Source organism: Streptomyces sp. N35 (genome assembly GCF_016464295.1).
Taxonomy (GTDB): domain Bacteria; phylum Actinomycetota; class Actinomycetes; order Streptomycetales; family Streptomycetaceae; genus Streptomyces.
Genome location: NZ_JAEIMH010000007.1, coordinates 104153 through 159809, shown reverse-complemented (window position 1 = coordinate 159809; position 55657 = coordinate 104153). Strand labels below are relative to the sequence as shown.

Below are 55657 nucleotides of genomic sequence, written 5' to 3'. Positions count from 1 at the left end.
CGTCATGGAGCTGCCCTCGCCGGTGCCGCCGAACAGGCGCCGGCCGCTGACGGCGGGCACGGAGGTCCGGCTCGCCTACGACCCCGCCGATCCGCGCGACACCGTGCTCATCGGCAGCGAACGGGTACGCCTGGACCAGGCGTTCATCGGGGCGGGCGCGGCCCTCGTGGTCCTCGGCGCGGTGCTCGCCCTCACACTGGGCTGAGCCGCATCGCGTATGGGGCGCCGGGCGCCGGGGCAGCCTTAGGACTCCGGCAGGCTGTGACGCAGCGGCGTGCGGATCCGCGTAGGGAATAGCGCTGGAGCGACGGGCGTTGAAGGTGATCGGCAAGCGGAAGGATGAGGGCGTGCCTCAGGACCATGGACGTGGGCGGACCCCGGAGACGGACGTCATCGACTTCCGTGCCGCCGAGCAGCTGCTCGACGCACGCGACCCGCGCGGTGCGATCAAGCTCCTCGACGCGGTGATCGAGGCGCACCCCGAACACACGGCGGCCCGGCTGCTGCGCGCCCGTGCCTTCTTCGCGGCGGCCCAACTGCGTGCCGCGGAGCTGGAGTTCTCCATCGTCCTCGAGCGCGAGCCGGACAATGCCTTCGCCCACTTCGCGCTGGCCCGCACCTACGAACGCATGAGCCGTCCCGGCCCCGCCAAACGGCACTTCCGCCTCGCCGCGGCGCTCGATCCGCAGCCCGACTACCTGGCTGCGGCACGCTTCGACGAGGCCGGATAGCGGCTCAGGGGGCGGTGCGCAGGACCCGGAAGCGGCCGGGCGCCGCCGGATCCCGGTCGACGACCTGGACGGGCGGCCAGGCCCACTGCCAGACGCTGATGTCCGCCGTACGGGAGAACCGGATGCGCCCACGGGTGCCTTCGACGTCGGCACCCGGCCAGGCATCGGCCGCGACGGTCCCGTCGCCCGAGCGGAGCAGTTCGGCGAGGACCGCGATCGTGTCGTGGCCTTCGAAGGCGACGAACGAGGGTGCTGCGCCCAGCTGTTCGCGCAGGGACAGCTCGACTCGGCTGCCCAGCGCGGTCATCCGCTCGGGCAGATAGCGCAGGAACGGGACCGCGGCGCCGTCCTCGCCGAGCAGCTCCGCCCACTCGGCGAACTCCGGCTGGCCTGCCGGAGCGCCGATCAGCACCTCGGCCAGGCGCTTGTCGCCGCGCACGGCGCGTACGAGCGGGACGGCCGGCTCCGGGTGGCCCGCCAGAAGCAGCAGCGCGGTCGCCTCGTGCTCGACGAGTGCGTCGCACACTGCCCCGGGCTCCTGCGCGTCCAGCTTGACGACGGTGCCCCCGTGCGGCGCGAGGCGGTCGCGCAGGATGCGCGTGCCCGTCTGCCAGTAGACGCTCGGCTGTGCTGCCACGGCGATACGGCGATGGCCCGCGTCGAGCAGATGGTCCGCGTACAGCCGCCAGCCCAGGGACTGCGCCGGAGCGATCCGGGCGACCCAGGGCGTCGGATGCTCGGTGAGGGCGTCCAGGACGGCCGATGAGCAGAGGAAGGGCACGCCGAGCGCATCGGCCCTGGTGGCGGCGGTACGGGCGACGACGCTGTGATCCTCCCCCGCCAACGCGGCCCCGCCCAGGCCGGCCAGCCCCTCGACGGCCGCCGCGGCGCGCCGCGGATCGGCGGCGGTGTCCCGTACGACCAGTTCGAGCGGTCGTCCGCCGATCCCGCCGTCCTCGTTGGCCGCGCGGACGGCCAACTCCATTCCGGCGAGCAGCTGGTGACCTGCCTCCGCCCAGCCTGGTTCGGTGAGCGGGGCGAGGACGCCGATCCGTACGGGGGACTCGTCTCGTCGCGCGGCGCGCACCTGGGTGACCATGCCGGACATTGCATCCACGATCACCGACGCCGGGCAAGCGATTAACGGCGGGCCCCGAAATTCCCTGCCCCCAGGGGGTGTTGTTCAGGCGCTGCGGGGCGGCAGCGGGAGGGGCAGCCCGGGCAGGCCGTCGATGCTGGTGGCGATGTCGTCCTTGCGGGCGAAGTACTCGCTGAGCGCCTCGTCGTCCTTGCGCGCGAAGAACTGTCCGTGCAGCTCCCGGTCCTCCTCGTACGCCATGAACGGCACCGCGTAGCCGCACGTGTCGCGGACGAGATCGGCGGTCACGACGATGATGGCGCGCAGTCCGTGCGGGGTGACGTCGATCCCGGGGAAGTGGGCCAGGAGTCCGTCGAAACGAGGGTCGTCGCGGAAGACGGGCTCGCCCCGGCCGTGCACCCGGACGATGCTCGGCGGTCCCTGGAAGGCACACCACATGAGGGTGATGCGGCCGTTCTCGCGCAGGTGCGCGACGGTCTCCGCGTTGCTGCCCGCGAAGTCCAGGTACGCCACGGTGACTTCGTCGAGTACCGCGAAGGAGCCCTTGAGGCCCTTGGGGGAGAGGTTGACCGTTCCGTCGCCGGACAGCGGTGCCGTGGCGGTGAAGAACATGGGCTGCTGCTCGATGAATCCGCGCAGGCGGCCGTCTATGCGTTCGTAAGTCTTTCCCATGACTAACGATTATGGTCCTGCATCTTTCGCATGTCTAACGGGCTTTGGCGGGTGCATCCTGGAAGGAGCGGGCCGCACTGGGAGGTGAGCCGCGATGCGTACAGGAAGTGAGCCGACGACCGCGCGCAGTCCGCTGCGGATGCGCTTCTGGCTGAGCCTGTGGGGCGTGGTGTGGGCGATCGCCGGCACGGTCGCGTTCGCTCTCGCGGGCCGTACGGGCTGGGCGGTGGCCTGTGGCGTGCTGTGGCTGGTCATCACGGTGGACCTGGCGCTGGTGCTCCGGCACATCCGGCAGGGGCCGCACTATCAGCCCGGTCCTGACGTCCCGCCGTACGAACCGGATCACGGGGACACCCGTTGAGCCGGTCGTCGTGTCAGCTCCGTACAAGACGCCGTACAGGGCGCGGCGCGAAGCTGGGCGCATGGAGAACCGACCGGCGAAGCCCGCCGCACCCGTGAATCTGACCGAAGCGCTCGCGTCGTTCCAGGACGTCTACAGTCCGCGGATCGTGGCGCGGATGAACGACTACGACGTCCGGATCGCCCACACCGAAGGCGAGCATGTCTGGCACGTCCACGAGCACACCGACGAGTTCTTCCTCGTCCTCGACGGCCGCTTCGACATCGCGCTGCGCGATCCGGACGGCGCGGAGTCAACGGTCGCTCTGCACAAGGGAGATGTGTTCGTGGTGCCGCGCGGCACCGAGCACAAGCCGTCCTCGTCCGGCGGATCGATCCTGATGTTCGAACCGTCGGGGACGGTGTCGACGGGGGACCGGTTCGAGGGAGAGCTGCCGGAGCACGTGGACAGCACGCAGGGGCGCGAACTGGTCTGACGGGGGCGGGCGCTGTGTTTCCCGTACGGGAGGGCTCCGCGCATCTCGTACGGGAAAAGTGGCGCGGAACCGATGAGTTGGGGCCGCACGCCCTGTCTATCCCTGTGACAGCGCAACCAAGCGCCCGCCCCCGCGTCACAAGGAGCAGCTCATGTCCGAGGCCACTCTCCCCGCGTCCGCCACCGTCGCCACCCCCGCCGCCGTCGCGGTGCGGCGCGGCCGGGGCGCCACCGTCGCGCTGCACACGCTGCGGATCGCGCTCGGGCTGTTCTTCGCCCTCGCCAGCGCGTTCCCGAAGCTGACCGCGCACACGTCGGCGACCGAGGTGTTCGACAAGATCGGATTCGGCGACGGGTTCATGTACGCCATCGGCGGACTCGAACTGCTCGGTGGAATCGCCCTGTTGATCCCCGTCCTGTCCGGTGTCGCCTCGATCGCCTTCGTCGGCCTGATGATCGGGGCGTGCGGCTTCTCGCTCGCCTTCATGGACGGGGAGTTCTGGTACACACCGGTGATCCTGATCGTGCCGCTGGTCCTCGTGGCGCGAGCGCAGCGGGATCAGACGGTGCGCCTCATCAAGGCGGTGCGGCGCCGGGTGTGATGCCCGGTGGCCCACGCGGGCCGGTCCGCCGGATACGTCCGGCGGGCCGGGCCCGCGGCATGCGTGGTGGTCACATACCGGAGCTGCGCAGGCGCTCCATTTCGCGGCGGTCGCGCTTGGTCGGGCGGCCCGCACCGCGGTCGCGGATGCCGGCCGGGGCGACGGCCTCGCGGGGCGGGGGCGGCGGGCTGTTGTCCTGGTAGCACTCGACGGCCACGGGGGCGCCCACGCGCTTGCGGATGATCTTCTTGACGATCAGGACGCGCTCGCGGTACTCGGCCCGCACCCGCACTTCGTCGCCCGCCTTCACGGGCTGCGCGGGCTTGGCGCGCTCACCGTTCACCCGGACATGGCCCGCGCGGCAGGCCGCGGCCGCGGCGGAGCGGGTCTTGAGCAGCCGTACGGACCAGATCCAGGCGTCGACCCGTACGCTGCCGCTCTCGGAGAGTCCGGAGGCATCGGAAGTCATGCCCCGACCTTAATGGGCGCCGCCGGGGGCTGTGGCCCGGTGGGGCGGAAGTTGTGCGGAGGCGGGCGGCACCGCGGCCGTGGCATTCCGTGCGGGCCCGCTTACCGACATTCCGTCAGCTGCCGCGTGCGGTCCGGCACGCGACGCCCCCCTGGAGCCTCGCCGTGACGGAGAACGCCGAGCACACCGGAGTCGACCGCCGTCGGCTCCTCGCCTTCCTGGTCGCCGCACCCACCCTCACGGTCGCCGTCCAGCTCGATACGCCGGACACCGCCGCCGCGCTCGCGCTGCCGGAGCCGCCGGCCCTCGGCGATGTGCTCCGTCTTGCCGCACTGCCCACCTCGCAACTGCTGACCCTGAAGGTCGCCGAGGACGGCACCGTCGACTTCTGGCTGCCGCGCGAAGAGGTCGGGCAGGGACTCACGACCGCGGTGGCGATGCTGTTCGCCGAGGAGCTGGACACGGCCCTCGCCACGGCCCTCGCCACGGTCCGCGTCCATCTCGACAAGGCCAGATCCGAGCTGCTGTTCACCCAGCTCACGGGCAGCTCCAACGCCATCCGCTCCCTCTGCCGCCCGGTCCGCACCGCCGCGGCGGTCGCCCGGCAGCGGCTGGCCTGGGCTGCGGCGCTGCGGTGGGGAGCCGAGCCGGCGCAGGTGACCACACGGGACGGCCGGGCGCTGCTGGCCGACGGACGGTCCTTCGCCTACGGAGAACTGGCGCGCGAGGCGAGCACCGACCGCATCGCCGAGCAGCCGCTCGCGCTCAAGCCACGCGCCGAGCACCGCCTCATCGGCAGCCCCACCTCCCGTATCGACGCGAGAGCCCTGGTCACCGGGCGGCAGCGGTACACGCTCGACCTGGACATCCCCGGCGCCAAGCCGGCGATGGTGCGCCGGCCGCCCACGATCCGCGGCAGCGTACGCCGGGTCCGCAACGCCGCCGCCGTCGAGGCCATGCCCGGGGTGCTCGCCGTCACCGCCATCGCGACCGGGGTCGCCGTGGTCGCCGAGACCTTCGGGCAGGCGCTCGCGGGCAAGGAGGCCCTCGACGTCGAGTGGGGGCCGGGGCCCGTCGACGAGCTCTCCGACGACTCGCTGCGCGCGAAGCTGCGGGGCGCCGTGGCGCAGGGGCCCCGCCGCTGCTCGGCCGGTACGTGGACGCGGAGTTCGACTTCGCGCCCGTCAGCCACGCGCCCCTGGAGACCAACTGCGCCGTCGCCGATGGGCGGCCCGCGCACGCGACCGTCTGGGCTCCCGCGCAGTCGCCCATCGCCGCCCGCAAGGCCGGCCGACGCGATCGGGCTGCCGGACGCCCTGGTCGACTTCCATGTGGTGCAGGCCGGCGGCTCCACCGGGTCGTGGCGCAGTGTGTTCTCGGGGACGGGGCGGGCGGCCGAGGAGATGTTCGTCGACGAGATCGCCGAGCGCCTCGGACAGGACCCCGTCGCCTTCCGGCGGGCCCGGCTCAGGACGGCCGCGCAGCGGGCGGTGCTCGACAAGGCGGCCGCCGGCTGGGGGCGTGAGCTGCCCGACGGCTGGGCACAGGGCGTCGGCTTCCACGAGGAGTACAGGTCACGGACCGCCTGCGTCGTCGACCTCGACGCCCCCGACGACCTGCCGCTGCTGTGGATGCTGCGCGATCTGCTCGGTATCCGCGGCCCCAAGTACGGCTGTGGGATCGACGTGTGCAGAGCCTGTACGAGCCATCTGGACGGTGAGGCCTTCAACCCCTGTGTCACACCGGTCGCTTCGGTGGCCGGCCGTTCCGTCACCACGATCGAGGGCCTCGCGGAAGGCGACCGGCTCCATCCCGTACAGGAGGCGTGGCTCGAACAGGACGTCGCGCAGTGCGGCTTCTGCCAGCCGGGCCAGATCATGGCGGCGGTCGCGCTGCTCAAGCGCACCTGGGGCCTGTCTTGTGGATCAGGCCCTCGACGCCCACGGACGCGGAGATCGACGAGATCGCCAACGTCTGCCGCTGCGGTACGTACGTCCGTATCCGCGAGGCCATCAAGGCGGCTGCGGCCAGAATGTGACAGTGCGCCACCTCGCCTGTGCCGCCACGTGCGCGGGACCATGGCGCAGGGGGGTGAAGCCCATGGGCTCACGCGGGGCCGGCGGGTGGACGGCGGCGGAGCGGGAGCGCGGCGGACGCGGCGCGTGCGTGCTGCGGCTGCCGGGGGTGTACGTGGTCGACACCGAATGCTGTACCGACCACAAAGGGTTCATCGGGCCCGGATACAAGACCGGGCACAGCGTCGTGCTCTCCAGGTCCGGGGCGTACCGGTGGCGGCAGCAGGGCGAGGAGTCGTGGATGGACGCGACCGCCGGCTATGTCACGCACATCGGCGACGAGGTGTTCAGCGCGCATCCGCTCGGCACCGGCGACAGGTCTACCGAGATCCATCTCGGCGCGGAGGCCTTCGCCGAGCGCTTCGACAGGGCGCCCGGCCGGCGCAGGCTCGTCATCACGGGCCGGACGGATCTGCGGCACCGGGCGCTGATGGCGGCGGTACGCCGGGGCACCGACGGGTTCGAACTCGCCGAGCGCCTGCACCAGTTGCTCGACGAGGTGGCCGCGAGCGCGGGGTGCGGCGGCTATGACGGCTCACCACCGCCGCCCGCGCGGCGGGTGCATCAGCGCCTGGTGGCCGATGTGTGCGCGGCGCTCGCCACCGGGTCCCTGACGGGATCGCTCGACGAGCTGGCCGCCGAGGTCGGTGCCTCGCCGCACCATCTGAGCCGGGTGTTCCGGCGTGTGACGGGGCGGACGCTGACCTGGTACCGCAACGAGCTGCGGATCCGGGCCGTCCTGCAGGACATCGAGGACGGCCGGGACGGGCTGCGGGCCCTTTCGGCCGCGTACGAGTTCGCCGACCAGGCGCATCTGACCCGGGTGATGCGCCGGCACACCGGAGAACCACCCAGTGCCGTACGGGAGTTGATCGGTGCGGGTGCGGGTGCGGGTGCGGGTGCGGGTGCGGGTGCGGGGCCGGACCCGGGGGCGGGGGTGAAGTGAGCATGAATGTCCAACGCCGCGGAGCCGGACGCCTTCCACAATGGCGGACCCTGACCACTTCGCCTTCCCGGGGGACGCTCATGGCACTCACCCGACGCGCCGGCCTGCTCACGGCCGCGCTGATCACCATCGCGGCCTGTACCGGTGCCGCGCCGTCCGCGGAGGGATCGGCGCGCGGCGGTCCGCGCCTTGCCGACCCGCGGCCCTGCCCCGGCCTCACCGATGTCACCTGCTCCGATCTCGTGGTGCCGCTCGACCGCGGCGGCAAGCGGCCCGGCACCCTGAAGCTGCAGGTCGCGGCCGCGGACAACACCGACGCGCCGCGCGGTGTACTGCTGCTGCTCACCGGCGGCCCCGGTCAGCCGGGCGTGACGTACTACAAGTCGCTCGCGGCCCGGCTGCCGAACGTCGTCAAGCAGTACCGGCTCGTGATGATCGACCAGCGCGGCACGGGCGGCACGGCGATCGACTGCCCGACGCTGCAGAAGGAGGTCGGCGGCAGCGACACCACGGCACCGAGCCGCACCGCGGTCGAGGAGTGCGCCCAACTCCTCGGCGGAACACGGAACTTCTACCGCACGGCCGACACCGTCGCCGACTTCGAGGATCTACGCCGGGCCCTGAAGGTGCCGGCGATGACCCTGGACGGCGTCTCGTACGGGACGTTCACCGCGGCGCAGTACGGCCTCACCCACCCGAAGCGCACCACACGGCTCGTCCTCGACTCGGTGGTGCCGAGTGACGGGGCCGGTGCGCTGTACGAGGACTCGCTGCACCACGCCCGCACCGTGCTGCGCACCGCGTGCAAGGAGCAGAGCTGCGGATTCGACCCGGCGAAGGACCTGGCACAGGTGGTGCGCCGGGACGACAACGGGGTGGAGGTGTTCGGCATGCTGGTTGTCGCGAGCATCATCGACCCGAAGCTGAACAACCCCGACTTCAAGATCCTGGACGCCATCCACCGCTCGGCGGGCGGCGACAGCGCTGCGCTGAACGGTCTGATCGACGGCTTCAACGACCCCAGCGGAACACCGCCGGCCCAGTTCAGCTCGGGTCTGCACGCGGCGACGCTGTGCGCCGACACCCGCTTCCCGTGGGGCGGGGCCTCGGCCCCCATGGCGGGCCGTGAGCAGGCGCTGCGCAAGGCCGTGCAGCGGATCAAGCCGGCGTACACCTGGCCGTTCGAGCGGTCGACGGCCGGTGAGCAGGGCATTCCGCAGACCTGTCTGGCCTGGCCCCCGTCCACGCCGAACCCGGTCACGCCGCACAACAAGCTGACGATGCCGGTGCTGCTGCTGCAGGGCGACCGTGATCTGTCCACGCCCCTGCGCTGGGCCGAGGAACTGGCCGCGAAGACCCCGGCGGGCGAACTGGCCGTGATCGAAGGCGCGGGCCACTCCGTGCAGCGGCGCAGTGACGCGGGGGCGCGGGCCGCGGAGGAATTCCTGCTGCGGTAGGCGGCCGGGCGTGCCTCGTGCGGGAGGCGGGGCAAGGGGCGGTGCGGGGGTGCGCGGAGCCTGCGCCTCGGGGGTGCAGCGGGCGGAGGCCGCAGGGGAGCGGGGCGTCAGCCTTGCGCCGGGCCGCCGCCTGCCCCGCTCCACCGCACCACGCGCGTCAGGGTGTCCACGTCATACGGATGTCCGGTTCCCTCTCCTCGTTGCGTGAGCCGTCCGTCCGCTCCGCCTCCACGAAGCCCTGCCGTGCGTAGAAACGGCAGGCGGGCGCGTTGACCTGGAAGGTCCACAGCGAAAGGCCGGTCGGGCGGCGGGACTTGGCGAGGGTGACGAGACGGTCGCCGAGCCCCTGGCCGCGCCACTCGGGAGCCAGGTACAGCTGGTCGAGCTCCGAGCCGTCGAGAACCAGGAGCCCCGCCACGGACCCGTCCTCCGCCGCGGCCAGCCAGGTCTCGTGCCGCTCCACGACGACATGGCGGAACCAGTCCCGTACCTCGGAGTCCGTATGCGCGCGGCGCACATCCGGCAGCGCCGCCGCGTACGACCGCAGCCAGACATCGGCCAGAGCCCCGGCATCCGCAGCCGAGGCCCGGCGCAGCACCGGGGTCACTCGGGCACCACGGCCGTCGCCGTGATCTCGACCAGCTGCCCCTGGTAGCCGAGGCTCGCCACCCCGAGCAGCGTCGACGAGTGGGGGCCGCCCTCCGCCGTGCTCAGGCCCGAGGCCTCGACCACCCGCCACACGTCCGCGAGCACGGACGGATCGCCGCTCACCACGTAGACATCCGTGTACAGGACCTGGGACAGATCGCTGCCGATATCCCGCAGTTGGGCCTCGAGATTGGCGAGCACCTGCTCGGTCTGGCGGACCGGATCGCCCGCGCCGACCAGCTTCCCGTCGGCGTCCAGCGGGACGGAGCCCGCCAGGAAGGCCAGCCGCGTACCTGCCTCGACGATCGACGCATGGGAATAGGTGGGCGGCTTCAGCAGACCGGCGGCGGCGATGCTGCGCTTGATGATGACGACCTCCAGGGGGAACACGTGCCGAGTGGCCGCGCGCCACGAGTGTGCGGATGCTGGACTCGGCGGCCGTGCTCATCCAAACCTGCGGCCGCGGCCTGTGCATCCGAATTTGGCGTCACCCCGGGCATGCACCTGGTGATCACCCGGTGCGCCGCCTGGTGAAGTGTCCAGGAATGATCCGCTCTCCCATGGAGTTGCCCACCATCATGAAGGCCATTGCACTCGAAAAGTACGGTTCCCCCGACGACCTGCGCCTGGTCGACCTCCCCGACCCCAAGGTCGCGCCCGGTGAGGTGCTGATCCGGGTGAAGGCGGCCGCGGTCAATCCCGTCGACTGGAAGCTCGCCGCCGGTTATCTCGACCCGATCATGGAGGTCCGCTTCCCGCTGATCTCCGGCTGGGACGTGGCCGGCGTCGTGGAGCAGGTGGGTCTCGACGCGACCGAGTTCGCCGTCGGCGACGAGGTCTTCGGATACGTACGCAAGGACTGGGCGCAGAACGGCACCTACGCGGAGCTGGTCTCCGCGCCCGTACGCACCCTCGCGAAGAAGCCCGCGGCGCTGAGCTGGGAGCAGGCGGCCGGGGCGCCGCTGGCCGGGCTCACCGCGTACCAGACGCTCAAGCGGCTCGGCGTGGACGCGGGCGAGACCGTCCTGATCCATGCCGCGGCGGGCGGCGTCGGCTCGATCGGTGTGCAGATCGCGGTCGCGCTGGGCGCCAAGGTCATCGGCACGGCGAGCGAGCGCAACCACGCCTATCTGCGGGACCTCGGCGCCGCGCCGGTCACGTACGGCGACGGACTCGCCGACCGCGTACGGGAGTTGGCGCCGCAGGGCGTCGACGCCGTGCTCGACTTCGTGGGCGAGGGCGCCGTCACGCAGTCGCTGCCGCTGCTCAAGCAGCCGGGCCGGGTCGCGTCGATCGCGGACGGCCAGAGCGCCCTCGAGGCCGGTGGGCACTACGTGTGGGTGCGTCCGTCGGCCGAGGACCTCACGGCGCTCGCGCAGCTCGCGGACGCCGGCAAGCTCACCGTCCATGTGGACAAGGCGCTGCCGCTGGCGGAGGCCGCGGAGGCCTGGCGGCTCAGCCAGGAGGGGCGGACCCGGGGGAAGATCGTTCTGACGGTCTGAGTGCTCCCGGCTCAGCTCTGAGGCGGGCTCAACACCTCGTCGCCGAGCCCCAGTTGCGTACGGAAGACGGCACGGCCCGCGTCGGTCAGCTCGACGACGCGGGTCGTGCCGCGGCGCGTCACCCACCCGGCGTCGAGCGCCCGCTGGAACAGCGCGGCGCCCACCGCGCCGGCCAGATGCGGGCGGCGTTCCGTCCAGTCGAGGCAGGTGCGGATATGGGCGCGGCAGGAGCCGAGCGGGCGGTGGTCGTCGATACCCATGTCCCGCAGCCAGGCCTTGCCGTCCTCGGAGAGGGACGGGCCGTAGTCCCAGGCGAGCAGCGACCGTTCCGTCATGGCGTCGGTGATCGCCACCGCGACCGCGCCGGCGAGGTGGTCGTAGCAGGAGCGGGCGTGGGCGAGGGCGCGGCGACGGTTGGCGTCGCGCAGGGAACGTACCGGAGTCGTGCGCAGCGGAGCGTGCGAGGCGAGCGACTCGATCATCTCCGCGGTGGCGGGCCCCGAAAGCCGTACATAGCGATGCCGTCCCTGGCGCGCTTCGTCCAGGAGCCCGCCCGCGACGAGCTGATGCAGATGCCCTGTGACCGTGGAACGGGCGACCCCGGCGTGCTGCGCCAGCTCCGTGGCGGTCCAGGCGCGCCCGTCGAGCAGGGCCAGGCAGATGGAGGCGCGGGTGCGGTCGGCGAGCAGGCCCGCGAGCGAGGCGAGGTCGGGGGCGGAGATGCTGTCGGGGGTGGGGGTGGTCTGTGCCGAGGCGGGGGCCGGGGTGACGGTCATGGGCCGATTCTGTCGGCCGGTCGGTTCGGCGGGTACCGAAATATCACCGCCCTAGCGTTCCCCGTATGGCCACCGCAGCGGAACGCACCGCCTCCCACCAGCCGATATCCCCCTCGTCCGGCTCCCATGTGCCGATGTCCCCCTCGTCCGGCTCCCATGTGCCGATCTCTCCGTCCATCCTGTACTTCGGCACGCCCGTCGCCCTCCTGACCACCGAGAACCCGGACGGCACCGACAACCTCGCCCCGATCTCGTCGGCCTGGGCGCTCGGCCACACCCTCGTCCTGGGCATCGGGGCCGAGAGCCGTACCGCGGCCAACCTCGCCGACCGCCCGGAACTCGCCGTCAGCCTCCCCTCCCCGCACCAGTGGGCCGCGGTGGAACGGCTCGCTCCGCTCACGGGCGCGCACCCGGTCCCCGCTGCCAAGCGCGCCGTCTACCGCCACGAGCCCGACAAGTTCGGTGCGGCGGGTCTGAGCCGGCTGCCGTCGCAGGCGGTGCGTCCCGCCCGGGTGGCCCAGTGCCCGTTGCATCTGGAGGCGAGGGTGCGCAGCCTGCGGCCCGGCGGACCTGACGACCACTTCCGGATCGTCGAGTGCGAGGTTGTACGTGTCCACGCCGCACCCTCGATCGTGGTGCCGGGCACGGAGCACATCGACCCCTCCCGCTGGAGCCCGCTGCTCTACAACTTCCGCCACTACTTCGGCCTCGGCCCCGAACTGGGCCACGGCTTCCGCTCGGAGACGGCGACGGGCGCTGAGTGATGTCGGAGGCCGTGACCGGCGCTCAGTGATGTCGGAGGCCGTGACCGGCGCTCAGTGAAGCAGGTCGACCGTCACCGGGTGTAGCGGCGGATGCGGTAGCGCACCCCGGACGTGGAGGTCTGCCAGCCCGCGTCCTCGGCTACCTGCCACGTCGGGTCCAGGGACGGCGCGTAGGCGTCGCCGTCCACCGCCGAGTCGATCTCCGTCACCGAGAGCGTCGTGGCGTACTCCAGGGCGGCCCGGTAGATCTCCCCGCCGCCGATCACCCAGGTCACACCAGGGGCGGCCGGCTCCGGCGACCCGGCCGCGAGGTCCAGCGCCGCGGCGATGGACCCGGCGCGTTCCGCACCGTCGGCCGCCCACTGCGGATCGCGCGTGACGACGATGTTGCGCCTGCCGGACAGCGGACGGAACCGCGGCGGCAGCGAGTCCCACGTCTTGCGCCCCATGACCACCGGGTGGCCGTGGGTGGTCGCCTTGAAATGCGCCATGTCCTCGGGCACCCGCCACGGAATCGCGTTGTCCGCGCCGATCACGCCGGCAGGGGTCTGCGCCCAGATCAGCCCGACGTTCACACGGCCACCGGGGCCTTGATGGCCGGGTGGTGCCGGTAGTCGAGCATTTCCACATCGGAGTACGCGTAGTCGAAGAGCGAGTCCGCCTGGCGCAGCCGCAGCCGGGGGAACGCGAACGGGGTGCGCGAGAGCTGCTCGGTCACCTGCTCGACGTGGTTGTCGTAGATGTGGCAGTCACCGCCGGTCCAGACGAAGTCGCCCGGCTCGAGGCCGACCTGCTGCGCCACCATGTGCGTGAGCAGGGCGTAGCTGGCGATGTTGAACGGGACGCCGAGGAACAGGTCCGCGCTGCGCTGGTACAGCTGGCAGGAGAGCTTGCCGTCGGCGACGTAGAACTGGAAGAAGGCGTGACACGGAGCGAGCGCCATCTTGTCCAGCTCGGCGACGTTCCAGGCGGACACGATCATCCGGCGGGAGTCCGGATCCTTGCGCAGGGTGGCGAGGACCTCGCTGATCTGGTCGATGTGCCGGCCGTCCGGGGCCGGCCAGGAGCGCCACTGCACGCCGTACACCGGACCGAGCTCGCCGTTCGCGTCGGCCCACTCGTCCCAGATGGTGACGCCGTGCTCGTGCAGCCAGTCGACGTTCGAGTCACCGCGCAGGAACCACAGCAGCTCGTACACGATGGACTTGAGGTGCACCTTCTTGGTGGTGACCAGCGGGAATCCCTGCGAGAGGTCATAACGCAGCTGGTGTCCGAAGATACTTCGGGTGCCTGTGCCCGTCCGGTCGGCTTTCGCCGTCCCGCTGGTGAGTGCCAACCGCAACAGGTCTTCGTACTGGGTGTCCGCCACGGGCGACGAGTCTACTGGCCGCCCACCCGCACACTCACCAGCTCATGCCCGCAGCCGGGCGAGGAGCTCCTCGGCGGCCGGGTAGACCGGCTCGTCGGGCAGCAGCGCCGCCGCGGCGTCCAGCTCCTCCTCCCGGACGAGGGAGTGGATCGTCCGCGCCGTTTCCGTGACATCGCGGACGGAGACGATCCACTCGTCCGCATACCGGCGCGCCGCCTCACCTGACAGACCCAGCTGGAGCGAGCGGTACGGCAAGGGCTGCAGCCGCAGGTCCCGCTCGGGATCCCACTGCACGCGCGCCGGCGCCCGCTTCAAATCCCGCTGCCAGGAGACCCGGTCCGGGTGCAGACCGCGCACATAGTGCGACAGACAGGCGTTGGCCAGCGCCCACTCGAATCCGTCCCGCCGTATCTCCACGGCGAGCACCGTCTCCTGCCCCTGCTTGGTGCCCCAGCCGCAGCGGTACATCATCCACAGGAACGACGGCTTGATCCAGGTCATCCGCTCCCTCTTCCACGCGGCGGGGAACCGTCCGTCGCGGGCCGTGGGCAGCCCGAGTGCGGGGGAGTAGGCCTGGTAGACGGTGACGGTCTCGTCGGTGTGGCGGGCTCTGATGACCTTCGGGTCGGTTCGTTGCATGGGGTGAGGGTGCCGTTCGCAAAGATCGGGCGCGAATGAATTACGCGAATGAATTACGCGAATGAATTTCGCGAAGGAATCAGAGGTGCCGGAGCGAGATGCCGTGCCCGAGAATGGGGCGGTGCCCGAGCCGACTCCCTTGCCCGACCGCCTGCTGCAGGATGATCAACTGGCGGGCCACTCCGTCGTCGCCAACAACGCGATGAATCGCGAGCGGGTCCTGACCGGGGTGAACAGCTACGCACGCGAACTCGGCTTCGCCCCCGCCACGTTCCTTGCCGCGCGAGGCAAGGCCCCCGCCTGGCTGGACCTGTGCAGCGGGGAAGGGCTGGCGCTGCGGGAAGCAGCCCGGACAGTGGAGGGCGGCACGTTCACCGGGGTGGATCTCGTCGGACCGATGCGGCAGGCCCCCTGGCCCGCGGGCCTTGAACTCGTCACCGCCGATCTCACCGTCTGGGCTCCGCGTCGGCGCTACGACCTCATCACCTGTGTCCATGGGCTGCACTACATCGGTGACCGGCTCGGGCTGCTCGCGCGGATCGCCACCTGGCTCACCTCCGACGGACTGTTCGTTGCGCACTTCGATCCCTCCACGGTGCGGGTGCGGGGCGGCGGGGACTCCTCACGTGCGGTGCCGGCGGCGCTGCGGAAAGCCGGCTTCGCCTACTCGGCCCGGCATCACCGGCTCACCCTCAGCGGGAGCCGGCCCGTTGAACTCCCCCTCCGCTACCTGGGCGCCGACCCGGACGCCGGCCCCAACTACACGGGCCAGCCGGGTGTCGCGTCGTACGGGCCCGGTGGCTGTCCCGGACCCACCCGGGCCTCAGGCCTGCGCAGGTATGTCCAGCGAAGTGCCGTACAGCCGTGCGACCCGCAGGCGGATCACCACGCGGCGCTCGTCCACCAGTTGTTCCAGGAAGCCCTGTTCGTCGGCCGGGTCGCTGAACCCCGGGGTGAGGGAGAGGAGTTCGCGTCCCACGGCGTCGCCCGGTGCCGCGGTCGGGGCGGAGACCTCGGCCTCGCCCTCGGCCACCGCGAACGACCAGTTGTCGGGGCCGGAGACGTGCAGGGCCGCGTGCGGATCGGCCCGCACCTGGCGGACCTTGAGGCGGTCGGCCGTCGTGGAGATCCGCAGGATTCTCTCCTTCGGATCCCAGTGGTGCAGGACGGTGGACAGGTGAGGGTGTCCCGTGCGGCGCACCGTCGCCAGGACGGAGAACTGCTGTGAGCCGAGGAGTTCGGACAGTTCGCCGTCGGTGAGGACCCGGGGCGCCGGTCCCGGGGCGGGCTTGCGCGAGACGGTGGCGGATGCGTGGGGCGTGGTGGTGGCGGACGCCGCGGCGGTGGCGGACGTGCGGGCCGTGGCGGCGGTGGTGGGGCGGCCGGTCATGGTGATCTCCCTGGTGAGTTCGGTGTGCGAAATGTGCTGTGAGCCGTACGGTGTGAGCGGTGCGGTGTGCGAAGTGCGGTGCGGGCGGAGCCCTCAGACCGCGACGTGGACCGGGGCGGTGCGGGACGCGGACGGTGCCGGGGTGTCCGCCTTGCGCACCACGGCGTAGGCGATCACGAACGCCGCCACGAGCAGCCCTGTCCCGATGGTGAAGGCCAGGTGGTAGCCGGTGGTAAGGGCCGACGCCTCGGAGGCACCCGCCGCGAGGCGGGACTCGGTGCGGGAGGCCGCGAGCGTGGACAGGACCGCGACCCCGAGCGCCATGCCGATCTGCTGGGTCGTGTTGAAGACTCCGGACGCCAGACCCGCGTCGGACTCGCTCGCTCCGGACATGCCGAGCGAGGTGAGCGCGGGCAGCGCGAGCCCGAAGCCGGCCGCGAGCAGCATCACCGGGAGCAGATCCACGGCGTAGTTCGCACGCTCCGGAAGGCGGGTCAGCAGCACAAGCATGGCTATCAGGAGCGTCAACCCGGCGAGCAGCACCCGCCGTTCACCGAAGCGCGTGTTCAGCCGGGCCGAGACGCCGAGGGAGACCACGCCGATCACCACGGCCGCGGGCAGCATCGCGAGGCCGGTCTCGGCGGCGCTGTATCCCTGTACCTGCTGGAGGTAGAGCGCGACCAGGACCTGGAAGGAGAACAGGGCCGCCACCATCAGGATCTGTACGAGGTTCGCGCCGGTGACCTGGCGGGAGCGGAAGATCCGCAGCGGTACGAGCGGGGTGCGGGCCTTCGTCTGACGTACGGCGAAGGCGGTCAGCAGGAGCACGGACAGGGCGCCGAGGCCGAGCGTGTGGACCGAGACCCAGCCGTACGACTCGACCTCGACGACCGTGTAGATGCCGAGCATCAGGCCGGCCGTGACCAGCAGCGCGCCGAGGACGTCCGCACCGGCCGCGAAGCCGAGTCCGCGGTCGCGGGGGAGTACGGCGGCGGCGACCACGAGCGAGGCGAGGCCGATCGGGAGGTTGATGAAGAAGATCCAGTTCCAGGTGAGGGCATCGGTGAGCACACCGCCCACCACCTGGCCGATGGACGCACCGGCCGCTCCCGTGAAGCTGAACACCGCGATCGCGCGGGCCCGTTCACGTGCCTCGGTGAACAGCGTGATGAGAATGCCGAGGCTCACCGCCGCGGCCATCGCGCTGCCCACGCCCTGCAGGAAGCGGGCCGCTATGAGCAGCGCGGGGGAGGTGGCGAGACCGGCCAGGAGCGAGGCCGCGGTGAAGACCCCGGTGCCGTACAGGAACATCCGGCGGCGGCCGATCAGATCGCCGAGCCGCCCGGCGAGCAGCAGGAGGGAGCCGAAGGCGATCAGATACGCGTTCACCACCCAGCTCAGCCCGGCCGGTGTGAAGCCCAGATCGTGCTGGATGGCCGGCATCGCCACCGTCACGATCGAGCCGTCGAGCACGATCATCAGCGTCCCGGTCGCCACCACGGCGAGCGAGAGCTGCTTCGTCCTTGCCGAAAGGGCTTGGGAAACACGTGAGTTGAAAGACATGACGCACTCCGGTCGTCGACTTGGTCGCTGTCGTTGAAAAGACCGTAGCAGATAGTTCCGTTGCAGACGATCCCTTTCGGATCGGATTCTCGGTTATGCTGAGGCCATGACTGCGATGTCCCCGCCCACGCGTACGGAACCGGACCTCTCCTATCTGCTCGATTACGGCGGCCACGCGCTGCGCGCCCGGATGGCGGCTGCGCTCGCCGAGATCGGCATCACGGCCCGGATGCACTGTGTCCTGGTCCATGCGGTCGGCGCGGAGCGCACGCAGGCGCAGCTGGCCGAGATCGGCGACATGGACAAGACGACGATGGTCGTCACGGTCGACGCCCTGGAGAAGGCGGGCCTGGCCGAACGGCGTCCGTCGAGCACCGACCGCAGGGCCCGGATCATCCAGGTGACCGATGAGGGCGCCCAGATCGCCGAGCAGAGTCAGCGGATCGTCGACTCGGTGCACCGCGAGGCGCTGTCCGCGCTGCCCGACGACGAGCGCGAGGTCCTGATGCGGGCGCTCAAGCGCCTGGTCGATGGTCATCGCGCGACGCCTGTGGAGGCCGCGCTCAACAAGGTGGTCCGCAGGGCGAGGCAGCGCTCGTGAGCGGGAGCCCGTCCGGCGGCGTCACGGACGAGCGCTTCCCTTCTTATGCGGCCGAACGGCTCGCCCGCCTGCCCGGTGTCCAAGCCGTCACGCTCGGCGGCTCCCGCGCCCAGGGCACCCACACGCCGCAGAGCGACTGGGACTTCGCGCTCTATTACCGCGGCACGTTCGACCCGGAGCACCTGCGCGCGGTGGGCTGGCCCGGGCAGGTGTCCGAGCTGGGCGGCTGGGGCGGCGGGGTGTTCAACGGGGGTGCGTGGCTCACGGTCGGGGGCCGCGCCGTCGACGTGCACTACCGCGACCTGGACGTCGTCGAGCACGAACTGGCCGAGGCGCGTGCGGGCCGCTTCCGCTGGGAGCCGCTGATGTTCCATCTCGCGGGCATCCCCAGTTACCTGGTCGTCGCCGAGCTCGCCGTCAACCAGGTCCTGTACGGCGAACTCCCGCGCCCCGGCTACCCGCCGGAGCTGCGCAGCCGCGCGCCCGGCGCCTGGCGTGAACGCGCGGCCCTGACCCTCGGCTATGCGAAGGCCAACTTCGCCGCGCGCGCCCAGCCGGCCGAGCTGGCGGGCGCGATCGTCACGGCGGCGATGTACACGGCGCATGCCGTGCTCGCGGAGCGCGGGGAGTGGGTCACCAACGAGAAGAGGCTGCTGAGCCGGGCCGGTCTGCGCGCGGTCGACGGGATCGTGGCCGGGGTGCGGCCGGATGCGGGGGCGCTGGCGGCCTCGGTGGACGAGGCGGAGGCGCTGTTCGCGGCGGTGTGAGGGCCGGCCGCGGTGAGGGAGCCAGGAGCCGGCCCGGCGGGGAAGCCCGGACCAACCTCCCGTACGGCGAAGGCTGTTGACAGCGCACAGCCGTCCAGGTCACAGTCCCGCGAATGGAACCGAGCGACCTGACCCCTGCCGAAGCGCGCGTCTGGGCGGCGTTCCCGCGCGGGACGGCGCTGGACTTCCGTACCTCCGTGGACGAGGACATCACCCTCGGCGCCGGATGGGGCCCGGAGCGGACGCTGCGGGCGGAGGTGCTCACGAAGCTGCTGCTCGACGGGCCGCGCGCGTCGGGCGAGATCCCGGCGCTGCGGATCGCGGGGGCGCGGATCACGGGACCGCTGTACCTGCTGTACGGACAGGTCGAGTGCGCGGTCAGCCTCCTCGGCTGCTATCTGGACGACGAGCCGGTGCTCTTCGGGGCGCGGCTGCGCCGGGTGTATCTGGGGGAGTGCGTGCTGCCGGGGCTGTCGGCCGGCACCGCGGTCTTCGACGGGGATCTGTCCCTGGAGAGCTGCCGGATCAGGGGCCGAGTCACCCTCACCGCAGCCCAGATCACCGGATCGCTGACCCTCGACCGGGCGGAGCTCGGAGTGGAGGGCGCGACGAGCACGATTCTCGAGGTGAGCCGGGCGGTCATCGGCGATTCCCTGTCGGCCCGTTCGCTGGTCGCGCACGGTGAATCCCGGTTCGAGTCGCTGACGACCGGTGGTGAGATACGGCTGGACGCTGCGCGGCTGATACGGCCGGGCGAAGTGGCGCTGCATGCCGCGGGGCTCCAGGCGGGCACGTTTCTCAGCGCGGTGGAGCTCTCCACGCAGGGCGAAGTTCTCCTGTACAGCGCCACCGTGGGCAGCACCCTCAATCTGACGAACGCGAGGCTCGACAACCCCACGGACACGGCCCTGCACGCCTCGAACCTGACCGTCGGCGCCGATCTCAAAGCGACCGGCATGACGGCGCACGGCCGCGTCAACCTCCGTGGTGCCCGCATTCCCGGTCAACTGGTGCTGGCCTACGCCACGTTGCGCAACCCCGGCGATGTGGCCCTGCGCGGCAACGGCATGGTGGTCGGCGAGCTGTGGTTGCGCGCGCCTTCCCCCATCGAGGGGACGTTCAGCCTGCGTCGCACCCAGGTCGAAATGATCTACGCCGAACCGGAGGTCTGGCCGGACGAAGTGCTGCTGGACGGCCTGACCTACACCAGGCTCGCTCCCCAGGAACCAGCCGCCCGCCGGCTCCCGCTCCTTGACCGTGATGTCGACGGGTATGTCCCCTTCTCGTACGAGCAACTCGCTCTCGCCTACCGGGTCCTCGGCGATGACGCCGCCGCACGCACCGTCCAACTGGCCAAACAGCGCCGCCATCGCACGACGCTGTCGCCCTACGCGAAGGCCTGGGGCTATCTCCAGGACGCCACCGTCGGCTATGGATTCCGGCCCATACGCGCCGCCGGCTGGCTGTTCTCGCTGTGGCTGGCCGGGTGGATCGCCTACTCGGTATGGCCGCCCGAGGTGCTGAAGGCAGGGGAGGCCCCGGAATTCTCCCCTCTCTTCTTCGCGCTGGATCTGCTGCTGCCCCTCGTCGACCTCGGTCAGGAGAAGGCGTACGCACCTGAAGGAGCGCTGCAGAAACTCGGCTACGCGTTGATCCTGGCGGGCTGGGTGCTGGCGACCACGATCGCGGCCGGGGAGACGGGGGCGACCGCCCGCCAGGGACGGGGACGCCCGGCGGTCGGTGACGCGGCCGACGGGCCGGCCGTGGCGGGGGGCCGCCGGCACGGAGCAGCGGCGGGGCGGCGAGTGGCCAGGGCCGTACAGCGCCCGCATAATCCGCATATGGCCGCTGCCGCCGATCCCGCCTCGCTCCGCACCGGCACCGCCGCCGGCCGCTGGGTGCTCCTCACCACCGTGCTCGGATCGACGATGGTGCTGCTCGACTCGACCGTCGTGAACGTGGCACTCCGCAGGATCGGCGACGACCTCGACACGGATCTGGCCGCCCTGCAGTGGACCGTCAACGCCTACATGCTGGCCCTCGCCGGGCTGATCCTGCTCGGCGGGGCGCTGGGCGACCGGTTCGGGCGGCGCCGGGTGTTCGTCATCGGGGTCGTATGGTTCGCGGCCGCCTCGCTGCTGTGCGGTCTCGCGCCCAACGCGGAGGTGCTGATCGCGGCGCGGGCCCTGCAAGGAGTGGGCGGCGCGCTGCTGACGCCGGGGTCACTCGCGCTGATCCAGGCCTCGTTCCATTCCGATGACCGGGCGGCCGCGGTCGGACTGTGGTCGGGCTTCGGCGGCGTGGGCGCGGCGGTCGGACCCTTCCTCGGCGGATGGCTCGTGGACGGTCCCGGCTGGCGCTGGGTGTTTCTGCTCAATGTGCCGCTGGCCGCGCTCTGCGTCCCGGTCGCGCTGCGCCATGTGCCCGAGTCCAAGGACGGCCAGGCCCATGGCCGCTTCGACATCACCGGCGCGGTGCTCGGGGCGCTCGCCCTGGCGTTCCTCACGTATGCGCTGATCGCGGCGCCCGACCACGGGGCCTCCGCGGTGGTCGTCGGTTCGGCGCTCGCCGGTGTCGTGGCGACCGCGGCGTTCCTCTACGTCGAGCGGCACAGCCGCGAACCGATGATGCCGCTCACGGTCTTCGCGTCCCGCCAGTTCAGCGCGGTCAATCTGGTGACCCTCTGCGTCTACGGAGCGTTCGGCGGCTTCTTCTTCCTGTCCGCGCTCCAACTCCAGGTCGTCACCGGCTACTCGGCGCTCGCCGCGGGCACCGCGCTGCTGCCGACCACGATCCTGATGCTGCTCTTCTCGGCCCGCTCCGGGGCCATCGGCCAGCGGATCGGTCCACGACTTCCGCTCACCGCGGGCCCGTTGCTGTGTGCGGCGGGCATGCTCCTGATGATGCGGGCGGGTCCCGATGCCTCGTACGCGCTCGATGTGCTGCCGGCCGTCCTGGTGCTCGGCCTCGGCATGGTCACGCTGGTCGCTCCGCTCACCGCGACCGTACTGGCCTCGGTCGACCAGTCCCGCGCGGGCCTCGCCAGCGGGATCAACAACGCGGCGGCCCGGGCGGCCGGCCTGATCGCGGTGGCCGCGCTGCCGCTGCTCGTGGGGACGGGCCCCGAGGCATATCGCTCGGCGGCCGAGTTCAACAGCGCCTTCCGGCTGGCGATGCCGCTGTGCGCGGCACTGCTTGTGGTCGGTGCGCTGATCGCTTGGCTTACGGTCCGCAATCCCGCCCTGCTGAAAGGCGAGCCGGAGCCGTGCCATCCGGAGTGCCAGACGCATTGTGCGCTGGACGCTCCGCCGCTGGAGAGCGGTGGTTCAGGGGGCGGCGGCACCGAGAAGCGGTGACTTCGCCGCGCCGGTACGACTCGACTGAACGTACGGGTCCAGCTGCTGTACGACTCAGGCGGCAGCCGAGACGATCCGCTGGGCCTGCGACGTGGCGGGCATCGGCCCCTCGGGCTGCGAGGGGATCAGGGTGAGCGTCGGGCGGTGCGGTGCCACGATCTCTCCGCCCGGCAGCAGCTCCCCGGTGTCGTCGAACAGGATCGTGCCGTTGCACAAGCGGCTCCAGCCCTGCTCGGGGTGGAAGGCGACGACGCGTGCGGCCTCGCGGTCGGGGCGGTCGGCGGTGGGGCACGAAGGCTGGTGAGTGCACATGACGTAACTCCGTATTCTGGAATGACCCTTGCTCCGGTTCTTCTTCTCTTGTGACGCTCTGGGCGCCGGTCCTGCGGTCGCTTGCTCTGTCCGTTGGTTCGATGATGGGCTCCGAACGTCCCGGTCCTGTCACCGGTAATGACCGGCCGGGCAACGACAACTCATCGGCCCTGTACGGGGATTCTTCGCCGGTTCGGATTCGTCTTCCGAACTGCTTCCATTCTGGCAGCAGCCACTGACAATCGATCTTGAAGATGCCTTGAGCGCACCTCACACGTGAGCCGTCCCGCCGCCCTCGGCCATCGCCCGCGCGATCCGTCGATTGGGTCTCGGCCCACACCTCCGCCGAACATGTGCAAGTGGGCCAAGCCAGCACCCCACTTGTTCACATGCACCCGCGAGATCCCTCCGACCGTGGCGTGGGGGCTCGGGCAGGAACGGCTCCTCGAGCACCTTGATCCTCAAGTCGCCCTCGTACGGGAAGATTTCCCAGGCCGGAATGCCCTCGGCGGGGAAGGGGATCTGCTCGCCTATCGGCAGGTTGCGTACGTACGCACTGGGTTCCGGGTTCATGATCGCGAGTGTTCCATGGCCGTGGAGGCGTGAATAACCCGTCGAATTCCCGGTGTTCCCGTTGCTACCTTGCCCATGTGGCGAAACTCAATCAGATCATCGCAGTGGAGAAGGGCGTCAAGTCCAAGTCCCATCAGGACCTGACCGCGGCCCACCACGGGCTGCAGAAGCCGGCGTTGCTGTCCGGCATCGCCCGTACGTACCAGCCCAAGGACGAGGAAGGCGAGCAGCTGCCGCCCGAGTCGACGCGGGTGCAGGTGCAGGCCGAGGATGTGCTCCGGGAGACCGCGGCGACGCTGACCCGGCTCTTCGATGTGACCGCCACCAAGGACTGGGCGAACTGCAGCGCGAAGGCCGATGTCACCGTCGACGGCCGGGTGCTGATCGCGGGCGTGCCCGTGTCGTATCTGCTGTTCCTCGAGAAGCAGCTCACCGATCTCAACACCTTCGTACGGAAGCTGCCGGTCCTCGATGCCGCGGAGTTCTGGGTACGGGACCCGTCCACGGACGCGTGGAAGACCGAGCCCGTACGCACGGTGCGGACGAAGAAGGTGCCGCGCAACCACGTGAAGGCCGAGGCGACGGAGAAGCACCCGGCGCAGGTCGAGGTGTACTACGAGGACATCCCGGTGGGGTACTGGACCACCGTCAAGTTCTCGGGTGCGCTGCCCGCCCAGCGGGTCAATGAACTCCTCCAGCGCGTCGAGAAGTTGCAGCAGGCGGTGAAGTTCGCGCGCGAGGAGGCCAACGGCGTCGAGATCACCGACCAGCGGGTGGGCGACGCGGTGTTCGGCTACCTGTTCGGGTAGCCTCAATGACTCCCCGGCCGTGCAGAGCGGTCGGGGTGCGCGAGGAGCGCAAGCTGAAACTGAAGCTTGTCGTGACTGCGCGGTTCCAGTGGAGGTTCGAGTCCTCCCCGCGGCACAACAGTCCCTCCGTACGAGGGCTTCCGGGCCGCGGTAGCCCAACCGGCAGAGGCAGACCGCGATCAATCTCAGACTCTTGCTCCAGACTCAGCATCCGCCACCCATCGCCGGATCGACCGGGCCCGGGCCCCGGACGTCGAAATGCCGGTTCAACTCCGGCCCGCGCAGCTCGATGCGCGGTGGTCCAAAGGCAGGACGCGGCGACATCAACCTGACCCGGGTCCTCAAGCGTGCCGGCGTGCACGTGGGGTGGCATCACCAGGGCTCGGGGGCCGGCTACGCCCTCGGGCCCGCTCCTTTTCCCGCCCCCGCTCCTCATTCCCGCGCCCGCACCAGGGACTCCTCGGCCCGCACCAGGGACTCCTCGGCCCACGCCCATGGACTCCTCACCCCGCACCCACCACCCTGACCCCCATGGATTCCGGCCTCGTCACCATCCTCGTGCCCATCGTGCTCGCGGTCATCATGTTCGGGCTCGGGATGAGTCTGAGCGTCGGGGACTTCAGGCGGGTGCGGGAGTATCCGAAGGTCGTCGCCGCCGCGCTCGGGTGTCAGCTGATCGTGCTGCCCGCCGTGTGTTTCGGTCTTGTGGTGGCCTTCGGGCTGAGTGCCGCGCCGGCCGTCGGGATGATGCTGCTCGCCGCCTCGCCCGGCGGGACCATGGCCAATCTGTACAGCCATCTGTTCGGCGGGGATGTCGCCCTGAACATCACACTCACCGCCATCAACTCCGTCCTCGCCGTGTTCACCCTGCCGCTCGTGGTGAATCTCGCGGTCGGGTACTGGGATGTCTCAGGTGACGACGGCAGCGTCGGGCTGCAGTTCGGCAAGACGCTGCAGGTGTTCGCGCTCGTCCTGATTCCGGTGGCGGTGGGCATGGTCGTACGGGCGAAGCGCCCCGGATTCGCCGAGCGCGCGGAGCGGCCCGTCAAGCTGCTGTGTCTGGTGATCCTGGCCGGGGTGATCGTGGCCGCGCTGCTCGCCGAACGGTCCAACGTGGGGGAGTACCTCGCCGAAGTCGGCCCTGTCGCCGTGCTGTTCAGCTTCATCTCTCTCGGCACCGGCTACCTCGCCGCCCGGAGCGCCGGCGCCGGACATCCGCAGGCCGTCGCGGCGTGCATGGAGATCGGAATGCACAACACCTCCCTGTCCCTCACCATCGCGCTCAGCCCGTCGCTGCTCGACAGCACTGAGATCGCCGTGCCCAGCGCCGTGTACGCGATCCTCATGTACTTCACCGCGGGTACGGCCGGACTGCTGCTGCGCAGGGTCGGCGCCCGTCAGACCAGTCGGCGTATCTCACCCCGTACGCGATAGAAGCCGCCCGCCGCCGGGTGCAGCGCGTCGACCACATAGCGGGCGCCGGCCTGGCGGATATCGCGCGGGAACTGCACATTCCACGTCGGCTCATAGCCGGCGGAGGCCACATGGACGCGCAGCCGGCTGCCGTCCTGGACGCATTCCACGATCACGCCGTGCGCCGGAGCGGCCGTCACCGTGGCCATCTGGGTGACCGCGGTCGCCGGGGTGTACGTCGGCATGGCCGCCGAGTACTTGATGTCGACCGCCGTCGGCACCGAGCCCGAGCGGGCCGCCGCGATCGCCGCCTCGGAGGCGTCCACGCAGACCAGGGAGCCGTCCGTGGTGACCATGTAGAGCTTCCCGTCGAGATACTGCATGGACAGCGCTGAGCCGCCGCCCGTGCCCAGCTTCCACAGCCGGGTGCCGTCGGAGGAGAAGCAGTACACCGAGGACGCGTTGTCCCCCGCGAAGACATGGCGGCCGTCCGGGGAGGTCGCGCACGAGTACACCGGGTCGTCGCAGCCGTAGGTCGCTTCGATCGCACCGGTCCTCTTCGACAGGCGCTGCACCGTACGGCGGGCCGTGCCCGCGTACACCGAGGTGTCCTCCTGCCAGCCGAACAGGACCGCACCCTGCGTCGGCGTATGCCACAACTCGCGTCCGCCGTCCGGCGCGTAGGCCGTCACACCGCCCGCGTGGCCGTGGTAGACCGCGTGCTCGTCGGCGCGCACCATCCAGGCGTGTGCGCCGTGCGACTTACGGGACCACTGGTACTCGTCCTCATGGTCGATCATCGTGAGGCCGCCGTCCCGGTCGGACACATCGAGCACGCCCTCGTGGATGTCCAGCCAGAAGATGTCGACGTCGGCGGCGATGTCGTACGCAGCGAACGGGAGCTTGGAGGACAGGTCGTACACCTTCCCGTCGTCGCAGCCCGCATAGATCCAGAAGTCGTCCGCCACCAGGCACTTGACGCCGTCCGGCAGCGCATAGCGGGCGAGCACCTCGCCGCCGTGGCTCAGGGTGTACACATCGCCCGCCTGGTTGCCCACCCAGCAGCGGTCCTCGTCGATGTGGATGCCGAAGGCCGCGGACCCGGTGCGAAAGCGCCACAGGACCGGGGCCACCGAGCGGGCACGGGACGGCGCCGAGGCGACCTGGCGGCGGGTCACGGCACGGGGCGCGCGCAGGCCCTGGACCGCCGGTGCGTACCCCTTGCGCACCTTCTCGCCTATCTTCTTCGCCGCAGCGGCCTGAGCCTTCTGCACCGTCGGGAAGGTCGAGGTCTGCACCTGCCCACTCGCACCGATCCGTCCATAGCGCACCGAGACGACCGTCCCCTCCACGGTCACCTCGTAGAACTTGTGCGCTCCGCCGCCGTCTTGGGACAGCTCCAGATACGTACGGTCCCCCATCGCACACCTCTCCCCAGGTCCGGGCGCGGCGCCCCACCGGCGTTCGCGGCCACGAAGAGAAATCTACGGTCCGGCACTGACAATCGGCTGGTCGCGCCCCCGGTACCCGGTCGCACCCCCGCTACCGTGACTCCATGACCACGACCGCCGACCAGGCCCCCGCGGATCTCGTCATCTCCCCCTGCACCGCCCTCGTCCACGACGAGCGGGAACAGATCACCTTCCGTCCCGACTGCGCCGTCGTCGTACGGGAGGGAGTCATCGAAGCCCTGGTCCCCGCCGCCGAAGCGGCCGCGCTCGAGGCACGCGAGCGGATCGACGCCGGCGGGCAGCTCGCCCTGCCCGGGTTCATCAACTGCCATACGCACGCCCCGATGGTGGCCCTGCGCGGAATCGCCGAGGACCTTCCCGTGGAGGAGTGGTTCAACGACTGGATCTGGCCCATCGAGTCCCGGCTCTCCGCGCGCGATGTGACGCTGGGGGCGCGTCTTGCGTGCGCGGAGATGATCCGGGCCGGGGTGACCTGTTTCGCCGACCACTACTTCGCGATGGACGAAGTTGCCGATGTGGTGGCCGAGACCGGGCTGCGAGCCCACCTGGGCTGGGCCTACTTCTCCTCCCAAGGGCCCAAGGGAAGGGAGCGTTCCCTGGACTTCGCCCTGCGCCGCCGAGGTGCGGCCGACGGCCGGATCACCACCGCGCTGGCCCCGCACGCCCCGTACACCGTGACCGCGGACGATCTCGCGGCCACCGCCGCACTCGCCCGCGAACACGCCCTGCCCGTCCATCTGCACGCCGCCGAGAACCGCGCCCAGACCGACAACTCGCTGGCCCAGGAAGGCCGCACGCCCATCGAGGTGCTGCACCGCGCCGGTCTCCTGGACACCGACCTGCTCATCGCGCACGGCACCGGCATCATCGAGAGCGACCTCGATGTGCTCGCCCGCGCGAGCGGCCGGATCGCCGTCGCGACCGCGCCACGCGGCTATATGAAGTTCGGCTGGGACACCACGCCCGTACGGGAACTCGCAGCCCTCGGCATTCCGGTCGGCCTCGCCACCGACGGCGCCGCGTCCAACAACACCCTCGACGTATGGGAGGCGATGACCCTCACCGCCCTGGTGCAGAAACACACCACGCGCGACCCGCGGTGGCTCACGGCACGCCAGGCACTGCACCACGCCACCCTGCAGAGCGCCCGCGCCCTGGGACTCGGCGAACGGATCGGTTCGCTCGCGCCCGGACGCAGGGCGGATCTCGTTCTCGTGGATCTGTCGGGGCCGCATACGCAGCCCGTGCACGACCTGGCGGCCACCCTGGTGCACAGCGCACGCGCGAGCGATGTGACCACAACCGTCGTCGACGGGCGGGTCCTCATGCGCGACCGCCGGCTGCTCACCGTCGACGTGCCCGCCACGGTCGCCGAACTCACCGGCCGGCTGCCCGCGCTCACGGACCGCAGTCATGGGCAGCGCATCCAGACGTACGACGGCTGAAGGTGCTCGGGCGGCGGCACACGGCCACGTCCGGTGACCGACCGGACTTATGTCGCGTCATGCATCAACTTCGTGTCGGGTACGTCACGTTGGGCACCTTCCACCCGCCCGGCGGTGTCTTTCCCTGTGATTCTTCGTTGCGCACAGGTGTCGCAACACGAAAGAGCACGGGGGTGCTCCATGAACACACGTAACGGACGAGTGGTTCTCCGCAGCTTCCCGGCCGGCGGTCCGCGCGGGTCGTGGCCCGCCGAGGAGTTCGCCCAGGCACGCCGCCTGGAGGGCGAGACGGCGGAGGTCCGTGATGGACCTCCCCTCGGATGCCTTCCTGGTGGACCGGCAGGGCGGGGAGGGCATCGAGTAGCCGCGCGGGCGCCCGCCCGCCCGCGGGGCCGGCGGCCGGGCCTCACTCCGTCACCGCGTCCCGCGCGAACTGCCGTGCCTGCAACCCGTACAGCTCCGCGTACACACCCCCGCTGTCCAGGAGTTCCTGCGGCGACCCGGACTCCACAAGGCGTCCGCCCTGCAGCACATGCACCAGATCGGCGTGCCGTACGGACGCGAGGCGGTGCGTGATGAGGATGACCGTCTGGCCCGAGCCCGCCAACGCCCGTATCCGGTCGAAGACTTCGAGCTCCGCGCGGGCGTCGAGGGCCGCCGTGGGCTCGTCCACGATCAGGATTCCACCGCGCCGGTAGGCGGCCCGGGCGATCCCGAGCCGCTGCCACTGTCCGCCCGACAGCTCATGGCCGCCGGTGAACACCCGTACAAGAAGGGTCTCCAGGCCGTGCGGGAGATCGGCCACGACCTCGTCCGCACCCGCCTCGCCCACCGACCGTGCGAGCCGCTCCGCCGTGAGCTCGGAGGACGGACGGCCGATGGCGATGTTGACCTTCGCCGTGAACGGCCACCGCTTGAAGTCCTGCGCCAGCATGGCGATCCGCTCGGCCAGCTGCTGCCGGTCCGCGCCCGCCGTGTCCACGTCGTCCCACCAGATGGTGCCCTGCTGAGGGGCGTAGAGACCGGCCAGGAGCTTGACGAGGGTGGTTTTGCCCGAGCCGTTCTCGCCGACCAGCGCGATGATCTTTCCCATGGGTATCGAGAGGGTGATGTCGTCGAGAGCCGGGCGTTCCTTGGCGCTCTTCGGGTAGCGGAAGGTGACCTTCTCGAAGCGGATCTCCCGCGGTTCGGCGGGCAGTTCGGTTCCTCCGACCGGCACGGTCCGGGTCTCGGCCTCCTTGTGCATCCGTTCCAAGTCGCCCACGAACAGGGCGTTCTCATGCAGTTCGGTGACTTCAAGGACCAGTGTGTTGAGGTTCGCCGAGCCGGTCCGGATCGCGATCACTGCGGTGCCCGCCACGGCCAGGGACATCGCCCCGGTCAGGAGCAGGGCGCCGAGCGTCGTGTACGCGGCGGCCGTGGCGATGCCCGTCCAGGCGGCCGCGACGAGGCTGGTGCCGGCCGCGAGCCGGGCGAGCCGGGTCTGCTCGGTCTCGGCGGACTGGGACATGGCGCGGAAGTGCCGCAGCAGGAAGGGGCCGACGCCGTGCACCCGGATCTCCGGCGCCGCCCGGGCCTCGGTGAGCAGACTGCTGAGCAGCCGGCCCGCCCGCGCGTGCTGCACCCAGGCGTGGAAGGAGCGGTAGCGCCTGCGGGCGTTGGTCAGCGCGGACCAGGCGCTCGGCAGCGTCATCGTCACCAGGAGCGGCAGCAGCAGAGGATGCAGCACGGTCAGCACCCCGGCCGCCGCGACGAGTGAGATCGCCGCGTTCATCACGCGCGTGGCGAGCGAGACCATCCGGCGGGCCGATGCCGCCCCGTACTGCGCGGTGTCGAGCAGCTTGTGGAACGCGTCGTCCTCGATCGCAGCCAGCTCCACCGACGCCGCCCGCTCCAAGTACTGCTCGGTGGCGACCCGTTCGACCTTCGGCTCCAGACGGCCGGTGGCGTACAAAGAGGCCGAGCGGAGCAGCGCCGATACGAACAGGACGCAGGCGACCGTGATCAGCGCGGGTACGGCCTGGCGCAGCCGCTCCTCCATCGGGGCGTCGCCCATCAGGCGGCCCAGCACGCTGTTGACCGCGAGCAGGCTCACCGCCTGCGCGAGTCCGCGGCCGAGCTCCGCCGAGACCATGACACGGGCGGCTTGGCGGTCGGCGCCCCACGCGAGTCTGAGGCTCGAGGCGATGAGGGCGGGGAAGCGGCGGACCATGGCCCTGAAGTCCAGCTCCAGGGCGGCCTCTTCGTGCTTGGCCCAGCCGGTGTCGTAGCGGAGCGGCCCGCCGAAGAGCAGACGTTCCGAGTCCGAGGTCGCGTCCGTGGACGCCTTTTCCTGTGCGGTCGGTGCGGTAGTCCTGGCCCCCCAGCCGAGTCTCACTCAGACCTCCGTTCGGATCAGGAGGTCAACTATCGCCCGGAACAGGGGATTTGGGCAGGGCGTGAACCGGACGAGCCGCGAGCTTCTCACAAGCCCCCGACAGCCCCTTCAAAGCTTCGGCCGCCCCATCGAAGCTCCGGGCGCCCCTTGGGAGCCACCGGCTTGAAGGTCACGGGCTTGAAGGTCACCGGCTTGAAGGCCACCTGCCCCGCTCGAAAAGCCCCGGCCTCCGCTCAGAAGCCCCCGGCCCCCGCCGTCCGCATCCACACCGGCACGGTCCGCGTGATCCGGCACAGGGTCAGATACAGCGGGATCGGGGGCGTGTAGGGCGCGTCGCGCTGCGGCAGATGGATCAGCTGCGCGCCTCCCGGAGTCGGGGGGACCAGCGCGCGGGCCGCGTACCGCACCGGTTCCGGCCAGTCCAGGGACTGCTGCGAATGCGAGGGCACGATCCACCACCAGCGGTCACCGGCCGCGTACACACAGCCGACGCGGTTCATCCGGCCCATCACCTGCCGGCCGAGTTCCGCGGGCATCCCCACCGCGTCGCAGCCGAGCCGGGTCTGCATGCCCTCGGGCAGCGGCAGCGGTGTGTCGCTGAGGCGGCGGGCGAGCGAGGTGAGCCGGTCGAGAGTCATCGCGCGCATACTCAGCCCACCTCGGAGACGGCAGTACGGGGAAGATCCGCCCAGACCTCGAGCCCCAGGCCCGCCTCCTGGGCGCCCCATGAACGGCAGAGCGCCTGCACGAGGAGCAGTCCGCGCCCGTGGTCCTCCTCGCCGTCACGCGCCGGGTGCGGCGCGATCCGGCCGGGGCCGCAGCCCTCGTCTATGACCGCTATCCGCAGCAGATCCGCCGCGTGATCGTCGCGCAGTTCGCAGACGATATGGCGGCTCGCCGTGTGCACCACGGCGTTGGTGACGAGTTCGGAGACGACGAGGGCGGCCAGGTCGCGGGTCTCGTCGCAGACCGCCCAGCCCAGCAAACGGTCGTGCGTCAGCCGGCGCGCGCGAGGTACGGACTCGACGCCCGCGGGGAGCTCGAAACGGCAACTACGGCCGAGCTGCGGTTGTGCTGCCTTACCGATAGCCACGGCCGGTTCCTAACGGGGCAGTGGGGTCTCCCCTGCTCGAACGCAGTTGAGAGCTCGGGGACGGGTTCACGCCTGCCACTATCTCCCCGCCGTGCACACTTGGCAAGACGCACTCTGAAAATTGCAGAGTGCGCTGTTACACCTTGGAAGGCCGTGGCACACTGCTCGAACCGGTCGCGGCCCGCCCGCCCTGTAACGGGTGCAGCCGCCGCGATACAGGGCGCAGTTGCCGCCCTGCAGATCGAACCGAGCGAGGTAGACGTGAGCGAACCGCGGTCCGCTCCCACCGTGGGCCAGGTGGTCCTGGGCAAACGCCTCCAGGACCTGCGCGAAAGCGCCGGGCTCAAGCGTGAGGAGGCAGCCCGGGTGCTGCGCGTCGCGCCCGCGACGGTCCGCCGCATGGAGATGGCCGAGGTCTCCTTCAAAATCCCTTACGTACAACTCCTGTTGAAGGCGTACGGGGCCGACGAAGCCGAGACCGAGTCCTTCATCGAGCTCGCGGAGGAGGCCAACAAGCCCGGCTGGTGGCAGCGTTACCACGACATCCTGCCGAACTGGTTCTCCATGTACGTCAGCCTGGAGGGCGCGGCCACCCTCCTGAGGTCGTACGAACCGCACTTCGTGCCCGGACTCCTGCAGACCGAGGCCTACGCCCGCGAGGTGCTGCGGGCCGGCGCCCTCGGCCGCCCCAACGAGGAGGAGATCGACCGGCATGTGGCGCTGCGCATGCAGCGGCAGCGGCTGCTCGAAGGGGACGACGCCCCCCGCCTCTGGGTGATCATGGACGAGACCGTCCTGCGCCGCACCGTGGGCACGCCCGAGGTGATGCGCGGGCAGCTGGACCGCCTCATCGCGGCCACCAAGCTGCCCAATGTCACGCTGCAGATCGCGGAGTTCTCCGCGGGACACCACCCCGGGACCTACGGACCCTTCGTGCTGTTCCGGTTCGGGGTCCCTGAACTGCAGGACATGGTCTACGCCGAGTATCTGACCGGTGCCGTCTACCTGGACCGGCGCGCCGAGGTCGTCACCTACCTCGAGGCCATGGACCGGATGGCGGCGCAGGCCGCGTCGGCACACCGTACGAAGGAGATTCTCAAGAATCTGCGCAAGGAGCTCTGATGGGTCAACTGTCCGCGAACGGGGGCCGGATGGAGTCCAAGATGACCATGAGGACCACGAAGGGCGACGAGGACCGGATATACAACGGGATGCCGGCGCGTGAGCTCGGCTCCGAGGGCTGGCACAAGCCGTGGAGCGGAGGCAACGGAGGCAACTGCGTCGAGGCGATGAAACTCGCCGACGGACGCGTCGCCATGCGGCAGTCGAACGATCCCGACGGTCCCGCACTGATCTACACCCTGGGCGAGATCCACGCCTTCATCGAGGGTGCGAAGTCGGGGCAGGCCGACTTCCTTCTGTCGTGATGAAGCTTCCATCTGTCGTGATGCAGCCTGTCGTGAAGCGGCCTGTTGCTGTCATGATCAAAGTCAAGCGCATCGGAACCAAGCGCATCACGGGGCTCAACTCTCTCATCCACCACGGGACTTGGAGCGTCTTATGACCGGGCAAGAGGCGGCGGACCGGCAGGCCGCCGTGCAGATCGACACCAGCAAGCCGCATCCGGCCCGTATGTACGACTGGTTCCTGGGCGGCAAGGACAACTATCCGGTCGATGAGCAGATGGCCGAGCAGCTGCTCACGATCGACCCGCGCGCCCGCGAGTTCGCCCAGGTGAACCGGGCCTTCATGCGCCGCGCGATCCGCTGGCTCGCCGCGAACGGGGTGCATCAGTACCTGGACATCGGCACCGGGATACCCACGGAGCCCAACCTCCACCAGATCGCCCAGAAGGCGGCCCCCGAGTCGCGGATCGTGTACTGCGACAACGACCCGATCGTGCTCGCCCACGCCGAGGCGCTGCTGCGCTCCACGCCCGAGGGCGTCACCGAGTACATCCAGGCGGACGCCCGCAACCCCGAGGTGATCCTCGAACACGCGGCGAAATTCATCGACTTCGACAAGCCCGTCGCGCTCTCGCTGCTCGCCCTCCTGCACTTCGTCTCCGACGAGGACGGCGCGTACGAGCTGGTGGACCACCTGGTCGAGCGGCTCGCGCCCGGCAGCTATGTCGTCCTGTCGCAGACCACCGGGGACTTCAACCCCGGGGGTGCGGACGAGGCCCTGGAGCTCTACAAGGCGCGCGGTCTGGTCCTCGCGCTGCGTACGCGCGAGCAGTTCGAGCGGTTCTTCCACGGCCTCGAATTCGTCGAGCCCGGTGTCTCGCTGACGGCCGAGTGGCATCCGGAGCTGGGGGATCGGGTGCCGGTGGCCGGCGACGAGCCCATTCCGGGGTACGCGGCGATGGCGCGTAAGCCTTGAGCGTCGATGGAGCGCAAGCTCTGAGCGTCGATGGCGCGTAAGCCCTGAGCGTCGATGGAGCGCGCAAGGCCTGAGTCACCCTGCCGTACGGGACTCGCGGACGTGGTCGGTGACCGCGTCCGCGATCGCCTTGCTGTAGCGCAGGATGCCCGGTGAGCGCTTGGGGCACGGCTTCGGTGTCCGGGTGGTCGGGGCCAGACAGAAGTGCAAGTAGTCGTCGTCGCGGTGCAGTCGGGTGCTGTCGCCGTCGGTGCAGTACTCGGGGTGCTCGCGTTCGTACGGCGTGCATGGCAGCCGCTGCACATGCGTGTAGCGGTCGCCTGCGCGGCTTACCGCGGCGCCCGCGTCGGCGGTGATGTCACCCGATGCTGCGGCCTGTCGCTCGTAGATCGCGTTGATCCGGCGGATCCGGTCCGCGGACATCGGGTCGGGCCCCTGCAGCACCCAGACGATCGTGGGCCGCGCGATTCCCGCGTCGGCCGCGGCCCGCTCGATCTCGGCGGTCAGGGCGCGGGTGTCGGCGGCATAGCGCTTGTAGTACGCCTCCGAGCCCTGCACGATGCTGCCCATACAGGGCGTATAGCCCCATGAGTTGCCCCAGAACTGCAGCAGCACGACGGCCGGTTTCTCCTCGCGTACGAGCGCGGCCGCGGTGTGCTGCGGCGGGACGAGGAGGCGGTCCTTCGCGCGCTCCAGATAGTCGCAGAGCGTGGTGCCGGAGTACGGGGCGTTGCGGACGGTGGCGGTCTTCTTGAGCAGGCCCGTCAGAACGAGCTGGTTCTCCATGGCCAGGGAGTCGCCGAGGTAGAGGGCGGGGACCGGGTCCTGGTCGGGTGCCGCTTGTCCGTCGCCTGCCGCGGGTTGCGCGGTCGGCTCGCCGTCCTTGGGGGGTGCGGCTTTGCCTTCGGGCGTACGGGAAGCAGGCATCGTGGGCGCCGCGGCGGCGCCCGAGGGGTCGGAGGCCACGAGCAGCCGCCAGCCGAGCACGGCGACGGCGAGCAGCCCGAACACCGTGACGGTGATGGTCAACCCCGCGGTGCGCTTGCCTGCCATGGGACCCCCTGGCGCTGTCGCTCGGTGAGACGGACGCACCACGGTGACGGGTGCGGGCGCAGAGGTCCAGAGGAGGGGGTGCTTCCGCGAGGAGAAGGGCTGGTTCCTGGGCTTCCGGCGCCTCTGGGACTTCCGGGGCTTCAGGGGCTTCCGGCGGGACGGGCGACCGCGTTCGCGTGCCGAGGGGCCGCCTCCGCGTCACGCGGTCAGCGGGCGGTCCGTCGGGCTGATCGGGGACGGCAGGGTGGTGCGGCCGGTGAGATAGCGGTCCATCGAGGCCGCGGCCGCGCGCCCCTCCGCGATCGCCCAGACGATCAGCGACTGACCGCGCGCGGCGTCCCCCGCGGCGAACACGCCCGGCACCTTCGTCGCGAACTCCGCGTCCCGTACGAGGATTCCGCGCTCGTCGAGGTCCAGGGCGAGGGCGTCGATCAGTCCGTCGGAGCGGTCCGGGCCCGAGAATCCGAGGGCGAGCAGCACCAGGTCGGCCCGGAGGGCGCGTTCGCTGTCGGGGCGGGGGCGGCGTTCCGGATCGACCTCGACCAGATGCAACTCCCGTACCCGGCCCTGCTCGTCGCCCGTGAAACGCAGCGTCGACGCCTTGAAGAGCCGGGCGTCCGCATCCGCCTGCGGTGCCGTCGCCAGGTCGCGGGCCTCCTCGTGGGCGGCGGAGAGCCGGTAGATCTTGGGGTGGACGGGCCAGGGTTCGGCCAGCTCGTCGCGGTCGGCGGCCGGCTGCGGGTAGATGTCCAGCTGGGAGACCGAGGCCGCGCCCTCGCGTACCGCGGTGCCGAGACAGTCAGCTCCGGTGTCGCCGCCGCCGATGATGACCACGTGCCGGCCCTTCGCGGAGAGCGGGTTGGCGGGCAGATCGCCTTCGCAGACCTTGTTGGCCAGCGGCAGGTACTCCATGGCCTGGTGGATGCCCGACAACGCGCGCCCCGGGAGCGGCAGTTCACGCCAGGCCGTGGCGCCGGTCGCGAGGAGGACCGCGTCGTAGCGCTTGCGGAGTTCGGCGGCGGTGACATCGCGTCCGACGGTCACCGAGGTGCGGAACTTGGTGCCCTCGGCCTTCATCTGACCGAGCCGGCGCTCCAGATGCACCTTCTCCATCTTGAACTCGGGGATTCCGTACCGCAGCAGACCGCCGATCCGGTCGTCCCGCTCGTACACGACGACGGTGTGGCCCGCGCGGGTGAGCTGCTGGGCCGCGGCGAGGCCCGTGGGGCCCGAGCCGATCACCGCCACCACCTTGCCGGTGAGACGGTCCGGGGGCTGCGGCACGGCCCAGCCCTCGTCCCAGATCCGGTCGGCGATCGCGACCTCGACGTTCTTGATGGTGACCGCGGGCTGGTTGATCGCGAGTACACAGCCCGACTCACAGGGCGCGGGGCACAGCCGGCCGGTGAACTCGGGGAAGTTGTTCGTCGCGTGCAGCCGGTCCGCCGCAGCCCACCAGTCGGCGCGGGCGACCAGGTCGTTCCACTCGGGGATCAGATTGCCCAGCGGACAGGCCTGGTGGCAGAACGGGATACCGCAGTCCATACAGCGGTCCGCCTGCTTGCCGATGATCGGGAGCAGCGCGCCGGGTACGTACACCTCCTGCCAGTCGCGCACCCGCTCCTCGACGGGGCGGCGCGGCCAGTCCTCGCGTCCGACGGTGAGAAAGCCCTTGGGGTCGCCCATGGCCGGCCTCCCTTGCGGCGGCTTCAGTGATGGGGCGGTGGCGGTCGGTGTTTTCGTCACGATACGTCGGGTCTTCGGGCTCGGCACCATGCGCTGCACGGGGGTCTCGCGAGGGAACGGGGATCTTCGTTTGTACGGTGGCGGAGCCGGCGTATCGGCCGGCGTACGGCGGAACGGACAGGGGTGGCCATGGCCAGGTTGCGGTGTGCGGTGCTCGACGACTACCAGGGCGTGGCGGAACCCCTCGGTGACTGGTCGCGCCTCGCGGACGAGGTCGACGTGCGTTTCGTACGGCGTCATCTGGACGGGCCCGACGAGGTGGCCGCGGAGATCGGGGACTGCGAGATCGTGGTGGTGATGCGGGAGCGGACACCGTTTCCTGCCGCCCTGTTCGAGCGGCTGCCCGCGCTGCGGCTGCTGATCACCTCCGGGATGCGCAACGCCTCCATCGATCTCGCGGCCGCGGCTCGCCGTGGTGTGACGGTGTGCGGGACGCCCAGCAACTCCGAGCCGCCGGCCGAGCTGACCTGGGCTCTGCTGCTCGGGCTGGCCCGGTCCGTCACGGCGGAAGCGGGCGCTCTGCGTACGGGTGGTCCGTGGCAGTCGACGCTCGGCGCGGATCTGCACGGGCGGCGGCTCGGTCTGATCGGGCTCGGGAAGATCGGGGCCAAGGTGGCGCGCGTCGGACAGGCCTTCGGGATGGACGTGGCCGCGTGGAGCCAGAACCTGACGGCGGCCCGGGCGGACGAGGTCGGTGTCACCCTGGCCGGGTCGCTCGACGAGCTGCTGTCGTCCAGCGATTTCGTCTCCGTGCATGTGCAGTTGAGCGACCGGACGCGTGGCTTGGTGGGTGCCGCCGAGCTGAAGCGGATGCGGTCCACGGCGTACCTGGTCAACACCTCGCGCGCCGCGATCGTCGATCAGGAGGCGCTGGTGCTGGCGCTGCGCGAGGGCTGGATCGCGGGTGCGGGGTCGGATGTCTTCGACACCGAACCGCTGCCGGCCGACCACCCGCTGCGTACCGCCCCGAACTTCCTGGGCCTTCCGCACCTGGGCTATGTCACCCGGCGGAACTACGAGGGCTACTTCACGGGGGCGGTCGAGGACATTGGGGGGTTCTGGGGGGGGGGGGGGGTGGGGGTGTGGGGGGGGGGGGGTGGCTTTAGGGGGGGGGGGTAGGGGGGGGACGGGGTTGAGTTGGGGCTGGGGCTGAGGCTGGGGTTGCGCCGGAGCCGGAGCCGGAGCCGGAGCCGGAGCCGGAGCCGGAGCCGGAGCCGGAGCCGGGGCTTGGCGGTCGGCGGTCGGCGGTCGGCGGGGAGCTGGGGTTTGGCGGTCGGCGGCGGCTTATGGGGGCGGGGGGGCGTCTGCCGGTCCGGGGCCGGCGGTCCGGGGGGGGGCGGCCGCCGGTGGCACCCCTGGGGGGGGGGGGGAGTCGCGGGGGGGCGGGCGCGGGGCGTCGAGGGGGGCGCCGCCCTCCGGTGACACCCTGCGACGAGCCTCCGCCCACGGGACACCCGACATCAGCAACGTGTCGTACTCCGTGTCCACATGGCGCACCGCCGCCCGCAGCGCCGCTGTGACCGCGCCCCGGTCGAGCGCCCGGCCCGCCGCGCTGCGCCCGACCCGTCCGCTGCCCCGCACCGAGGCATGCTCGGCCACGGCACGGGCCCGGTCCCGCGGACATCCCGGGAACAGCCGCCGCACCTCCTCGGCGAACGCCGCCGTGAACCGCACATCCTGCTCCGCCCTGCGTACCGCGTCCCGCTCCCGCCGCCGGGCCCGGGCCTCGGCGTCGGCCAGGCAGCGCCGCTCTGCCAGGGCGAGGGCGGCCTCCTCGACGAGGACGCCTTGGCGCTCGTACCGCCGGCGCTTGCTGTTGCGCCGGACGACGACCACGGACAGCGAACTGCCCTCCCGTGCCCGACGGGTGAGAGCGGTGTTGCCCCGCGGCAGGTACACCAGATGCCCGAGGTCCGCGCAGTCCAGACAGTGCGGGGCGCCGTCCGCCATGACGAGGAGCGCGAGCGGTCCCGTACGGCACTCCGCACAGTGCCGCCGCCCCCGAGGCTCGACGGCGACCAGGTCGGAGGCGTTGAGCGGGGTCCGGCTGGTCCTGGACGCCGAGCTGGACGAGCCGTCCCCCGCACGCGAACGCGCCATCGCCGCAGACCTCCCGCCCGGAACCTCAATACGGCCCCCTCGAAGGCGACTCCTCAAGTGACCCCTCAAGGAGGACCTCTCAAAGACGGCCTCTCATGGGCGACGCCCGGTCACGGACGGCGCCGTCTCACGGACGACGCCCTGTCACGACCGACGGCCTCGTACGAAGGATGCCCACCACCGGACCTCTTACGGCACCATGCCCGCCACCGGCCCCGAACTCCCACGACGCCGGCCCTTCACGACCACCAACATGAACCTGCCCGACGCCGGACCCTCACGACCCTGAAACCGCCCGACGCCGGACCCTCACGATCGCGCCCCGTCCCGCTCCGTCCGCGCGACCGTCACGCGGCCAGCGCCAGCACCAGCGCCGCGCAGGCCGCGAGCGCTCCCGCGCCGCGTACGTGGTTCCAGGCGGTCCACTCCTTGACGTAGGTCTGCCACTGCTCGGCACTCTCCGGGGACTCCGGGTCGAGCTTGTCCAGCGCGTCGTTCCTCGGAATGTTGGCCGCTACCGTCACCCCGAAGCAGCCCACCAGATACAGCGCACAGCCGATCAGCAGCTCCCACGCTCCCTCGTCGGGCCAGATCACAAAGGTCATCACGGCCACCACGACACTCAGCACCGCGGTACCCACGAACACCCCGAGGAACACCGGGTTGATGATCAGCACATTGAGTTTCTGCATCGCGGTGAGGCCCTGTTTCCACGGCAGCGCGCCGAGTGTTCTCATCACCGAGGTGGAGAAGGCGAAGAACACACCGGCTATCAGGCCGCAGCCGAGCGCCGCCAGCAGGGTCAGCGCGAAGAACGGTCCTTCGATCATGGCAACTCCAGTGTGGGTAAAGGGTGTTGGTCGCACCGGCCGACGGTGACCGCGATCGGCACGGCAACCGCGCCGATCTTCCACGGCCGCCGGTGTCACCACAAGTGAAATCCCTGCTCCCACCCTCCGGCCATCGACCAGGCGCGCACCCCCATACGCGAGCGTCTCGCCCCTCGGGGCCATGCTTCCGTGCCGCACGGCATCATGGCCTCCGTGCGACTCCAACCGATCACCTGGGACCGCCTGACCGAAGCCCTCGCCGACCGCGTGCTCGCCCTCAAGGCGCAGGACGGCGGCGACCGGCTGCGCATCGGCCTGGACGGAGCGCCGGCCGCGGGCACAGGAGAGCTGGCCGAAGCTCTGGCGCAGGCGCTGCGTGTCCGCGGCCGTTCTCCGCTGGTGGTCGCTGCCGAGGGCTTTCTGCGCCCGGCGTCACTTCGCTATGAGCATGGCCATCAGGACCCCGATTCCTATGTGGACGGCTGGTTCGACACAAGTGCCTTGTGGCGTGAGGTGTTCGGCCCGCTGGAGCCCGGCGGCAGCGGGCGCGTGCTGCCCGACCTGTGGGATCCGGTCGCCGACCGGGCGACGCGCAGTGCCCCTGTCGAACTCCCTTCCGGTGGTGTGCTGTTGCTGCACGGTCCGCTGCTGCTCGGCCGCTGGTTCCCCTTCGATCTCTCGGTGCATATCCGCCTCGGACCCGGTTCACTGCGCCGACGCACCCCGGAGGACCAGCGCTGGACGCTGCCGGCCTTCGAGCGCTACGAGCAGGAGGCCACCCCGCAGGAGACGGCCGATGTGCTCATCCGTGCCGACGACCCCCGCCATCCGGCCTGGAACGGCTGACGGGGCTGCCCGTATCGACGCGTTCCTGCGAGGCGAGCACCTGGGGGACTGGCACCGCCTCATTCGTCACGCACCGTAGCCAGCAGTCGTCCCCCAGGTGCGCCCCTCATGCCCCCGGACGAGAATGATTCCGCCGGTCCCCGCGGCGCCGCCCGTGCCGCGCCGGTTCTGCCGGACACCGGGAGGTATCCCATGACCACCGCCGCAGACATCATGCACCCCGGGGCCCAGTGGATCCCCGCCCATGAAACCCTGGACCGCGCCGCACAGCTGATGCGCACCCTCAATGTCGGCGCCCTGCCGATCAGTGACGAGAACGAACGGCTCTGCGGCATCCTCACGGACCGTGACATCGTCGTCGGATGTGTCGCCATGGGGCACGACCCCGCGAAGACCACCGCCGGCGAGATGGCCAAGGGCACACCGCGCTGGATCGACGCCGGAGCCGATGTCGGCGAGGTGCTCGAGGAGATGCAGAGCCACCAGATCCGCCGGCTGCCCGTCATCGACAACAAGCGGCTCGTCGGGATGATCAGCGAGGCCGACCTCGCCAAGCACCTCTCCGAGGACCAGATCGCCACCTGGGTGGAGAGCGTCTACGCCAAGCGCTGACCGCCCTCGGCCTGACCCGCCTTCGGTCCGACCCCGTCTGCCCCCGCCCGTCGCCCGTCTATGAAGCCCCTTTCTCCGCGAGGAACTTGAGGTCCACCTCGTCCCGGTGTCCGGCCCAGGACAGCTCGAACGTCCAGCAGCCGGGACGAGGTACGGCTATATTTGAGGGGTAGATCTCGCCGGGACCCGAGTCCGCAGGGACCGACAGTTTCACGACCGGCCGCTCCGCTCCGTGCGGATGCGCCCGTATCGTCAGCGGCTTCCCGTCGCGCGCCGAACGCACGTACCAGAGCACCTTGTTGCCGTCGCCTCCGTCGCCCCCGTCGCGGAGAGCGGCAGCCTTCGGCGTCATGGGGTGCTCCCACAGGTACCCCATGATCTGGTCGTGCGCCCCGACGACATAGGGCAGACCGTCCGCAGCATCCGAGAACCCCGCGGGGTCGGGATTCCATTCCGGCGGCGTCCCCTCTCGTATCTCCGTCTCGCCGCAGCCGCCCTTCACCGTCCGTACGGCGTCCGCGACTTCGGCTCCTGCGCTCGTATGGCTCTTCCCGTTCTTCCCGTTCTTCCCGCCAGGGCGCTCCGGGCCTGCCTGGCCGGCGCGATCCTCCCGGGGAGGCGACCCGGCGGAGCACGCGGTCAGGGCCAGGACGCCGAGCAGCGCCACGACGGCCCCGAGGCGAGCGCCGAGCCGGCGGCTGTTGTCCACGCGAATCGTGTTCATGCATGGGATACACCGCTCGGCCGGACGAGGTTCCGCTCGCTCCGGAATTTTCCGCGGCGAACTGCTCGGCCCCGAAATTTTCCGCCCGCCGACCCTGCACAAGAACCCTCCCAGACCATGACAACTGGGATGATCGGCCCCATGACGCGAACCGACGGCTACCTCCTCGACAACCGCCAGGCCGAGGCCGGACAGCGCTTCGACGCGCTCTCGGCTCTCTTCGACCCCTCCACCTTCCGGCATTTCGACCGCCTCGGCGTCGGCCCCGGCTGGCGCGTCTGGGAGGTGGGCGCAGGCGGCACCTCCGTGATCGGTTGGCTGGCGAAGAAGGTCGGACCGACCGGGCGGGTACTCGCCACCGACATCGACATCTCGTGGGCGGCCGATGCCGCACGCCCGCCGGTCCAGGTGCTGCGCCATGACGTCGGCGCCGAGGAGCCGCCGGGGGAGGGGTTCGACCTGGTGCACGCCCGCTTGGTCCTGGTCCATGTGCCGGACCGGGAGCGCGCGTTGCGCTCCATGGTCCGGGCGCTGCGGCCGGGCGGCCGACTGCTGGTCGAGGACGCGGATCCGGCGCTGCAGCCGCTGATCTGCCCCGACGAGCACGGCCCTGAGCAGCAGCTGGCGAACCGTCTGCGGCACGGTTTCCGCGCGCTGCTCGCCGAACGCGGCGCCGACCTCACGTATGGCCGCAGACTGCCCCGGCTGCTGCGCGAGGCTGGGCTCTCGCAGGTCGAGGCGGACGCGTATTTCCCCGTGTCCTCACCGGCCTGCGCGGCGCTGGAGCTCGCGACGGTGCAGCAGGTGCGCGAGAAACTGGTGGCGGCCGGCTACGCCACCGACGCCGATGTCGAACGCCACCTGGCCAACGTCGCGGGCGGCTCCATGGACTTGGCCACCTCACCGATGATCTCGGCCTGGGGCCGCAAGGCCTGATTCCGCGAGTCCGAGTCCGAGTCCGCAAGGCGTGATTCCGCAAGTCCGAGTCCGCGAGGCCCGAGTTCGAGCCCGCAAGGCCCGAGCCCGCAAGCCCTGATTCCGACGACGGACTCCGCGGGCCGGACTCCGCAGGCTCGACTCCGGACTGCCGGACTGCCGGACTGCCGGACTCCGAACTGCTGGACTGCCGGACTCCCTCCGCCGCGGGCGGTCACTGGTCCTCAAGACCGCCCGCGCCCCGGATCCACCGCCCGCGCTCCGCATCCGGGGGGCCCCGGCCCCCCGACCCCGCCCCCCCCCCGGACCCCCCCCCCGCCCCCCCCACCCCCCGCCCCCCCCCGACGGGCCGCCGGCCCCGTCGGCCGCCACTGTTCGCCGGCCCGAGCTCCTGGTGCATCGCGCGGGGGCCGTGCGCCCATCCTCCCCACTGAGACCGCTCCCGCCCGGCACCCTTCGATCACCGCCTTCTCGGCGGTTGCCCCCGTGAGTCGCGCGGCCAGGAACGCGCCCGTGAAAGCATCACCGGCGCCGGTGGTGTCGACCGCCTCCACGGACGTCGCCGGCACCCGCGCCACCACGTCCCCCGCGCGGCACACCAGGGCGCCCAGCGCACCGTTCTTGGCCACGACCAGCGGAAACGTCCGGCTCAACCGGCATGCGGCTGCGGTGAGTTCAGTCGTCCCCGAGAGCAGTTCAGCCTCGGAGTGGCTGGGCAGCAGAACATCCACGCCCCGTACGGCGTCCAGAAAGCGATCGACCCCGGTCCTGGCCAGGAAGCCCGCCGACGCGGGGTCCACGCTCACCGTGGCGCCCCGGGCTCGTGCCGTACGGATGGCGGCGACCGCAGCGGCCCGGCTGGACTCGGCGAAGAACAGATAGCCGGACACATGGAGATGGGCGATCCCGTCGAAGAGGCCGGATGAGAGGTCCTCGGGCCGCAACCGCAACACGGCACCGCTGTCCGTGAGGAATGTGCGCTCCGCCGCGTCGCCCCCGTTCACCAGGCACACCACCGTGCCGGTCGGCGCCTCCTCGTCGACCGTGAGATGGGCCCGTACCCCCGCTGCGTCCAGCCGCCGGGCATGCCACTGCGCGGCATCCGCGCCCACGCGGCCGGCGAACCGGACGTCCTCGGTGCCCCAATACGCCGCCCAGCAGGCCACGTTGGCGCCCGCGCCGCCCGGCATCGTCCGTATCGCGGCCGCCGTGTCCGTACCCGACGCGAGGGGGAGCGTATGGCGCGCCACCACATCGGTCACCACATCGCCGAGAACGAGCAGTCCGCCGGGCACCGGCGTCCCGCCACCCACGGCCTGCCCTCGCTCAGCACGAGCCCCGCTCACGCTCCTTCCGTCGCCGGCTCCGCGAGCCCCGCTCACGCTCCCGCCGTCGCCGGCCCCCCGAGCCCCGCTCATGCCCACGCCGCCGCGATCTTCGCCGCGAGTCGTACGTTCCCCCGTACCGCCGCGAGATTGGCCCGCAGCGAGGCCCCTTTCGTACGGCGCACAAGGAAGTCCAGAAGGAACGGTGTGACCGCCTGACCCGTCACCCCCTGCTTGTCGCAGGCCCGCAGCGCGTCGTCGAGCACGCGGTCGTGGAGAGCGGGGTCGAGCTGCTCCGCGACCGGCACCGGGTTGGCGACGATCAACGCGGCGTCGGGGCCGCCGAGTTCGTCCTGGGCGCGCAGCACCGCGGCGACATCCGCGGGGGAGTACAGCGACCAGTCCACCGGCTGACCCGAATCCGCCACATAGAACCCGGGGAATCGTTCCGTGCGGTAGCCGGCGACGGCGACGCCGAGCGTCTCCAGGCGCTCCAGCGTCGCCGGTACGTCGAGGATCGACTTCACTCCGGCGCAGACCACCGCGATCCGGGTCCGCGCGAGCAGCCCCAGGTCGGCCGACTCGTCCTGCGTGGTGGTCCACTGCCGGTGCACGCCGCCGAGTCCGCCGGTCGCGAAGATCCGGATACCGGCGAGCGCGGCCAGAAATGCCGTACCGGACACGGTGGTCGCCCCGGTCGAGCCTGTCGACAGGGCGAGCGGCAGATCCCGCTGCCCGAGCTTGCGTACGCTGTCACCGGCCGCGATCCGTTCCAACTGCTGCTTGTCCAGACCGATCCGGGCCTGGCCGCCGACCACGGCGATCGTCGCCGGTACCGCGCCTTCCTCCCGTACCGACTGCTCGAATTCCAGGGCCACTTCGAGATTGCGCGGGCGCGGCAGCCCGTGCGCGATGATCGTCGACTCAAGGGCCACGACCGGCCGCCGCCCCGCGATCGCGTCCCGTACCTCAGCGGAAACCACCAGCACGCGCACGTCTCCCCTCGTCGAGCACACTCGTCGTGTCCCCTTCATCCTTGGCGAGCGCGGCGGACCGCCAAACCGTCGCGGCACGCGCATGCCCGCGCACCCCTGCGGATCCGCGGGCATGTCGGCGGCGCAACCGCTCAGACGGGACGCACTCCGTCCAGCACTCCATGCGGATTCAGTACGTACTTACGGCTGGCGCCCTGGTCGAACTCGGCGTAGCCGCGCGGGGCGTCCTCGATGCCGATCACGGTGGCGTTGACCGCCTTCGCGATGTGCACGCGCTCGTGCAGGATCGCCCTCATCAGGCCGTGGTGGTACTTCATCACCGGGCACTGCCCCGTGGTGAACCGGTGGCTCTTGGCCCAGCCCAGGCCCAGGCGCACCTTGAGCGTGCCGCTGCGCGCGTCCTGGTCGACGCCGCCCGGGTCGTCGGTCACATAGAGGCCGGGGATACCGAGGGCGCCGCCCGCGCGGACCGCGCCCATCAGGGAGTTGAGCACGGTGGCCGGTGCTTCGGGCGCGTCCGGACCATGCGCCCTCGCTTCAAAGCCGACCGCGTCGACCGCGGCGTCCACCTCGGGCTCACCGAGGATCTGGGCGATCTGCTCGTCCACGCTGCCACGGGTCAGATCGATCGTCTCGCAGCCGAAACTCCGTGCCTGGGCGAGGCGTTCGGCGTTGAGATCGCCGACGATCACCACGGCCGCACCGAGCAGCTGCGCCGACGCGGCGGCCGCGAGCCCCACGGGCCCGGCCCCGGCCACGTACACCGTCGAACCGACCTTGGTCCCGGCGGTGACGGCGCCGTGGAAGCCGGTCGGGAAGATGTCGGACAGCATGGTGAGATCGAGGAGCTTCGCGCGTGCCTGGTCCCGGTCGGGGAACCTGAGCAGGTTGAAGTCCGCGTACGGGACCATGACGTACTCGGCCTGCCCGCCGACCCAGCCGCCCATGTCGACATAGCCATAAGCGGCCCCGGGGCGTGCCGGGTTGACGCTCAGACAGAGACCGGTCTTGCGTTCCTTGCAGTTGCGGCAGCGGCCGCAGGCGATGTTGAACGGGACCGAGACGATGTCACCGGTCTCGATGGTCTCCACATCGGGACCGCGTTCGACGACCTCTCCGGTGATCTCGTGCCCGAGCACCAGACCTTCGGGCGCGGTGGTGCGGCCGCGCACCATGTGCTGGTCACTGCCGCAGATGTTGGTGGCGAGGACCTTGAGGATCACACCGTGCCGGCACTTGCGGCCGACGTTCTCGGGTGCGACGCCTGGTCCGTCCTGGAGTTCAAGTGTCGGGTAGTCGATGGTCCTGACTTCCACGGCTCCCGGCTTGAGATACGCGACTGCTTTGTTTCCGGCGGATCCGCTCATGGATCGCTCGCCGTCCCTTCGGCTCTAGGCAGCGGATGTGCGTCCACGGGCGGGTCGCGCCCGTGGCTCGTACGGCCTGTGCGCATGGCGGAGTCTGCTACCGGGGCGGGGAGGCGGCCAGGGGGTGCGGAGGGGTATTCGGGCCGGTTCGGACGGCCCGGCGGAGGCCCCTGCGGCCAGGGTCTCTAGAGTGACCGGCCATGACGACTGATCTTGATCCCGTAGCCACCGCCACCGCCACCGCCACCGCTGCCGCTGCCGACAGCGCAGCCCCCGCTTCCTTCGCCGTGCACATCCCGGACGCCGAGCTCGAACCCGAACCGCTCGACCCCGCCCAGATCGTGTCGGGCACGCCCGAGGTGACCGGCAAGGTGCTGTGGGAGTCGCCGGACGGCAAGCAGCTGCGCGGCATCTGGCAGATCACGCCGGGCGTCGTCACCGACACGGAGGCGAACGAGCTGTTCGTGGTGGTGAGCGGGCGGGCGACCGTGGCGGTCGAAGGCGGGGACGTCCTCGAACTCGGGCCGGGCGTCGCGGCGGTGCTGCGCGAAGGGGACCGTACGACGTGGACCGTGCACGAGACGCTGCGCAAGGCGTACCACATCAGCCTCTGACGCCTCTCACACCGCGGACACCTCTCACACCGCGGACAACCGCTGACGCCTCTCGCGTCTCCGACGTCTCGGATGCGTCTGACGTCTCCGAGGGCCGGCTCTCCGTGCGGAACTCCGACGGTCAGCTCGCCGCGTCCGGCGTCCCCTTGGACCGGCGCGACCGCCGCGGCGTGAGCACCGCGAGCGCGGCCAGCGGAAGCAGCGTTACGGCGGCGATCAGGTTGAGCCAGGCGTAGCCGGCCTGCGCGACGATCAGGCCGGCCGCGGCGCCGCCCACACCCGCCGCCGTGTTCATGGTCAGGTCGGACAGGCCCTGGGCGGCGGCCCGGGCGGGCTGGGGGACCGAGTCGGTGAGCAGGGCGGATCCGGAGACCAGCCCGGCCGACCAGCCGAGGCCGAGCACGAACAGGCCGATCGCGGTCTGGGTGTGGTTCGGGCCCGCGGTGCCGGCGAGCAGGGCCGCCACCGCGAGCAGCGCGACGGCAAGCGCGATGACGGAGAGCCGGCCGAACCGGTCCGAGAGACGGCCCATCACCGGCGAGAACGCGTACATCCCGGCGATGTGGCCGCTGATCACCAGTCCGATCAGATCGATGTCCGCGCCGTGGTGGCCCAGGTCGACCGGGGTCATCGACATGATCGAGACCATCGCGGTGTGCGAGACGGCGACCGTCACCAGGGCGAGCCGGGCCTTCGGCGATGCGGCGACCGCGGCCAGTCCCGCGCGCAGCGAGCGGCTCTGCGGCGAGCCGTTCGCCTCGGGTTCGAGGGCGCGGGCGGCGAGCAGCGGATCGGGTCGCAGCAGTACGGCGACGAGCACGGCCGAGACGACGAAGACCCCCGCCGCCCACAGGAACGCGCCCGACGCCTCGGGTATCCCGAGGCCCGAGACGCTGCGGCCCGCGGGCGCGGCGATATTGGGGCCGAGGACGGCGCCGATGGTCGTCGCCCAGACGACATTGGAGATCGCCCGCGCCCTGTGCTGCGGTTCGGCGAGGTCGGCCGCCGCGAACCTGGCCTGCAGATTGGCCGAGGACGCGGCACCGAAGCCGGCCATGCCGATCAGGAGCAGCGGAAAGTTCCCGATCGCGGCAGCGAGCACCACGATCCCCGCGCCCAACGCGCCGATCGCATACGCCAGTACGAGTCCGGGCCGTCGTCCGCGCCGGGTCATCAGGGCGGCCAGCGGCATCGACAGGATCGCGGTACCGGCCACCGTCGCGGTCGGCGCAAGGCCGGAGAGCGCCTCGGTGCCGCTGACCTCCTGGGCGAGGACGGCGGCCAGCGCGATCCCGGTGGCGACTCCGAGCCCGCCCAGGATCTGGCTCGCGATCAGCACGGCGGTGGTCCGCCGGCGCAGCGCGGGCACCTGCTCGGGCGTGATCGACATGGGGGACGGCTCGGTGGTGGTCACCGGCGCAGTGTGCCAGGCGGGGTCGGGAGGACGGCAGGGTGGGCGTTCGCCGGACACGGGATCCGCGGGCGATACCTGGTCCGCAGGCCCCGCCCTCGTATCGCAGCATCTGTCACCACAGCACCTCGCACCATGCCCACCCCCTCCCTCTCCGGCACCCCTGCCCCAGAAGCGCCCCCGTCCGCCCCCTCCCTCTCCGTCCACCTCCGCCTCAGAAGTGCCCGGGTCCGTCCCTTCCTGGACCGTCCACCCCCGCCCCAGAAGCCCCCCGTCCGCCCGATTCAGAACAACGGCTCCGGCAGCACCCCTTCCAGGGCGAGCAGCTTCCGCTTGGTTTCCAGACCCCCGCCGAATCCCCCGAGCCCGCCGTCGCTCTCCACGACCCGGTGGCAGGGCACCACCACGGGCAGCGGATTGGCGCCCATGGCCATGCCCACCGCCTGGGCGGCGCCCGGCTGTCCGACCCGGTGGGCCAGGTCCCCGTAACCGACGACGGCCCCGTACGGTACGCCGTCGTTCAGCTCGCGCAGCACCTGGCGGTTGAAGCCGCCGATCAGCGTCCAGTCCAGGTCGAGGCTGAACTCGCGCAGCTCCCCGGCGAAGTACGCGCGCAGCTGACGTATGGGCTCGGCGAGACGCGGCGAGGCCGGCGCCTCGGTCACCGCGCCGCCGAACCTGGCGGCTAGTGACGCCACCGCCTTGTCGCGCACCCGCGGGTGCGCGTGGAAGACCACGTTCACCAGCCCGTCCGCCGTCGCCGCGAGCAGCAGCGGTCCGATGTCGCTGTCGACGACGGCCCACTCGACGGCGGCCTGCCCGCCGCCCGCGGTCTGCGTGTTCTGCCCTTCGATGTTCACGCGCACCACGGTACGGCGGGGCACTGACAACGCCGCCCGAGCTCAGCCGACGACAGCGGCCTGTACGACTTCGCGACTCGGCCGACGACAGCGGCCTGTTCAACTTCAGGACCCGGCCGTCGACGCCACTCGGCAGGACTCCGGACTCAGTCGGCGACGGCGTCCCGTACGACGTCGGGCCGGTTGGTGATGATCCCGTTCACCCCGAAGCCGGCCGCACGCCGGGCGTTCGCCGCGTCGTCGACGGTCCAGGTGAGGATCTCCAACGGCCTGCCGTGCGGACCGCGCTGAGCGTGAATGGCCGAAACGTAGTCAGCCGTGATCGTCCCGTGGTTGGAATTGATCTGGTCCGCGAACTTCGCATACGCGGGCAGATCGGCCACCGCGGGCGTGCCCAGGAACCCGGTCTTGATATCCGGGCGTTGGGCGTGCACCGACTTCACGGAGTCCGCGCCGAAGCTCTGGATCACCAGCTTGTGCTTGACGTGGTTCCGGTCGAGCCAGCCCGTCTTGCGCAGGACTCGCAGTGTGTCGCGCTCGATCCCCGGGTAGAGCTCGGGCTTCTTGATCTCGAGGACCAGCTTCTGATGGTTGCGCTCCACGCGGTTCATGTACTGCGTGAGTGTCGGCACCCGGGCACCCTTGAACTTGGCGTCGAACCAACTGCCCGCGTCCAGCTTGGCGATCTCCGCCGCGGTGAAGTCCGCGACCTTCCACGGCGCACGGCCCGGGAAGACCTGCTCCACATTCGTGGTGCGCGCCAGCGAATCGTCGTGCATGATCACGAGCTCGCCGTCCTTGGTGCGCTGGACGTCGTTCTCGACCCAGGCGAAGCCGAGTTCACGCGCCTTGTCGATGGCGGCCAGGGTGTTCTCGGGGGCGTACGCCGAGGCTCCGCGATGGGCCACGATGACGAGGGCGTCGCTCTTTGCGGCGTTCGCCGAGCCCGGCCCCGCCCCCGTCGCCTTCGCGGTCTCCTTCGCCTTCGCGGTCTCCTTCGCCTTCGCGGTCGCCGTCGCGGGGGAGTGGGCCGGAGCGGCGGAGGCGGGCAGGACGAGGACTCCGACACCTATGAGAGCGGCGGCCGTGGCTGCTGCAGTGCGTGCGTGCACCAGAACTCCTCACGTCGTGCGATCAAAGACCGACCGAGCGTGGCAGCTGGGCGGCAACGGAGAACAGGTGCAGGTTGGCCAGAAGTTGAACAGAGCCACTCAAGACGGAACATAGGTTGTCCGCCGTTGGCGAAGCCGATGAGTTTTTGCCGGAGAATCGCTCGTACGTTCCGCTGGGAGCCTTAATCTCTGCTCAGCACCGGCCATCTGTCCGGCGGTGCCTTGGGGTGCGGGGGCGCCCCTGGGGCGTATCAAAAGGGGCGAAGGGGTCATCCCACCATGCAGGGCACCGTCGACGGATTCAGTTACGGGTTGGTCACCCCGATCGCCGCATATGTGATGGCCTGCGTGGGCGGAGCCCTCGGGCTGCGCTGCACCGCGCGATCGCTCGTTGTGGGCAACTCCTGGCGCCCCGGCTGGCTGGCGCTCGGCGCCGCGGCCATCGGTTCCGGAATCTGGACCATGCACTTCATCGCGATGATGGGCTTCACCGTCAAGGAAGCGCCCGTCAGCTACGACGCGTCGCTCACCTTCGCCAGCCTCGGCGTCGCGATCGTCATGGTCGGCATCGGGGTCTTCATCGTGGGCTATCGCGGGCCCACGGTCATGGCTCTGTTCACGGGGGGCACGATCACGGGCCTCGGCGTCGCCTCGATGCACTACCTCGGCATGGCCGCCATGCGTCTGCGCGGCGCTCTGGAGTACGACACCGTCACGGTCGCCGCCTCCGTCGTCATCGCCGTGGTCGCCGCGACCGCCGCTCTCTGGTGCGCGGCACAGGTCCGCGGCTTCCTGTGGAGCCTGGGCGCCAGCCTGATCATGGGGCTCGCCGTGAGCGGGATGCACTACACCGGCATGGCGGCGCTCAGCGTCCATCTGCACGGATCGTCGGGCGCGGTCGCCGGTGACTCGCCCGCCGAGCTGCTCGCGCCCATGATGGTCGGCCCGCTCGCCTTCCTGCTGCTCGCCGGCGTGGTCGTGATGTTCGATCCCCTGATGATCATGGGGAAGCAGGACTGGCAGCCCGCCGACCGGGCCGGCAAGGGCGTTCCGGCCGCCGCGCAGCGGAGCGTGGGCGCCTCGCGCAGGAGCTCGCAGTACCGCCAGGACTGGTGACGAAGGGGTCAGCGCAGGTGCCGGAAGGGCAGCGCTGACCGCGATCCGGCCCCGTTGTCAGTGGTGGGTCGTACGGTGGTTGCATGCGGCCCGAGACCGAGACCACCATCCAGAACATCCAGCGGAGCGAGCGGCCTTTCGAGGTCATCAGCCCGTACCAGCCCAGCGGCGACCAGCCGGCGGCCATCGCCGATCTTGAGCGCCGAGTCCGCGCGGGCGAGAAGGATGTCGTCCTGCTCGGCGCGACGGGTACGGGAAAGTCGGCCACGACGGCCTGGATGATCGAGAAGCTCCAGCGCCCGACCCTGGTCATGGCGCCGAACAAGACCCTGGCGGCCCAGCTCGCCAACGAGTTCCGCGAACTGTTGCCGAACAATGCGGTCGAGTACTTCGTGTCGTACTACGACTACTACCAGCCCGAGGCGTACGTCCCGCAGTCGGACACCTACATCGAGAAGGACTCCTCGATCAACGAGGAGGTGGAGCGGCTGCGCCACTCGGCGACCAACTCGCTGCTCACCCGCCGCGACGTCGTCGTGGTCGCCTCCGTCTCCTGTATCTACGGTCTCGGTACGCCGCAGGAGTACGTCGACCGCATGGTGCACCTCAAGGTCGGCGAGGAGATCGACCGCGACCAGCTACTGCGCCGTTTCGTCGACATCCAGTACACGCGCAATGACCTGGCCTTCACCCGCGGCACGTTCCGGGTGCGCGGCGACACCATCGAGATCTTCCCGGTCTACGAGGAACTGGCCGTGCGCATCGAGATGTTCGGCGACGAGATCGAGGCGCTGTCCACACTGCACCCGCTCACCGGCGAGATCATCAGCGACGACCAGGAGCTCCATGTCTTCCCCGCCACGCACTATGTGGCGGGCCCGGAGCGTTTGGAACGTGCCGCCAACGACATCGAGAAGGAGCTGGGGGAGCGCCTCGCCGAGCTCGAGAAGCAGGGCAAGATGCTCGAGGCCCAGCGACTGCGCATGCGCACCACGTACGACCTGGAGATGCTCCGCCAGATCGGCTCCTGCTCGGGCGTCGAGAACTACTCGATGCACTTCGACGGCCGCGCGCCCGGCACCCCGCCGCACACCCTGCTCGACTACTTCCCCGACGACTTCCTGCTCGTCCTCGACGAATCGCATGTCACCGTGCCGCAGATCGGTGCGATGTACGAGGGCGACGCCTCGCGTAAGCGGACCCTCGTCGACCACGGTTTCCGGCTGCCGTCCGCGCTCGACAACCGGCCGCTGAAGTGGGAGGAGTTCCAGAAGCGGATCGGGCAGACGGTCTACCTGTCGGCGACGCCGGGGAAGTACGAACTGTCGCGCGGCGACGGCTTCGTGGAGCAGATCATCCGCCCCACCGGTCTGATCGACCCGGAGGTCGTGGTCAAGCCCACCGAGGGGCAGATCGACGACCTGGTGCACGAGATCAGGCAGCGCACCGAGAACGACGAGCGGGTCCTGGTCACCACGCTCACCAAGAAGATGGCCGAGGACCTCACCGACTATTTCCTGGAGCTCGGCATCCAGGTCCGCTATCTCCACAGCGACGTCGACACCCTGCGCCGCGTCGAGCTCCTGAGGGAGCTGCGGGCCGGTGAGTACGACGTGCTCGTGGGCATCAACCTGCTCCGCGAGGGCCTCGACCTGCCCGAGGTCTCCCTGGTCGCGATCCTCGACGCGGACAAGGAGGGCTTCCTGCGCTCGGGGACCTCCCTGATCCAGACCATCGGCCGTGCGGCTCGTAACGTCTCCGGCCAGGTCCATATGTACGCGGACAAGATCACGCCGGCGATGGAGAAGGCCATCGACGAGACCAACCGCCGCCGCGCCAAGCAGATCGCGTACAACACGGAGCGCGGCATCGATCCGCAGCCGCTCCGCAAGAAGATCAACGACATCGTCGCGACCATCGCCCGCGAAGAGGTCGACACCGAGCAGCTGCTCGGCAGCGGCTACCGCAAGGGCGGTAAGGACGGCAAGAGCGCCAAGGCCCCGGTGCCTTCGCTCGGCGGAGCGAAGGGGGCCCCGGCCAAGGCGGCCAAGGGCAAGGCGAAGAAGGCCGAGCCGGGTACGCCCACCGACCGTCCCGCGGCCGAACTCGCCGGGCAGATCGAGGAGATGACCGAGCGGATGCGCGCGGCGGCCGCGGATCTGCAGTTCGAGATCGCGGCGCGGCTGCGTGACGAGGTCTCGGAGATGAAGAAGGAGCTGCGCCAGATGCGGGAGGCCGGGCTGGCCTGAGCGCCGGGCGGCCGGGCCGGCTCCAGCAGGGCCCGATGGGCACGCGAAGTCCCTTGCGGTGTCCGAAGTCCCTTTTCAGGCGCCGCGAGTGTTGCAAGACCGACACAAACCCCGGGCCCGGGGGTGGGCTTGTCAGATCCACTGCGTAGGGTTCAGGGCAACCGCACGCACAGGCGGCAGGCGGGGATGAAGTTGGGGATGAGAGGGGACAGCGCGTGACGGTCAACATGACCAAGGGCCAGGCCATCAGCCTGCAGAAGAGCGACGGGGGCACGCTGACCGCGGTGCGCATGGGCCTCGGCTGGCAGGCGGCTCCGCGCCGCGGCCTGTTCGGCTCGCGTACGCGGGAGATCGACCTGGACGCCTCGGCGGTGCTCTTCGCGGACAAGCAGCCGGTCGACGTGGTGTTCTTCCGCCACCTCGTCAGCGACGACGGCTCGGTGCGGCACACCGGTGACAACCTGGTCGGCGGCGCCGGTCAGGGCGGCGACGACGAGTCGGTGCTCGTCGACCTCGCACGCGTTCCGGTGCACATCGACCAGATCGTGTTCACGGTCAACTCGTTCACCGGCCAGACCTTCCAGGAGGTGCAGAACGCCTTCTGCCGGCTGGTCGACGAGACCAACGGCCAGGAGATGGCGCGCTACACGCTGGACGGCGGTGGTCAGTACACCGCTCAGATCATGGCGAAGGTGCACCGCAATGGCACCGGCTGGACGATGACGGCGCTGGGCCAGCCGGCCAACGGCCGTACGTTCCAGGACCTGATGCCGGCGATCCTGCCGCACCTCTGAGGGCAGTTCGCGGTACACGGCTCCCGGGCGCCCCTGCGGCCACCGGGAGCCTTCCGCGCTCCAAGGCACGTACGCACCAGGCAAGCGAGCCGGCACACCGCCGCGCCCGAACGCAGCGACGAGGGGGACCAACACCATGGCGGTCGAGCTGGTACGGGGTCAGAACACCCCGCTGCCTCAAACCCGTCTGGAGATCCGGGTATCCGCAGGCAAGCCGATCGTGGCGGGCGTCACGCTGAGCGACGCGCAGGGCAAGGTGCGCGGCGTCGAGTGGATCGCCCACCCCGGATCGCCGCAACTGCCCGGGCTCGAGGTCTCGCAGCAGGCCGCGGCGGATCATCGCCTGGCCGTCGACCTGGAGGCCCTGCCGGACGCGGTGGAGCGGGTGAACGTGCTGCTCGCGCTGCCCGTGGGCGTCGGCGGCCCGGTCCGCTTCGGCGCGGTCGCGGCCCCCTTCGTCGCGGTCACCGGGCTCGACGGCACCGAGGTCGCGAGCTACACGATCACCGATCTCGACCCCGAATCGGCCGTCGTGGCCCTGGAGTTGTACCGCAGGAACGGGGCCTGGAAGGTCCGCGCCGTCGGCCAGGGCTATGCGGGCGGGCTCGCCGAGATGCTCGCCGACCAGGGCCTCGACCAGTCGCGTGAGATCGCCGCACAGATCCTTGACGCGGTGGCGCGCGGGATGGCCCGTTCGGTGGCGGCGCCTCCGCCGCGTACGGCCGAGGGCGATCGCGTACGGCATACCGCGGCCGGCGCCGGTTCGGCGGGGGGGCACAGCGGGGCGGGGGCCGGGGGGGGCGGCGCCGCCGCCCCCCCACCGCCCCCCC

Annotated in this window: 53 protein-coding genes and 5 pseudogenes (1 of these 58 only partly in view); 31 read left to right on the top strand and 27 right to left on the bottom strand. The window is 70.9% G+C overall.

Annotation, left to right across the window (positions count from 1 at the left end):
* Together JAO81_RS06500 and JAO81_RS06495 are read left to right on the top strand one after the other, a co-directional pair.
* Nucleotides 1-205, top strand: partial view of a DUF3592 domain-containing protein gene (locus JAO81_RS06500; RefSeq protein WP_199546786.1) — the 3' portion only. 179 nt of this gene lie to the left of the window's left edge; only the last 205 of its 384 coding nucleotides appear in the window; its start codon lies off the left edge, out of view; it ends in the stop codon at nucleotides 203-205.
* 142 nt (nucleotides 206-347) lie between these two features.
* A complete protein-coding gene (locus JAO81_RS06495) occupies nucleotides 348-731 on the top strand; it encodes a tetratricopeptide repeat protein (protein ID WP_199546785.1) in 384 nt (127 codons plus the stop codon).
* 4 nt (nucleotides 732-735) lie between these two features.
* Here the strand turns inward: JAO81_RS06495 and JAO81_RS06490 are convergent, their stop codons facing one another.
* A complete protein-coding gene (locus tag JAO81_RS06490; protein ID WP_199546784.1) occupies nucleotides 736-1839 on the bottom strand; it encodes an ABC transporter substrate-binding protein in 1104 nt (367 codons plus the stop codon).
* Nucleotides 1840-1914: 75 nt separating this feature from the next.
* Nucleotides 1915-2502: a pyridoxamine 5'-phosphate oxidase family protein gene (locus tag JAO81_RS06485; protein WP_199546783.1), complete on the bottom strand. Its 588-nt coding sequence runs from the start codon at nucleotides 2500-2502 to the stop codon at nucleotides 1915-1917.
* A 94-nt stretch (nucleotides 2503-2596) separates the two neighbouring features.
* Here JAO81_RS06485 and JAO81_RS06480 point away from each other — a divergent pair, with 94 nt between their 5' ends.
* From JAO81_RS06480 to JAO81_RS06470, 3 genes are all read left to right on the top strand, one after another.
* Nucleotides 2597-2863, top strand: a complete 267-nt coding sequence (locus JAO81_RS06480) for a DUF6343 family protein (protein ID WP_199546782.1) — start codon at nucleotides 2597-2599, stop codon at nucleotides 2861-2863.
* 61 nt (nucleotides 2864-2924) lie between these two features.
* Nucleotides 2925-3338, top strand: coding sequence for a cupin domain-containing protein (locus JAO81_RS06475; protein WP_199546781.1), 414 nt, complete (start codon nucleotides 2925-2927; stop codon nucleotides 3336-3338).
* A gap of 151 nt (nucleotides 3339-3489) precedes the next feature.
* Nucleotides 3490-3939 carry a DoxX family protein gene (locus JAO81_RS06470; protein ID WP_199546780.1) on the top strand — a complete coding sequence of 150 codons (450 nt, stop codon included), beginning with the start codon at nucleotides 3490-3492 and terminating at the stop codon, nucleotides 3937-3939.
* A gap of 70 nt (nucleotides 3940-4009) precedes the next feature.
* Here JAO81_RS06470 and JAO81_RS06465 read toward each other — a convergent pair whose 3' ends face one another.
* Nucleotides 4010-4408 carry an RNA-binding S4 domain-containing protein gene (locus JAO81_RS06465; RefSeq protein WP_199546779.1) on the bottom strand — a complete coding sequence of 133 codons (399 nt, stop codon included), beginning with the start codon at nucleotides 4406-4408 and terminating at the stop codon, nucleotides 4010-4012.
* A gap of 53 nt (nucleotides 4409-4461) precedes the next feature.
* Between JAO81_RS06465 and JAO81_RS43630 the strand changes: the two are divergent.
* The 4 genes and pseudogenes from JAO81_RS43630 to JAO81_RS06445 all read left to right on the top strand — a co-directional run.
* A pseudogene (locus JAO81_RS43630) lies at nucleotides 4462-5139 on the top strand (molybdopterin cofactor-binding domain-containing protein); the annotation flags it as partial.
* Between the two features lie 885 nt (nucleotides 5140-6024).
* Nucleotides 6025-6446 (top strand): annotated as a pseudogene (locus tag JAO81_RS06455) ((2Fe-2S)-binding protein).
* A gap of 467 nt (nucleotides 6447-6913) precedes the next feature.
* Nucleotides 6914-7429 carry a helix-turn-helix transcriptional regulator gene (locus JAO81_RS42270; protein ID WP_233415001.1) on the top strand — a complete coding sequence of 172 codons (516 nt, stop codon included), beginning with the start codon at nucleotides 6914-6916 and terminating at the stop codon, nucleotides 7427-7429.
* Between the two features lie 80 nt (nucleotides 7430-7509).
* Complete coding sequence (locus JAO81_RS06445) at nucleotides 7510-8886, top strand: alpha/beta fold hydrolase (protein ID WP_199546777.1); 1377 nt, start codon at nucleotides 7510-7512, stop codon at nucleotides 8884-8886.
* 157 nt (nucleotides 8887-9043) lie between these two features.
* Here the strand turns inward: JAO81_RS06445 and JAO81_RS06440 are convergent, their stop codons facing one another.
* Together JAO81_RS06440 and JAO81_RS06435 are read right to left on the bottom strand one after the other, a co-directional pair.
* Nucleotides 9044-9493 (bottom strand): GNAT family N-acetyltransferase, encoded by a 450-nt coding sequence (locus tag JAO81_RS06440; RefSeq protein WP_199546776.1) that lies wholly within the window; start codon nucleotides 9491-9493, stop codon nucleotides 9044-9046.
* Entirely contained in the window at nucleotides 9490-9924 is a 435-nt protein-coding gene (locus JAO81_RS06435) for a RidA family protein (RefSeq protein WP_374194263.1), read from the bottom strand. The genes JAO81_RS06440 and JAO81_RS06435 overlap by 4 nt, the downstream gene beginning before the upstream one ends.
* 188 nt (nucleotides 9925-10112) lie before the next feature.
* Between JAO81_RS06435 and JAO81_RS06430 the strand changes: the two genes are divergently transcribed.
* Nucleotides 10113-11036: an NADP-dependent oxidoreductase gene (locus tag JAO81_RS06430; protein ID WP_199546775.1), complete on the top strand. Its 924-nt coding sequence runs from the start codon at nucleotides 10113-10115 to the stop codon at nucleotides 11034-11036.
* Between the two features lie 11 nt (nucleotides 11037-11047).
* Here the strand turns inward: JAO81_RS06430 and JAO81_RS06425 are convergent, their stop codons facing one another.
* Nucleotides 11048-11812, bottom strand: coding sequence for a helix-turn-helix transcriptional regulator (locus JAO81_RS06425; protein WP_199546774.1), 765 nt, complete (start codon nucleotides 11810-11812; stop codon nucleotides 11048-11050).
* A gap of 134 nt (nucleotides 11813-11946) precedes the next feature.
* On the opposite strand from JAO81_RS06425, the gene JAO81_RS06420 reads away from it, so the two are divergent.
* The gene (locus JAO81_RS06420) at nucleotides 11947-12576 is read left to right on the top strand and encodes a flavin reductase family protein (protein ID WP_199546809.1); all 630 of its coding nucleotides are present in this window, start codon (nucleotides 11947-11949) and stop codon (nucleotides 12574-12576) included.
* A gap of 71 nt (nucleotides 12577-12647) precedes the next feature.
* Here JAO81_RS06420 and JAO81_RS06415 read toward each other — a convergent pair whose 3' ends face one another.
* The 3 genes from JAO81_RS06415 to JAO81_RS06405 are packed head-to-tail and all read right to left on the bottom strand — an operon-like array spanning nucleotide 12648 to nucleotide 14584.
* Entirely contained in the window at nucleotides 12648-13151 is a 504-nt protein-coding gene (locus JAO81_RS06415) for a dihydrofolate reductase (RefSeq protein WP_199546773.1), read from the bottom strand.
* A complete protein-coding gene (locus tag JAO81_RS06410; protein WP_199546772.1) occupies nucleotides 13148-13945 on the bottom strand; it encodes a thymidylate synthase in 798 nt (265 codons plus the stop codon). The genes JAO81_RS06415 and JAO81_RS06410 overlap by 4 nt, the downstream gene beginning before the upstream one ends.
* A 42-nt stretch (nucleotides 13946-13987) precedes the next feature.
* Entirely contained in the window at nucleotides 13988-14584 is a 597-nt protein-coding gene (locus tag JAO81_RS06405) for a DUF4291 domain-containing protein (protein WP_199546771.1), read from the bottom strand.
* Between the two features lie 61 nt (nucleotides 14585-14645).
* On the opposite strand from JAO81_RS06405, the pseudogene JAO81_RS42265 reads away from it, so the two are divergent.
* Nucleotides 14646-15098: pseudogene (locus JAO81_RS42265) on the top strand (trans-aconitate 2-methyltransferase); the annotation flags it as partial.
* A gap of 309 nt (nucleotides 15099-15407) precedes the next feature.
* Here the strand turns inward: JAO81_RS42265 and JAO81_RS06395 are convergent.
* Nucleotides 15408-15974 (bottom strand): TIGR03618 family F420-dependent PPOX class oxidoreductase, encoded by a 567-nt coding sequence (locus JAO81_RS06395; protein ID WP_199546770.1) that lies wholly within the window; start codon nucleotides 15972-15974, stop codon nucleotides 15408-15410.
* 93 nt (nucleotides 15975-16067) lie between these two features.
* Complete coding sequence (locus tag JAO81_RS06390; protein ID WP_199546769.1) at nucleotides 16068-17537, bottom strand: MFS transporter; 1470 nt, start codon at nucleotides 17535-17537, stop codon at nucleotides 16068-16070.
* A 106-nt stretch (nucleotides 17538-17643) separates the two neighbouring features.
* On the opposite strand from JAO81_RS06390, the gene JAO81_RS06385 reads away from it, so the two are divergent.
* The 3 genes from JAO81_RS06385 to JAO81_RS06375 all read left to right on the top strand — a co-directional run bounded on the left by JAO81_RS06385 (nucleotide 17644) and on the right by JAO81_RS06375 (nucleotide 22261).
* Entirely contained in the window at nucleotides 17644-18138 is a 495-nt protein-coding gene (locus JAO81_RS06385; RefSeq protein ID WP_199546768.1) for a MarR family winged helix-turn-helix transcriptional regulator, read from the top strand.
* The gene (locus JAO81_RS06380) at nucleotides 18135-18905 is read left to right on the top strand and encodes a nucleotidyltransferase domain-containing protein (protein ID WP_199546767.1); all 771 of its coding nucleotides are present in this window, start codon (nucleotides 18135-18137) and stop codon (nucleotides 18903-18905) included. The genes JAO81_RS06385 and JAO81_RS06380 overlap by 4 nt, the downstream gene beginning before the upstream one ends.
* Before the next feature lie 1841 nt (nucleotides 18906-20746).
* Entirely contained in the window at nucleotides 20747-22261 is a 1515-nt protein-coding gene (locus tag JAO81_RS06375) for an MFS transporter (protein ID WP_199546808.1), read from the top strand.
* Nucleotides 22262-22399: 138 nt separating this feature from the next.
* On the opposite strand, the pseudogene JAO81_RS06370 reads toward JAO81_RS06375, so the two are convergent.
* A pseudogene (locus JAO81_RS06370) lies at nucleotides 22400-22573 on the bottom strand (DUF5999 family protein); the annotation flags it as partial.
* A gap of 650 nt (nucleotides 22574-23223) precedes the next feature.
* Between JAO81_RS06370 and JAO81_RS06365 the strand changes: the two are divergent.
* Both JAO81_RS06365 and JAO81_RS06360 read left to right on the top strand, forming a co-directional pair.
* A complete protein-coding gene (locus JAO81_RS06365; RefSeq protein ID WP_165334099.1) occupies nucleotides 23224-23955 on the top strand; it encodes a hypothetical protein in 732 nt (243 codons plus the stop codon).
* A 531-nt stretch (nucleotides 23956-24486) separates the two neighbouring features.
* Nucleotides 24487-25389, top strand: a complete 903-nt coding sequence (locus tag JAO81_RS06360; RefSeq protein ID WP_199546766.1) for a bile acid:sodium symporter family protein — start codon at nucleotides 24487-24489, stop codon at nucleotides 25387-25389.
* On the opposite strand, the gene JAO81_RS06355 is transcribed toward JAO81_RS06360, so the two are convergent.
* Complete coding sequence (locus tag JAO81_RS06355) at nucleotides 25353-26789, bottom strand: WGR domain-containing protein (protein ID WP_199546765.1); 1437 nt, start codon at nucleotides 26787-26789, stop codon at nucleotides 25353-25355. The two genes, JAO81_RS06360 and JAO81_RS06355, sit on opposite strands and share 37 nt — an antisense overlap.
* A 134-nt stretch (nucleotides 26790-26923) precedes the next feature.
* Here JAO81_RS06355 and JAO81_RS06350 point away from each other — a divergent pair, with 134 nt between their 5' ends.
* Nucleotides 26924-28285: an amidohydrolase gene (locus tag JAO81_RS06350; protein ID WP_199546764.1), complete on the top strand. Its 1362-nt coding sequence runs from the start codon at nucleotides 26924-26926 to the stop codon at nucleotides 28283-28285.
* 180 nt (nucleotides 28286-28465) lie between these two features.
* Nucleotides 28466-28649, top strand: a pseudogene (locus JAO81_RS42260) (hypothetical protein).
* Nucleotides 28650-28691: 42 nt separating this feature from the next.
* On the opposite strand, the gene JAO81_RS06345 reads toward JAO81_RS42260, so the two are convergent.
* From JAO81_RS06345 to JAO81_RS06335, 3 genes are all read right to left on the bottom strand, one after another.
* Nucleotides 28692-30578 carry an ABC transporter ATP-binding protein gene (locus JAO81_RS06345; protein WP_233414995.1) on the bottom strand — a complete coding sequence of 629 codons (1887 nt, stop codon included), beginning with the start codon at nucleotides 30576-30578 and terminating at the stop codon, nucleotides 28692-28694.
* Nucleotides 30579-30895: 317 nt separating this feature from the next.
* Nucleotides 30896-31309, bottom strand: a complete 414-nt coding sequence (locus JAO81_RS06340; protein ID WP_199546762.1) for a hypothetical protein — start codon at nucleotides 31307-31309, stop codon at nucleotides 30896-30898.
* 2 nt (nucleotides 31310-31311) lie between these two features.
* Nucleotides 31312-31755, bottom strand: coding sequence for an ATP-binding protein (locus JAO81_RS06335; RefSeq protein ID WP_307813182.1), 444 nt, complete (start codon nucleotides 31753-31755; stop codon nucleotides 31312-31314).
* A 261-nt stretch (nucleotides 31756-32016) separates the two neighbouring features.
* Here JAO81_RS06335 and JAO81_RS06330 point away from each other — a divergent pair, with 261 nt between their 5' ends.
* The 3 genes from JAO81_RS06330 to JAO81_RS06320 all read left to right on the top strand — a co-directional run bounded on the left by JAO81_RS06330 (nucleotide 32017) and on the right by JAO81_RS06320 (nucleotide 34137).
* Complete coding sequence (locus JAO81_RS06330; protein WP_199546761.1) at nucleotides 32017-32877, top strand: helix-turn-helix transcriptional regulator; 861 nt, start codon at nucleotides 32017-32019, stop codon at nucleotides 32875-32877.
* 29 nt (nucleotides 32878-32906) lie between these two features.
* Nucleotides 32907-33182: a DUF397 domain-containing protein gene (locus JAO81_RS06325; protein WP_199546806.1), complete on the top strand. Its 276-nt coding sequence runs from the start codon at nucleotides 32907-32909 to the stop codon at nucleotides 33180-33182.
* A gap of 133 nt (nucleotides 33183-33315) precedes the next feature.
* Entirely contained in the window at nucleotides 33316-34137 is an 822-nt protein-coding gene (locus tag JAO81_RS06320; RefSeq protein WP_199546760.1) for an SAM-dependent methyltransferase, read from the top strand.
* 75 nt (nucleotides 34138-34212) lie between these two features.
* Here JAO81_RS06320 and JAO81_RS06315 read toward each other — a convergent pair whose 3' ends face one another.
* A complete protein-coding gene (locus tag JAO81_RS06315) occupies nucleotides 34213-35190 on the bottom strand; it encodes an SGNH/GDSL hydrolase family protein (RefSeq protein WP_199546759.1) in 978 nt (325 codons plus the stop codon).
* Between the two features lie 198 nt (nucleotides 35191-35388).
* On the bottom strand, nucleotides 35389-36876 hold the full coding sequence (locus JAO81_RS06310) for a glutamate synthase subunit beta (protein WP_199546758.1): 1488 nt from the start codon (nucleotides 36874-36876) through the stop codon (nucleotides 35389-35391).
* A gap of 189 nt (nucleotides 36877-37065) precedes the next feature.
* Here JAO81_RS06310 and JAO81_RS06305 point away from each other — a divergent pair, with 189 nt between their 5' ends.
* Nucleotides 37066-38055 (top strand): D-2-hydroxyacid dehydrogenase family protein, encoded by a 990-nt coding sequence (locus tag JAO81_RS06305; RefSeq protein ID WP_199546757.1) that lies wholly within the window; start codon nucleotides 37066-37068, stop codon nucleotides 38053-38055.
* Nucleotides 38056-38220: 165 nt separating this feature from the next.
* On the opposite strand, the gene JAO81_RS06300 is transcribed toward JAO81_RS06305, so the two are convergent.
* Together JAO81_RS06300 and JAO81_RS06295 are read right to left on the bottom strand one after the other, a co-directional pair.
* Entirely contained in the window at nucleotides 38221-39036 is an 816-nt protein-coding gene (locus JAO81_RS06300; RefSeq protein WP_199546756.1) for a DUF2293 domain-containing protein, read from the bottom strand.
* A 347-nt stretch (nucleotides 39037-39383) separates the two neighbouring features.
* Entirely contained in the window at nucleotides 39384-39866 is a 483-nt protein-coding gene (locus JAO81_RS06295) for a DUF1772 domain-containing protein (RefSeq protein WP_199546755.1), read from the bottom strand.
* Nucleotides 39867-40079: 213 nt separating this feature from the next.
* On the opposite strand from JAO81_RS06295, the gene JAO81_RS06290 reads away from it, so the two are divergent.
* Together JAO81_RS06290 and JAO81_RS06285 are read left to right on the top strand one after the other, a co-directional pair.
* On the top strand, nucleotides 40080-40712 hold the full coding sequence (locus JAO81_RS06290) for a uridine kinase (protein WP_199546754.1): 633 nt from the start codon (nucleotides 40080-40082) through the stop codon (nucleotides 40710-40712).
* Nucleotides 40713-40904: 192 nt separating this feature from the next.
* Nucleotides 40905-41324 (top strand): CBS domain-containing protein, encoded by a 420-nt coding sequence (locus tag JAO81_RS06285; RefSeq protein ID WP_199546753.1) that lies wholly within the window; start codon nucleotides 40905-40907, stop codon nucleotides 41322-41324.
* 58 nt (nucleotides 41325-41382) lie between these two features.
* On the opposite strand, the gene JAO81_RS06280 is transcribed toward JAO81_RS06285, so the two are convergent.
* Complete coding sequence (locus JAO81_RS06280) at nucleotides 41383-42048, bottom strand: hypothetical protein (protein ID WP_199546752.1); 666 nt, start codon at nucleotides 42046-42048, stop codon at nucleotides 41383-41385.
* Between the two features lie 141 nt (nucleotides 42049-42189).
* Here JAO81_RS06280 and JAO81_RS06275 point away from each other — a divergent pair, with 141 nt between their 5' ends.
* Nucleotides 42190-42984 (top strand): methyltransferase domain-containing protein, encoded by a 795-nt coding sequence (locus tag JAO81_RS06275; RefSeq protein WP_199546751.1) that lies wholly within the window; start codon nucleotides 42190-42192, stop codon nucleotides 42982-42984.
* Nucleotides 42985-43208: 224 nt separating this feature from the next.
* On the opposite strand, the gene JAO81_RS06270 is transcribed toward JAO81_RS06275, so the two are convergent.
* From JAO81_RS06270 to fdhA, 3 genes are all read right to left on the bottom strand, one after another.
* Nucleotides 43209-44330, bottom strand: a complete 1122-nt coding sequence (locus JAO81_RS06270) for a PfkB family carbohydrate kinase (protein WP_307813180.1) — start codon at nucleotides 44328-44330, stop codon at nucleotides 43209-43211.
* 68 nt (nucleotides 44331-44398) lie between these two features.
* Nucleotides 44399-45298: a pseudouridine-5'-phosphate glycosidase gene (locus tag JAO81_RS06265; RefSeq protein WP_199546749.1), complete on the bottom strand. Its 900-nt coding sequence runs from the start codon at nucleotides 45296-45298 to the stop codon at nucleotides 44399-44401.
* Between the two features lie 137 nt (nucleotides 45299-45435).
* Nucleotides 45436-46671: a formaldehyde dehydrogenase, glutathione-independent gene (gene fdhA, locus JAO81_RS06260; protein ID WP_199546748.1), complete on the bottom strand. Its 1236-nt coding sequence runs from the start codon at nucleotides 46669-46671 to the stop codon at nucleotides 45436-45438.
* Between the two features lie 200 nt (nucleotides 46672-46871).
* Between fdhA and JAO81_RS06255 the strand changes: the two genes are divergently transcribed.
* Complete coding sequence (locus JAO81_RS06255) at nucleotides 46872-47285, top strand: cupin domain-containing protein (protein ID WP_233414971.1); 414 nt, start codon at nucleotides 46872-46874, stop codon at nucleotides 47283-47285.
* Nucleotides 47286-47406: 121 nt separating this feature from the next.
* Here the strand turns inward: JAO81_RS06255 and JAO81_RS06250 are convergent, their stop codons facing one another.
* From JAO81_RS06250 to JAO81_RS06240, 3 genes are all read right to left on the bottom strand, one after another.
* A complete protein-coding gene (locus JAO81_RS06250; RefSeq protein ID WP_199546805.1) occupies nucleotides 47407-48675 on the bottom strand; it encodes an MFS transporter in 1269 nt (422 codons plus the stop codon).
* Nucleotides 48676-48980: 305 nt separating this feature from the next.
* The gene (locus JAO81_RS06245; RefSeq protein ID WP_307813178.1) at nucleotides 48981-49556 is read right to left on the bottom strand and encodes a methylated-DNA--[protein]-cysteine S-methyltransferase; all 576 of its coding nucleotides are present in this window, start codon (nucleotides 49554-49556) and stop codon (nucleotides 48981-48983) included.
* A gap of 146 nt (nucleotides 49557-49702) precedes the next feature.
* Entirely contained in the window at nucleotides 49703-50668 is a 966-nt protein-coding gene (locus JAO81_RS06240) for a glycerophosphodiester phosphodiesterase family protein (RefSeq protein WP_199546746.1), read from the bottom strand.
* A 279-nt stretch (nucleotides 50669-50947) separates the two neighbouring features.
* On the opposite strand from JAO81_RS06240, the gene JAO81_RS06235 reads away from it, so the two are divergent.
* The 4 genes from JAO81_RS06235 to JAO81_RS06220 all read left to right on the top strand — a co-directional run.
* Nucleotides 50948-51784, top strand: a complete 837-nt coding sequence (locus JAO81_RS06235; RefSeq protein WP_199546745.1) for an MHYT domain-containing protein — start codon at nucleotides 50948-50950, stop codon at nucleotides 51782-51784.
* Nucleotides 51785-51867: 83 nt separating this feature from the next.
* On the top strand, nucleotides 51868-54033 hold the full coding sequence (uvrB, locus tag JAO81_RS06230) for an excinuclease ABC subunit UvrB (protein WP_199546744.1): 2166 nt from the start codon (nucleotides 51868-51870) through the stop codon (nucleotides 54031-54033).
* 215 nt (nucleotides 54034-54248) lie between these two features.
* Nucleotides 54249-54827 carry a TerD family protein gene (locus JAO81_RS06225; protein ID WP_199546743.1) on the top strand — a complete coding sequence of 193 codons (579 nt, stop codon included), beginning with the start codon at nucleotides 54249-54251 and terminating at the stop codon, nucleotides 54825-54827.
* Nucleotides 54828-54963: 136 nt separating this feature from the next.
* Nucleotides 54964-55657 (top strand): TerD family protein (locus tag JAO81_RS06220; RefSeq protein WP_199546742.1); only part of this gene is annotated, 694 nt, incomplete at its 3' end.

Excerpts from the sequence above, each read along its gene's own strand:
- JAO81_RS06340 (WP_199546762.1), bottom strand. The coding sequence starts at position 31,309 with ATGCGCGCGATGACTCTCGACCGGCTCACCTCGCTCGCCCGCCGCCTC.
- JAO81_RS06360 (WP_199546766.1), top strand. The coding sequence starts at position 24,487 with ATGGATTCCGGCCTCGTCACCATCCTCGTGCCCATCGTGCTCGCGGTC.
- JAO81_RS06490 (WP_199546784.1), bottom strand. The coding sequence starts at position 1,839 with ATGTCCGGCATGGTCACCCAGGTGCGCGCCGCGCGACGAGACGAGTCC.
- JAO81_RS06385 (WP_199546768.1), top strand. The coding sequence starts at position 17,644 with ATGACTGCGATGTCCCCGCCCACGCGTACGGAACCGGACCTCTCCTAT.
- JAO81_RS06390 (WP_199546769.1), bottom strand. The coding sequence starts at position 17,537 with ATGTCTTTCAACTCACGTGTTTCCCAAGCCCTTTCGGCAAGGACGAAG.
- JAO81_RS06405 (WP_199546771.1), bottom strand. The coding sequence starts at position 14,584 with ATGCAACGAACCGACCCGAAGGTCATCAGAGCCCGCCACACCGACGAG.
- JAO81_RS06480 (WP_199546782.1), top strand. The coding sequence starts at position 2,597 with ATGCGTACAGGAAGTGAGCCGACGACCGCGCGCAGTCCGCTGCGGATG.
- JAO81_RS06320 (WP_199546760.1), top strand. The coding sequence starts at position 33,316 with ATGACCGGGCAAGAGGCGGCGGACCGGCAGGCCGCCGTGCAGATCGAC.
- JAO81_RS06465 (WP_199546779.1), bottom strand. The coding sequence starts at position 4,408 with ATGACTTCCGATGCCTCCGGACTCTCCGAGAGCGGCAGCGTACGGGTC.
- JAO81_RS06475 (WP_199546781.1), top strand. The coding sequence starts at position 2,925 with ATGGAGAACCGACCGGCGAAGCCCGCCGCACCCGTGAATCTGACCGAA.
- uvrB (WP_199546744.1), top strand. The coding sequence starts at position 51,868 with ATGCGGCCCGAGACCGAGACCACCATCCAGAACATCCAGCGGAGCGAG.
- JAO81_RS42270 (WP_233415001.1), top strand. The coding sequence starts at position 6,914 with ATGGCGGCGGTACGCCGGGGCACCGACGGGTTCGAACTCGCCGAGCGC.
- JAO81_RS06325 (WP_199546806.1), top strand. The coding sequence starts at position 32,907 with ATGGAGTCCAAGATGACCATGAGGACCACGAAGGGCGACGAGGACCGG.
- JAO81_RS06255 (WP_233414971.1), top strand. The coding sequence starts at position 46,872 with ATGACGACTGATCTTGATCCCGTAGCCACCGCCACCGCCACCGCCACC.
- JAO81_RS06315 (WP_199546759.1), bottom strand. The coding sequence starts at position 35,190 with ATGGCAGGCAAGCGCACCGCGGGGTTGACCATCACCGTCACGGTGTTC.
- JAO81_RS06430 (WP_199546775.1), top strand. The coding sequence starts at position 10,113 with ATGAAGGCCATTGCACTCGAAAAGTACGGTTCCCCCGACGACCTGCGC.
- JAO81_RS06300 (WP_199546756.1), bottom strand. The coding sequence starts at position 39,036 with ATGGCGCGTTCGCGTGCGGGGGACGGCTCGTCCAGCTCGGCGTCCAGG.
- JAO81_RS06295 (WP_199546755.1), bottom strand. The coding sequence starts at position 39,866 with ATGATCGAAGGACCGTTCTTCGCGCTGACCCTGCTGGCGGCGCTCGGC.
- JAO81_RS06350 (WP_199546764.1), top strand. The coding sequence starts at position 26,924 with ATGACCACGACCGCCGACCAGGCCCCCGCGGATCTCGTCATCTCCCCC.
- JAO81_RS06420 (WP_199546809.1), top strand. The coding sequence starts at position 11,947 with ATGTCCCCCTCGTCCGGCTCCCATGTGCCGATCTCTCCGTCCATCCTG.
- fdhA (WP_199546748.1), bottom strand. The coding sequence starts at position 46,671 with ATGAGCGGATCCGCCGGAAACAAAGCAGTCGCGTATCTCAAGCCGGGA.
- JAO81_RS06305 (WP_199546757.1), top strand. The coding sequence starts at position 37,066 with ATGGCCAGGTTGCGGTGTGCGGTGCTCGACGACTACCAGGGCGTGGCG.
- JAO81_RS06310 (WP_199546758.1), bottom strand. The coding sequence starts at position 36,876 with ATGGGCGACCCCAAGGGCTTTCTCACCGTCGGACGCGAGGACTGGCCG.
- JAO81_RS06355 (WP_199546765.1), bottom strand. The coding sequence starts at position 26,789 with ATGGGGGACCGTACGTATCTGGAGCTGTCCCAAGACGGCGGCGGAGCG.
- JAO81_RS06275 (WP_199546751.1), top strand. The coding sequence starts at position 42,190 with ATGACGCGAACCGACGGCTACCTCCTCGACAACCGCCAGGCCGAGGCC.
- JAO81_RS06285 (WP_199546753.1), top strand. The coding sequence starts at position 40,905 with ATGACCACCGCCGCAGACATCATGCACCCCGGGGCCCAGTGGATCCCC.
- JAO81_RS06485 (WP_199546783.1), bottom strand. The coding sequence starts at position 2,502 with ATGGGAAAGACTTACGAACGCATAGACGGCCGCCTGCGCGGATTCATC.
- JAO81_RS06280 (WP_199546752.1), bottom strand. The coding sequence starts at position 42,048 with ATGAACACGATTCGCGTGGACAACAGCCGCCGGCTCGGCGCTCGCCTC.
- JAO81_RS06395 (WP_199546770.1), bottom strand. The coding sequence starts at position 15,974 with ATGACCGGCCGCCCCACCACCGCCGCCACGGCCCGCACGTCCGCCACC.
- JAO81_RS06425 (WP_199546774.1), bottom strand. The coding sequence starts at position 11,812 with ATGACCGTCACCCCGGCCCCCGCCTCGGCACAGACCACCCCCACCCCC.
- JAO81_RS06375 (WP_199546808.1), top strand. The coding sequence starts at position 20,747 with ATGGCCGCTGCCGCCGATCCCGCCTCGCTCCGCACCGGCACCGCCGCC.
- JAO81_RS06470 (WP_199546780.1), top strand. The coding sequence starts at position 3,490 with ATGTCCGAGGCCACTCTCCCCGCGTCCGCCACCGTCGCCACCCCCGCC.
- JAO81_RS06445 (WP_199546777.1), top strand. The coding sequence starts at position 7,510 with ATGGCACTCACCCGACGCGCCGGCCTGCTCACGGCCGCGCTGATCACC.
- JAO81_RS06235 (WP_199546745.1), top strand. The coding sequence starts at position 50,948 with ATGCAGGGCACCGTCGACGGATTCAGTTACGGGTTGGTCACCCCGATC.
- JAO81_RS06250 (WP_199546805.1), bottom strand. The coding sequence starts at position 48,675 with ATGTCGATCACGCCCGAGCAGGTGCCCGCGCTGCGCCGGCGGACCACC.